The sequence below is a fragment of the Streptomyces sp. NPDC001204 genome (assembly GCF_053598035.1).
On the sequence record NZ_JBSFJL010000053.1, the window covers coordinates 1 to 43298 of the forward strand.

Sequence of the window (43298 nt, forward strand, 5' to 3'; positions counted from 1 at the left end):
CCGTTCGTACGGTCCGGTGCCGGACCGTACCGAACCGCTCGGCCCGCCGTCCCCCACATGCCTCAGCGGGCCGTGACCGACTCGCTCCACCGGCCGTTCCCGGGCAGAACGCCCACGTCGGCCCTTGGATGCCCCCTTGCCCAGGTTCAGTGTCACCGTCCCCGCGCACCGGATCCCGGCGTATACGCGCGCGCTCCTGGAGGCGTGCCACCGCCGTTGCCGCGCCCTCGGCCTCCGGCCGGCGCTGCGCACCGGGCTGCGGTACGCCCTGGTCCGGCTGGCCCCGCACCGCGCGATCCGGGTGCTGCGGCTGGTGACGGCCCTGTGCCGCCGGGCGGTCGAGCGGGCCGTCAAGCCGCTGCGCGTGCTGCGGGCCGCCGTGCTGCGCGCCCGGTCGCGCACGCCGTGGCCGAGCCGGTCGCCCTCTCCCCGTGCCGTCCGGTGTCGTCGCAGGTCGCGACCCCGGACCGAAGCCCGCTCGCAACCCTGCCGCAACCCGCCGGCCCACAGACCGTCACCCGGAGCCTTTGAACACCGTTTGCTCTTTTGGGAGTCCGTATGCACACATCGGACCGAATCAACAGAAGAAAGAGCAGAATGCCCCGATTCAGCATCGTCGTCCCGTCGCATGGCGTCGCGGGTCGGCTGTCCCTGGCGCTGGACTCGGTCCTCGCCCAGTCCTTCGGAGACTTCGAGCTGATCGCGGTGTGCGACGGCCCGGCCGCCCCGGCCGCCGGCGTCGCCGCCGACTACGCGGGGCGGGATTCCCGGGTGGTCCTGGTGCACTCGCCCCCGTCCGCGGGCCTCGGCGCGGCGCGCAACGCCGGGACGCGGGCGGCGAGCGGCGCGTATCTGCTGTTCCTCGACGGCGACGACACCCTGGTGCCGGGCGCGCTGTCCGCGCTGGCCGCCCGCCTGGAGGAGACGGGCGACGTCGACGTGCTCTACTGCGAGCACGAGCGGACTCCCTGGTGGGACGGCGAGCCGGCCACCACGTCCGGGCCGCCGCCGGTCACCGTCCGCGCGCCCGCCTTCTCCCCCGCCGAGGCCCCGCACCTGACCGGCGTTCCGCTGCCCGCGTGGAGCGCGGTCTACCGCCGCTCCTTCGTGACCGGGCACGGCCTGGCCTTCCCCGACGGGCACCGCACCGACGTCGGCTGGGGCGGCCTGGTCGCCGTCGCGGCCGGGCGCGTCGCGGTGCTGCGGCGGGTCGTCGTACGGCATCTGCTGCGCCGGCAGGGCAGCCGGCTGGATCTCCCGGGCGAGCACCAGTTCGACCTCCTCGACCAGACCGAGCGGGTGCTCGTCCGGGCCGTCTCCGAGGGACTGCCCGAGGAACGGTTCGCGCCGCTGTTCGAGCAGCTCTTCGACGCGGTGCTGACGGTGGCCGCGCATCCGGAACAGGTGCCCGCTCACCGGCGCCGCGCGTTCTTCCGCCGCGCCCACCGCCTGTACCGCCGCCACCGCCCGGCCGACCACCGGGCCCCACGCGGCCGGTCCGGCGTGCCGCACCGGCTGCTGGCGGCCGGTGCGTACACGGCGTTCCGCGCGCGCTGCGCCACCGGCCGGGCGGCCCTGGCGGCCGGCCGTCGCCTGCCGCGCGCCGGCAGGCTGCGCACCCGCCTCGCCTACCGCGGGCACCTGCGCCGCCCGCTCGACGAGAACCTCGTCGTGTACTGCGCCTACTGGGGCCGGGGTTACGCGTGCAGCCCGGCCGCCCTGCACGCCAAGGCCCGCGAACTCGCGCCGCACCTGCGCGGTGTGTTCCTGGTGGAGCCCGGCCAGGCACACACCGTTCCGGAGGGCGTCGACCACGCGGTGATCGGCAGCCGCCGGTACTGGAAGGTGCTCGCCCGCGCCAAGTACCTGGTGAACAACGCCAACTTCGCCGACGCCGTCGTCAAACGCCCCGGCAGCGTGCACCTCCAGACCCAGCACGGCACCCCGCTGAAGACGATGGGCTGCGACCAGTCGACGTACCCGGTGGTCGCGGCGCAGTCCGGCAGCTTCACCAAACTGCTGCGCCGCGTGGACCGCTGGGACTACAACCTCTCCTCCAACCGCCACTCCACCGAGATGTGGGAACGGGCCTTCCCCGGCTCCTACGAGCCCCTGGAGTACGGCTATCCGCGCAACGACGTCTACTGCGCGGCCCGCGCCGAGGACGTGGCCCGCGTCCGCCGCGAGCTGGGCGTCCCGGAGGGGAAGACGGCCGTCCTGTACGCGCCCACCCACCGCGACCACCACACCGGCTTCGAGCCCGGCCTGGACCTGGAGGCCTTCTGCGCGGCGGCCGGCGAGGACGTCGTCGTCCTGCTGCGCGCCCACTACTTCTACGACCGGGGCGGACCGCGGAGCGGCGGCCGGATCATCGACGTCACCGCGCACCGCTCCTCGGAGGAGGTGTGCCTGGCCGCCGACGCGCTGATCACCGACTACTCGTCGATCATGTTCGACTACGCCAATCTGGACCGTCCGGTCGTCGTGTACGCCGACGACTGGGAGGTCTACCGGGAGACCCGCGGCGTCTGCTTCGACCTCATGGACACGCCGCCCGGCCCGGTCGTCCGCACACCGGGTGAACTGGCGGCGGTCTTCCGCGACGGCTCGTACGCGGGCCCGGAGTCGGCGGCGCTGCGGGCCCGGTTCCGGGAGCGGTTCTGCCAGTTCGACGACGGGCGGGCCGCCGAGCGAGTCGTCCGCCGGGTGTTCCTCGGCCAGCCGCCCGAAGCGCTACCGCCCGTGATCCCGCTCGCCGAGCGCGTCCCGGCCCCCGCCGCCACCCTCTAAGGAGCTGACGCAGCAGTGCCCCGCTTCAGCATCATCGTCCCCTGTTTCAAGGTGCAGGGGTTCCTGCGCGAATGCCTGGACTCGGTTCTGACGCAGTCCTTCGGCGACATCGAGTTGATCGCCGTCGACGACTGCTCCCCGGACGGCAGCGGCGCCATCCTCGACGAGTACGCCGCCCGCGACCCGCGTGTACGGGTGCTGCACCTGCCGGAGAACGTCGGGCTCGGCCGCGCCCGCAACGCCGGAATGCCGCTCGCCACCGGCGACTTCCTGTTCTTCCTCGACAGCGACGACACCCTCACCCCGGGTGCGCTGCGGGCCGTCGCCGACCGGCTGGAGGAGACCGGCGACCCGGACGTGCTGGTCTTCGACTACGCCCGCACCTACTGGTGGGGCGGGACCCGGCGCAACGTGCTCGCCGCGGTGCTGGCCGAGGCCGGTCCCGGCACCTTCACGGCCGCCGAACAGCCGCGGGTCCTGGACCTGTTGATGGTGGTGTGGAACAAGGTCTACCGGCGCGGTTTCGTCGAGGAGCACGGCTTCGTCTTCCCGCCCGGCTACTACGAGGACACGCCCTGGACGTTCCCGGTCCTGCTCACCGCCCGGCGGATCGCCGTGCTCGACCGGATCTGCCTGTACTACCGCCAGCGCCGGCAGGGCAACATCCTGTCCACCACCAGCCGCAAGCACTTCGACATCCACGACCAGTACGAGCGGGTCTTCGCCTACCTCGACTCCCGTCCGGAGCTGGCGAGTTGGCGACCCTTTCTGCACCGGAAGATGGGCGAGCACTGCCTGGACATCCTCGCCAAGCCGGACCGGCTGCCGCCGTCGGACAAGGCCGAGTTCTTCCGCCGTACGGCGCGGATGTTCCGCGCCCACCGGCCCCCGGACGCGGACACGACCGGTGTGGTCCGGTTGCTGGAGGGCGGTTGGGCCGCCTACCGGATGGCGCGGCAGACCGGGCGGGTCCGCCGGGAGCTCGGGCGCCGGACGCTGCGGGTCCGCAGGGCGGCGGCCGGACGGGTGAAGGGCGGCTGGGCCGCGCTGCACACCCGCCGGACGCTGGACCAGGACCTCGTCCTGTACTCGGCGTTCTCGCACCGGGGCGTGCTCGGCGACCCGGCGGCCGTCCACCGCAAGGCGCGGGAGATCGCGCCGCATCTGCGTGGGGTGTGGGTGGTCCGGGACCGGGAGCAGGCCGCGCTGCTGCCGCCGGACGTGGAGTACGTCCTGCCCGGCACCCTGCGCCACCGGCAGCTCACCGCCCGCGCCGCGTTCTTCGTCAACAACGCCAACTGGCCCGCGGCCCTGGCAAAACGGCCCGGCAGCACGCACATCCACACCCATCAGGGCACCCCCCTGAAGTTCATGGCGGCGGATCTGCTGGGCAAGCCCGGCGCCCGGCACGGCGTCGACGTGCCGGGCCTGCTGTCGCGCGCCGACCGCTGGGACTACAGCCTGGTCGCCAACCGCCACTCCGAGCTGATGTGGGAGCGCGCCTACCCCTGCCGGTTCACCTCCGCGCGCACCGGCAGCCCGCGCAACGACGTGCTCGTCACCGCGCGGGCGGGCGACGGCGCCGCCCTCCGCGAGCGGCTCGGCATCCCGCCGGAGCACACGATGGTGCTGTACGCGCCCACCCGCCGGGACTACCGGCGTGGCGGCCACGTCGAGCGCTTCGACCCGGCCCGGTTCGCCGCGGACCTCGGCGAGGGCCACACCCTCGTCGTACGCCTGCACCCCTCGCTGGCCACCGGACCGGCGCGCGGCATGGGACTGGCCGAACTGCACCGGCGCGGAGTCCTCGTCGACGCGACCGACGAGCCGCACGTGGAGGAGCTCATGCTCGCCTCCGACGTGCTGGTCACCGACTACTCGGCCCTCATGTTCGACTACGCCAACCTGGACCGCCCGATCGTGGTGCACGCCGACGACTGGGGCGCGTACACCGCGAGCCGGGGCGCCTACTTCGACATCACCGCCGAGCCGCCGGGCCATGTCTCCCGGTCCTACGAGGAGTTGGCACGACTGTTCACCTCCGGCGCCTGGCGGGACGTCGAGTCGGCGCGGCTGCGGACCGTTTTCCGGGAGCGCTTCTGCGAGTTCGACGACGGCTGGGCGGCCGAGCGGGTGGTACGGACCCTGATCCTCGGCGACGAGGAGTGGACACCGGATCCGACGGCGGCGCCCGCGTCCTCCGGAGCGGTCGCCCACCTGCCCGCCCAGGCCTCCGGCCGCGATCTGCTGGCGCCCTCGTGAGGCGGCCCCGCTGGACGTCGCGCGCACGGCGGCCGAGCACGTGGGCGCTGGCCGTGGCCGCCCTCTTCGCGCTGCTCCAGCTCGGCACCGTCACCGGCCGGGACACCCCCGACACCAAGAACTACCTGTCGTACGCGCTGAGTCTGCGCGGTGCGGACAAACGGGAGGCGGCGGCCGTCACGATCGACTACGTGTGCGCCGGGAAGGCGGCCCGGGCGAGCCGCACGCAGAGCGTGGACGTGCTGCGCTTCCGCGAGCCGAGCACGGCGGCCCGGGTGGCGGGCACGTGCCGGGCCAAGCTGTGGCGCGAGGTGGAGGCACGGCTGCGGGCCGGGCAGACCGGCGGGCACACCCTGCCGTTCATGCCGGAGCGCTTCATGCGGATCTTCGAGGTGCGGCCGGGCTACCCGGTGTTCCTGATCCCCTTCATCACGGTGTTCGGCGTGACCTGGGGGGTGTGGGCGGCGGGCGTCGTCGTGACGGCGGCGGGCGGCGTCCTCGTCTTCCTGGTGCTGCGCGGCCGCCGGGTGCCCGTGCCCCTGGCGCTGACCGGCCAGGTCCTCTACTACGTGCTGCCGTGCGGCACGACGGCCATGCGGCCGATGGCCGAGGGCCTGATGCTGACGCTGACCCTGGCGGCGCTGTGGGGCTGCTCGCTGGCACTGGACGGGCGCGTGCGGGCCGGCACAGTCCTGGTCGCGGGTGCGCTGTTCGCGCTGTTCACGGCCAAGCACTCCCAGGCGCTGTTCCTCGGGCTGAGCCTGGCCGCCGCCGGCGCGGCCGTCGCCGTACGGCGGTGGACGCGGCGGCGCCCGGCGGGGCGGGGTGTCCTGGCGGTCACGGCGGTGGCCTGCGGCGCCGCCGTCGGCACGGTGCTCCTGGCGCGGGCGCTGCGCTACCCGACCGAGAGCGACAGCCTTCAGGACCTGCTCACGGGCCACTACGCCCTGCCCGACCGCGAGCGTCCATGGCCGGAGCTGCTGCGGCTGGAGGGCGGGTTCTGGCTGGAGTGGCTGCGCCGGCAGCTGTGGCAGCCGGTCTTCGCCGCCCTGCTCGCCGCCGGCGCGTGGGGCGCGCTGCGGCGGCGGGGGGCATTCGGCCTCTTCGTGGTGGCGACGGCGTTCACCGGATTCCTCACGCAGGCGGCGCATCCCGACATCACCGTGTGGGGCGAACGGCTGATCGTGCTGGCCTGGCTGCTGCCGGTGGTGGGCGTGCCGCTGCTGCTGGAGCGTGTGATGCCCCGGCCGGCGGCGGACATCCCGGGTCCGCGTAGCGGCAGCCGGCCGGACGAGTGGAGCCCGGTACCTCGATGAAGGGCGACGACGTGATGCGGCTGACCGGGGAGAGCGCGGGCACGCGCGGGCACGCGGCCCGGGTGCCACGACTGTTTTGGTCCACTTGGCAGGCTCTTACCAATGACTGGACGCGTATCAGCACATATGCGGCTTTCACTCGGATTACGATCCGCCGTGATGAGCGCCTTCCAGAGCGTGACGCGTCTTCTCACGCGTCCGTCGACGAGACACCGCCTCCTCGCCCTGACGGCCGCCTGGCTCCTCACGCGCGCCCTGATGCTGTGGCTGCTCGCCCACAACGGACTGCCCAGGCTGGGCCGGGGCTCGGTGGCGCGCGAGGTGTGGAAGCTGTACCAGCACTGGTACGTGCTGCTGTCCCACGGCGCGTTCCCGGCGCACGACACACTGTGGCAGTACCCGCCGGGCGCCGGACCGGTGCTGCTGTCGCCCGCGCTGCTGCCGGGCCTGACGTACTTCCAGGCCTTCGTGGTGCTCACGGTCGCCGTCGACGCACTGGTCACGCTGGCACTGACGCACGCGGGCACCCGCCCCGGCCGCAGCCTGCGCGGGGCCGGCTACTGGACGCTGGGCCTGCCCCTGCTGCTGCACATCCCGCTGGCCCGCTACGACGTCCAGGCCACCGCCCTGGCCGTGCTCTCCCTGCTGACGATGTCGCGCTCCACGCGCGCGTGCGGCGCGCTCGCCGCGCTGGGCGCCCTGGTGAAGGTGTGGCCGGCGCTGGCGCTGGTCGGCCTGCCCCGGGGCCGTGCAACCCGGTCGGCGTGGACATGGGCGGCCGTCACCGGCGCCGTGGCGCTGTCCGTCCTCGCCTGCTTGTTCAGGAACCCGCTCGCCTTCGCGCGCCAGCAGGGCGGCCGGGGCGTGCAGATCGAGTCGTTCGGCGGCACCGCGCTCGCGCTGGCCACACACGCCGGCTGGCCGGGCCGGGTGCGCTACCGGTACGGGGCCCTGGAGTTCACCGGACCGTACGTCTCCACCGTCGCGCACCTCTCGCTGTTCCTGTCGGCGAGCGCGTTCGGGCTGCTGCTGCTCTGGCGGATCCGGGCCCGGCACTGGACGGTGGCGACACCGTACGACGCCGCGCTGAGCGCCGTCCTGCTGTTCACCGTCACCAGCCGGGTGATCAGCCCGCAGTACATGGTCTGGCTGCTCGGCCTCGCGGCGGTGTGCCTGACGTCACCGCTGACCACACAGCGTCCGGTCGCCGCGCTGATCGCGCCGGCGAGCCTGGTCAGCGTGATCGCATATCCCACCCTCTACCACCAGGTGGTGGCCTGCTCGTGGACAGGTTGTGCACTCATGCTCACGCGCAACGGTCTGCTGGCCGCCGCCGCGCTATTCTCATTTGCCCGGTTGTGGCGATCGACGAAATCGGTGACCCCCGACGGGGAACCCGGGTCGGACATTCACCGTCTTCCGCACGGGACGCTAAGCCCCTCTTAACGGGAGATTACCGACCACCCCTACTATTCCGGCCCGTGGATTCCATGCATCTGCACCCCGACCAGGCCACCGACGTCAGCGTCGTCGTGATCGGTTACAACGACATCGCCCACATGGCCGACGCCGTGCGCTCGGCTCTCGCGCAGGGTCCCTCCGTCAGCGAGGTCGTCGCCGTCGACGACTGCTCGACCGACGGCACCTTCGAGCTGCTCGACCGCCTGGCCGCGGCCGAACCGAGAGTGCGGGTGATCCGGCGCGAGGAGAACAGCGGCGGCTGCGGCAGCCCGCGCAACACCGGTATGGACGCGGTCACCACGCCGTACGTGATGTTCCTCGACAGCGACGACGTGCTGCCGCCGGGCGCGGTGGACGCGCTGCTCGCCGCCGCCCGGGAGGAGCGGGCCGAGGTCGTGAGCGGCCTGTGCGTGCGCCGTGAGCTGCCCTCCGGGCGGGAAGTGCCGTGGCAGCGGAAGCTCTACAGCACGGGCGCCGTCCTCACGCACCCCGCGAAGCTCCCGCGGCTCGTGCACGACACCCTGTGCGTCAACAAGCTGTACCGCACCGACTTCCTGCGCGAGCACGCGATCCGCTTCCCGGAAGGCCACTTCCCGTACGAGGACTTCGTGTTCACCGCGCGCGTGCTGGCCGCCGACCCGCGCGTGGCCCTCATCCCGGACCAGGTGTACGTGTGGAACGTGCGCCGGTCCGCCGGGCAGCTGTCGATCTCCCTGGACCGCGCGGACATCGAGAACTGGCGGGCGCGCACCGAGGCGAGCCGGTCGGCGTACGACATCCTGCTCAGCGCCGGGCAGAAGGAGCTCGCGCGGGCGGCGCGCGCCAAGTTCCTCGACCACGAGCTGCGCATGTACGCGCGTGAGCTGGGCCTGCGCGACGCCGGGTACCGGTACGCCTGGTGGGAGCACACGCGGGAGTACCTCGGCGAGTACGACGCGGCCGACTGGGCCGTCAACCCGACGACCGCCGGGCACCTCCTCGGACGGGTGATCCTCGCGTCGCCCGGGCCGCGCGACCTGCCGCGCCTGAAGGAGCTCGCCGCGCGCCCGGCCCGTCTGTGCCCGCCCTACGCCCGTGACAAGGACGGCAGTCCCGTCTGGGCGGACGACCTTCCGCAGATCGGCCTGGAGCCCTACCTGGTCCGGCCGGTCCACGTCCTGCCCCTGGCCGTGGACGCGGAAGTGCGTCCCCTCGCGGGGACGAGCCTGCTGCGGCTGCGCCTGCACGACCTGTACGGCAGGGTGATGTCCGCCGGGCCCGAAGCCCTGGAGGTGGAGTGGCTGCACCGTGAGGCGGGGCGCACGGTCCGGGGCGCCACCGTCCCGCTCACGCCGGCCGCGGACGGCACCTGGTCGGCCGAGACGGGCGTGAACCTCGCGGGGCTGGGGGCCGGCACCTGGGACCTGCGGCTGCGGGTGTGCTTCGCCGACGGCACGAGCCGTAAGGTGACGGCGCACGCGCGCGCGGGCGCCGGTCTGCTGCGCCGCCGCGTGGTACCGAGCGTGCGCTACGGCGTTCTGCTGGTCCAGCCGTACGCCACGCACTCCGGCGCGCTGGCCGTGCGGCTGGCGGCGGGACTGCGCGGGGTGACGTCCGTACTGCAGGGCAGACTGCGCCGTCTGCTCAACCGGGCCGCGCCCCAGTGAGCGCGCCACGCCCCGCATCCATACGACGACCTGGGCCAACTGACGAGGAGACGCCCGCATGACCTGGCTGATCACCGGCGGCGCCGGCTACATCGGAGCGCACGTCGTCCACGCGATGACCGAGGCGGGCGAGCGTGCGGTGGTGTACGACGACCTGTCCACCGGCATCGCCGAGCGTGTCCCGCGGGACGTCCCGCTGGTGGAGGGCTCCACGCTGGACGGCGAGCGGCTGGCGCGTGCCCTCACCGAGCACGAGGTGACCGGTGTCGTCCACCTGGCGGCGAAGAAGCAGGTGGGCGAGTCGGTGGAGCGGCCCCTGCACTACTACCGGGAGAACGTCGAGGGCCTGCGGGTCCTGCTGGAGGCGGTGACGGCGGCCGGGGTCGGTTCGTTCGTGTTCTCCTCCTCGGCGGCCGTGTACGGCATGCCGTACGCCGCGCGGGACGACGCCCTGGTCACGGAGGAGACGCCGTGCGCGCCGATGTCTCCGTACGGCGAGACGAAGCTGGCCGGCGAGTGGCTGGTGCGCGCCACCGGCCGGGCGACGGGGCTGTCCACGGCGTCCCTGCGGTACTTCAACGTGGCGGGCGCGGCGAGTCCGCGCCTCGCGGACGTCGGCGTCTTCAACCTGGTCCCGATGGTCTTCGAACGACTGACCGAGAACATGCCCCCGCGCATCTTCGGGGACGACTACCCCACGCCGGACGGCACCTGCATCCGTGACTACATCCACGTGGTCGACCTCGCGGAGGCCCACGTGGCCGCGGCTCGCGCCCTGCGCTCCTCCCCCGGCCTCGACCTCACACTGAACATCGGCCGCGGGGAGGGGGTCTCGGTGCGCGAGATGATCGACACGATCAACGCCGTCACCGGCCACAACAGCCCCCCGACGGTCACCCCGCGCCGCCCCGGCGACCCCGCCCGCGTCGTCGCCTCGGCCGACCGCATCGCCACGGAACTCGGCTGGAAGGCCCGACGCGACCTCCACGACATGATCACCTCGGCCTGGCAGGGCTGGCTCCTCCATCACCCGGAAGCAGCCCGCACCTGACCCCACCACCCGCCGTCGCCGGGGCCGCTCCCGCGACCCCGGTGGCGCCGTCACACGCGGGCGCGGGCCGCCACACGCCCACCACCGGTGTGCGGGCTGTCCGGCCCGACCGCCGCAGGCCCCGTCCCGCCCGGCCCGGAGAGGCTGGTTGATTCGGGCTGGGCGGGGTGTCCCGTCCGGCCGCTGCGGCTCCCGTTCCCGCCCGGCCCGTGAGGGTGCTGCAACGACCCATCCGGACCCGCAGGAGGGCCCCCTCGGTCAGAGCGCCTTGATCGCCCCGGCCGTGCCCCGGGCGAGGGCGTCCAGGTAGCCCTTGGGGAGTTTCGGTGTGCGGATGACGACCGCGCGCCAGTACAGCGGGCCCGAGATCAGGTCGAGGGCCAGGTCCCGGTCCAGACCGGGGCGGATCTCGTCGCGGCGCTCGGCCGCGGCCAGGATGCTGCTGGCCACGCTCTCCTGACCGTCGCGCAGGGCCTTCTGCATGGCCTCGGCGATGTCCGGGTTGCGGGCCGCCTCCGCCTGGAGGTCGGGGATGACCTGCGAGGCGATGGGGTGGCGCAGGGCCCGGGAGGTCACCTCGTACAACAGCCGCAGGTCGCTCTCCAGGGAGCCGGTGTCCGGCGCGGGCAGGCCCTGCACGGCGAGCGCCGAGACGACGTCCAGCACCAGGTGCAGCTTGGAGCGCCACCGGCGGTAGACGGCCGTCTTGCCGACACCCGCGCGCCGCGCGATCCCCTCGATGGACATCCGCGCGTAGCCGACGGACGCCAGCTCCTCGAAGACCGCAGCCCGGATCGCCTCCGTCACGTCCTCGCGGAGCACGGCCGCCCCGGCGGGGACCCGGCGGCGGGGGCGCGTCTGGGGCTGGTCGGCGTTCGTCGTCATGCGGCCAAGCATAGGGCGTTACGACGAAACGGTTGCGTTGCGGCGTCACTTCGCCGTACGCTCACGTTGCGACGATACGGTGCCGTTCCGACGTAAGAAAACGTGAAGAGAACCGTAAGGAAACCGACGGCGGCACGGAGCCGGACGCCGGCACCACCTCCCCCCGAGCGAAAGCAGCGGATGTGAGCCAGGTCCTCCACACACCGCCCCACATTACGGCCCCGGCCGAGGACGACCTCGCGACGGTCGCCATTCGCCACGGCCTGTCGGTCAGCGGCGCCCGACCCTCCCTGTCCGAGTACGTCCGGCAGCTGTGGGCGCGGCGCCACTTCATCAGCGCCTTCGCCACCGCCAAGCTCACCGCCCAGTACAGCGAGGCGAAGCTCGGCCAGGTCTGGCAGGTCGCCACCCCGCTGCTGAACGCGGCGGTCTACTACTTCATCTTCGGCATCCTGATGGGCACCAGCCGCGGCGTTGCGGACTACATCCCGTTCCTGGTGACGGGCGTGTTCATCTGGACGTTCACCCAGAACTCGATCATGGCGGGCACCCGGGCGATCTCCGGCAACCTCGGTCTGGTGCGGGCCCTGCACTTCCCGCGGGCCGCGCTGCCGGTCTCCTTCGCGCTTCAGCAGCTCCAGCAGCTGCTGTTCTCGATGGTCGCCCTCCTGGCGATCCTGCTCTGCTTCGGCATGACGCCCACCATGTCGTGGGCGCTGGCCGTCCCGGTGCTGCTGCTCCAGTTCGTGTTCAACGCCGGCGTCTCCATGATCATGGCTCGGATGGGCGCCAAGACGCCGGACATCGCCCAGCTGATGCCGTTCCTCCTGCGCACCTGGATGTACGTCTCCGGCGTGATGTGGAGCATCGACAAGACGCTGAACCACAGCCACATGCCACACGTGCTGAAGGTGCTGCTGCAGTCCAATCCCGCCGCCGTCTACATCGACCTGATGCGCTTCGCGCTGATCGACAGCTTCAAGGCGCACCAGCTCCCCCACCATGTGTGGGCGTTCGCGCTGGGCTGGGCCCTGCTCGCCGGGGTCGGCGGCTTCATCTACTTCTGGAAGGCTGAGGAGACGTACGGCCGTGGCTGAGCTGAAAACCGACAGGATCCCCACCGTCGTGGTCGACGGGGTCGACATCGTCTACCGGGTCAACGGCACCGGTTCCGGCCGCGGTTCGGCGACCGCCGCCCTCAACCGGATCCTGCGCCGCGAGAAGGCCGAGAGGGCGGCCGGCGTACGCCGGGTGCACGCGGTCAAGAAGGTCTCGTTCGTCGCCTACAAGGGCGAGGCGATCGGCCTGATCGGCACCAACGGCTCCGGCAAGTCCACGCTGCTCAAGGCGGTCGCCGGACTCCTGCCCGTGGAGAACGGCAAGATCTACACCGACGGCCAGCCCTCACTCCTCGGCGTGAACGCGGCGCTGATGAACGACCTGACCGGCGAGCGCAACGTCCTCCTCGGCGGACTGGCCATGGGCATGTCCCGCGAGGAGGTCAAGGAGCGCTACCAGGACATCGTCGACTTCTCCGGCATCAACGAGAAGGGCGACTTCATCACGCTCCCGATGCGCACCTACTCCTCCGGCATGGCCGCCCGGCTGCGCTTCTCCATCGCCGCCGCCAAGGACCACGACGTCCTGCTGATCGACGAGGCGCTGGCCACGGGCGACCGCTCCTTCCAGCGGCGCTCGGAGAAGCGGATCCGCGAACTGCGCGCACAGGCCGGCACGGTTTTCCTGGTCAGCCACAGCAACGCCTCCATCCGCGACACCTGCGAGCGCGTCCTGTGGCTGGAACGCGGCGAACTGCGCATGGACGGCCCCACCGAGGAGGTCCTCGAGGCCTACGAGGCCTTCACGGGCGGTCCTGACAAGAAGAAGGCCAAGGGATAGCCCCACACCGCCCGGCGCACCGGGGGGCCGGTCAGGGAGTGACCGCGTAAAGGACCTGGCCGCCCGGGCCGTGGGTCACCACGCGCAGTTCGGGGTCGTGGCGCGGTCTGCTTCCGTCCACGACCCAGCGCACGTCATAGGTGCGCAGGATGTCCCTCCGCACGCCCTCCGGCGTGCGGAGCGTGTAGTAGCGCCGCACCGCCCACTCGCGCCGGGACTCGTCCGGCAGGAAGAAGTCCGGGTAGCCGGGGGCGACCGTGTAGGGGCCGTAGGCCGGGATCAGCCGGGAGGGCAGGTCCCGGGCCATGACCACGTCCCCGTACTTCACGTACGGCGTGATCCAGTAGTACCCGTTCCAGGTCGGGGTGTAGTCGGCCGCGAGCACGTCCGGCAGCGCCGCGCGCCCGACGGCGTACCCGAGCACGCCGGCCTGGGTCCACGCGCCCAGGGCCAGCGCGCCGCCCAGCGCCCACGCCCAGCGCGTCCGCACGGCCCGCCGGCCGCCCTGCACCACCTCCAGCGCGGCGGCGATCTGGGCCGGGACGAGGGCGGCGGGCAGCGTCCGGCCCCAGGCGTAGTGACCCGTGGCGAACCCCATCGCACACACCAGCGCGCCCAGCAGGAAGAAGGTCACCAGCGGGTCCCACCGGTCGCGCCGCCACCGCACGACCAGCGCGGCCACTCCGAGCAGTGCCAGCCAGTAGCGGCCGAGGAAGTTCGTGTAGAGCGCCCGGTGCACCTCCTCCAGATCGCTTCCGGCCGAGAACAGGGCGAAGAAGTCGTAGTACGGCCACAGCCACAGCACCAGCAGTCCCAGGGCCGCCCCGGCGCCGAGCCGCGGCCACAGGGCACGCGGAGGCCGGGCCGCGAGCACCGCGGCGAGACCGCCGAGCGTGGCGACGAACCCGGTGAACTGATGACACAGCAGGATCAGCGCCCACAGCGTCCCGAGCCCCAGCCACACCTCCCACCCGGCCGCCGCGCGCAGCGCCCGGGTGAGCCAGGCCCAGTAGTGGAAGGCGAGGCCGAGGGCCAGCACGCTGGGATACGACACCGTCAGCGCGAGGGAGTTGAGGGAGAGGAAGCCGCTCCAGTTGATGAGTTCCGTACCCCACAGCAGCACCAGGCTCAGGGCGGCCAGGGCGGGCGCGGCCCGGTGCGCGCTCAGCGTTCTGACGTACCGCCAGACGCCCGTCGCCAGCAACGTCAGCCCGGTGAGCGCGGCGAGCCGCAGCACGACGAACACCGACAGGTCGCCGGCCCGGGCGACGGAGCCGAGGAGCAGTATCCACGGCGAGTAGTACGGGCTCGGGGTGTCGGCGTCGACGAGCGGGTTGCCGGGGTGGAGCAGGCTGTGGCGCAGCCGCTGGATGGTAGCCGCGTGCATGCCCAGGTCACCGGCCCAGGGCAGCCGGACGATCACCAGAAGCAGCAGGGCGGCGAGGAGCACGGCGGCCGCGCGGGGCGCGTAGGCCCCTCCCGGGGAGGTCGGCGGCCGGCCGACGGCCGTGCCCGCTGAGGGTGCCTCAGCCGGCGCGGTGCGCATCGCGCCGGAAGTGCCAAGTGCGACTACCGAGGGTGTTCACGCGGCAACTTTATAGGAATGATCCCGTTTAGCAGGAAACGGTAAATTCGGCGTCCGGCGTTTCCTGGACGACGGCAAGAAGACGGCGTGAACGGCATGAGGGCGCCCCGGACCGGAACGGTCCGGGGCGCCCTCGGGTACGGGTCGGCCTCCCGCGCGTTACGAGTGCGTGCGCAGCAGCGTGCGCATCGTCCGCATCGCCACCGACAGGTTGGCCAGGTCGAACGCGTCCGAGCCGCGGATCTCCTCGAGGGTGGCACGCGCCCGGGACAGGATCGCCCCGTTCTTCTGCTCCCACACCTTGAAGCGCTGCTCCGGCGTGGCGGTGCCGTTGCCCGCGGCCAGCACGTCCGCGGTCAGCGCCGAGTGCGCCGCGTACAGGTCCTCGCGGATCGCCGCACGGGCCATGGACTGCCACCGGTCGGCGCGCGGCAGCTCGATGATGCGGTCCATCAGCTGGGTGATGTGGAGGCGGTCGGCGAGGTCGTAGTACACCTCGGCGACGTCCATCGGGTCCTTGCCCATACGGTCGGCCACCGAGACGATGTCGAGCGCCGGGAAGGCGGAGGAGAACCCGGCCACGCGCGTGGCCAGCTCGTCCGGGACGCCGACGCCGGACAGCTCGTCGTAGACCTCCTGGTACCACTCCAGGTCCGCGCCCTTGAGCAGCTTGGGCAGCTCCGCCCACACCTGACCGACCCGCTCGGAGAAGAACGCGATGGTCTCGGAGAGCTCCAGCGGCTGCGGCCGGTTGTTCAGCAGCCAGCGCGTGCCGCGCTCGACCAGGCGGCGCGAGTGCAGGCGGATCCGGGTCTGGACGTCGGCCTCGACCTTGTTGTCCAGCGCCTCGACCGCGTCCCACACCGGAGCCGAGCGGAAGATCGTGCGGGCCACCGTCTGCGCCCTGACGATCTCCTCCAGCGACGCCCCGGTCTCCTCCCGCAGGCGGTGCAGATAGGTCGTACCGCCCGTGTTGACCGTGTCGTTGACCAGGACAGTCGTCGTGATCTCGCGGCGCAGCGGGTGGTTGTCGATCCGCTCGGCGAACTGCTCGCGCAGCGCGGTCGGGAAGTACGCGTGCAGCAGGGTGTGCAGGTACGGGTCGTCCGGCAGCGAGGTGTGCAGCAGCTCCTCGGCGACCGTGATCTTCGTGTACGCCAGCAGGACGGCCGTCTCCGGACCCGTCAGGCCGTGCCCGGCGGCCAGCCGCTCACGGATCTGCCGGTCGGTGGGCAGGAACTCCAGCGCCCGGTCCAGGTGACCCTCGCGCACCAGGTGCTTCATGAAGCGCTGCTGGGCGTGGAGCATGTCCTTGGACTGGGCGAGCGCGTTGGCGATCGCCGTGTTCTGCGCGTAGTTGGTGCGCAGCACCAGGGCGCCGACCTCGTCGGTCATCTCGGCGAGCAGCTTGTTGCGCTGCTTGACCGTCATGTCGCCTTCCGCGACCAGCCCGTTGAGCAGGACCTTGATGTTCACCTCGTGGTCGGAGGTGTCCACGCCGGCACTGTTGTCGATGGCGTCGGTGTTGATCCGGGCACCCTGCATCGCGCACTCGATCCGGCCGAGCTGGGTGAAGCCCAGGTTGCCGCCTTCGCCGACGACCTGGACCCGCAGGTCGCGGCCGTCGACGCGGATGGCGTCGTTGGCCTTGTCGCCGACGTCGGTGTGGGACTCGGTGGACGCCTTGACGTACGTGCCGATGCCGCCGTTCCACAGCAGGTCCACCGGGGCCTTGAGGATCGCCCGCATCAGGTCGGCCGGGGTCAGCTTGGTGACGCCGGCCTCGATGCCGAGGGCCTCGCGGATGTGCGCGTTGACCGGGATCGACTTGGCCGTACGGGGGAACACCCCGCCGCCGGCCGAGATCAGCTCGGCGTTGTAGTCCGCCCACGAGGAGCGCGGCAGCTCGAACAGGCGGCGGCGCTCGGCGTAGGAGACGGCCGCGTCCGGCTCGGGGTCGATGAAGATGTGCCGGTGGTCGAAGGCGGCGACGAGGCGGATGTGCTCACTGAGCAGCATGCCGTTGCCGAACACGTCACCGGACATGTCGCCGATGCCGACGACCGTGAAGTCCTGGGTCTGGGTGTCCACGCCCAGCTCCCGGAAGTGCCGCTTGACGGACTCCCAGGCGCCGCGGGCGGTGATGCCCATGCCCTTGTGGTCGTAGCCCGCCGAGCCGCCGGAGGCGAAGGCGTCGCCGAGCCAGAAGTCGTACGACTGGGCGACCTCGTTGGCGATGTCCGAGAACCGCGCCGTGCCCTTGTCTGCGGCGACCACCAGGTAGGTGTCTTCGCCGTCGTGCCGCACGACGTCCTGCGGGGGCACGACCTCGCCGGCGACCATGTTGTCGGTGATGTCGAGCAACGCCGAGATGAAGGTCTTGTAGCTGGCGATGCCCTCCGCCATCCACGCGTCCCGGTCCACGCTCGGGTCGGGCAGCTGCTTGGCGACGAACCCGCCCTTGGCGCCGACCGGCACGATGACGGTGTTCTTCACCATCTGCGCCTTGACCAGGCCGAGGATCTCGGTGCGGAAGTCCTCACGCCGGTCGGACCAGCGCAGACCGCCTCGGGCGACCTTGCCGAAGCGCAGGTGCACGCCCTCCACACGCGGCGAGTACACCCAGATCTCGTACGCCGGGCGCGGCGCCGGCAGGTCCGGGATGGCCTGCGGGTCGAACTTCATGGAGACGTAGTCGTGCGGCCGGCCGCCCTCCCGCGCCTCCTGGAAGAAGTTGGTGCGCAGGGTCGCCTTGATCACGGTGAGGAAGGACCGCAGGATCCGGTCCTCGTCGAGGGAGGCCACCTGGTCCAGGGCCGCGTCGACCTCTTCCAGCAGCGCGTCCACGAGCTCGTGTCCGGCGCGCTGGCGCTCCGGCGACATCCGCGCCTCGAACAGGGAGACCAGCAGCCGGGTGGTGTGGACGTTGTTGCGGAGGGTGTCCTCCATGTAGTCCTGGCTGAAGGTCGAGCCGGCCTGGCGGAGGTACTTGGCGTAGGCGCGCAGCACCATCGCCTGGCGCCAGGTCAGCCCGGCGCCCAGCACCAGGGCGTTGAACCCGTCGTTCTCCGCCTTGCCCGTCCAGGTGGCGGCGAAGGCGTCCTGGAAGCGCTCACGGGCGTCGTCGCCGAGGTGGTCGCCGGTACCGCCGGACTCCTTCGGCATCCGCAGGCCGAAGTCGTAGACCCAGGCCGTCGTACGGTCCGCGCAGCGCAGTTCGTACGGCCGCTCGTCGGTGACCTCGACGCCGAGCCGGCTGAGCACCGGCAGCACGGCGGACAGGGAGACCGAGCCGCCCTTCTGGTAGATCTTGAACCGGCGCTCGTCGGGGGCGGCGCCCACCGGCTCGTACAGGCTCAGCGCGAAGGTCTTGTCCTCGTTCAGCTGCTCGAGGTTGCACAGGTCGGCGACCGCCGCGCGCGGGGTGTGGTCGGCCTTGTAGCCCTCGGGGAAGGCGCCCGAGTAACGGCGCAGCAGCTCCGCGGCGCGCTCCTCGCCGAGTTCGGCGGTCAGCGCCTCGGAGAAGGCGTCCGTCCAGGAGCGGGCGGCCTCGACCAGGCGGGCCTCGATGCGCTCCTTGTCGCCGTCGGAGAGCTCCGGCAGCTCGGTGCCCTGCGGCACACGGACGACGAAGTGCAGCCGGGAGAGCACCGACTCGGTGTTCCAGGCGGTGAAGTCGACGCTGGTGCCGCCCAGCTCCTCCTTCAGGATGTCGATGATCCGCAGGCGCACGCCGGTGGTGTAGCGGTCGCGCGGGAGGTACACGAGGGCCGAGTAGTAGCGGCCGTACTCGTCCTGGCGCAGGTACAGGCGCAGCCGGCGGCGCTCCTGGAGGTACAGCACGGAGGTGGCGATCGCCTGAAGCTCACCGACCGGGGTCTGGAAGAGCTCGTCGCGCGGGTAGGTCTCCAGGATCTGGAGCAGATCGCGCCCGTCGTGGCTGTTGGGCGAGAAGCCGGCGCGCTCGAGGACCTCGTCGACCTTGCGGCGGATGACGGGGACCCGGCGCACGGACTCGGTGTAGGCGGCGGACGAGAACAGGCCGAGGAAGCGGCGCTCGCCGACGACCTCGCCCTTGTCGTTGAACTTCTTGACGCCCACGTAGTCCAGGTAGGAGGGCCGGTGGACGGTGGCCCGGCTGTTGGCCTTGGTCAGCACCAGCAGCTTGTGCTCGCGTGCCTTGGCGCGGGCGTCGGCGGGCAGCCGCTCGAAGGACGGGCTGACCGGGTGGCTGTCGTCGCCGGCGTGCGGCGGGTCCGCGCGCAGTATGCCCAGCCCGGTGCCGGGCACGGCGGCCAGGGAGTCGTCGTCGCGCAGTCGGTACTCGCGGTAGCCGAGGAAGGTGAAGTGGTCTTCGGACAGCCAGCGCAGCAGCTCGCGGGCCTCCTCGACCTCCTGCGCGCGCAGGTCGCCGGGCGCCGGCTCACCGGGCAGGTCCTCGGCGAGGCTGGTCGCCGCCTGGCGCATCTTCTCCCAGTCCTCGACGGCCTCGCGGACGTCGGACAGCACACGCAGCAGATCGGCGGTGATCTGCTTCAGGTCGGCGCGGTCGGTCTCGCGGTCGGTCTCGACGTGGATCCAGGACTCGGTGTGCGCGTCGTGCGGCAGCTCCTCGCCGGGCGCCGCGGCGGGCAGCACCTCGATGAGCTTGCCGGTGACGTCACGGCGCACCACGAACTGCGGGTGGATCACCACGTGGATGCCGCGGCCCTGGCGGGTCAGCTCGTTCGTCACGGAGTCCACGAGGAAGGGCATGTCGTCGGTGACGACCTCGACGACGGAGTGGCTGCACGTCCAGCCGTTCTCCTCGACGGTCGGGGTGTGGACCCGGACGTTGGCCGTGCCCTGGGGGCGGTTCTCGGCCAGGCGGTAGTGGGAGTAGGCGGTGCCGAAAACGTCGACCGGGTCACGGCCTGCGAGGTCCTCGGGGGCGGTGTGCAGGTAGAAACGCTGGAGGAACGCGAGCACGGACTCCCGGTCCGGCGTGCCCTCGCCCGTCGACCCGGTCGGGATATGTCCCCCGAGCGGACTGTTCTCAGCTACCCGGGCGGCCCTCTCGAGCAGCTCGGCCTTGGCTTCGTCCAGCTTGGTCTGCATTGTCCTCTGGCTCCTGTCGCGCGCCGTTGCGTGACGTAGAAGGAAGTACGGTCTCTTCCCCTCCGGCGTGACGCCGCGGCCCGGGATGTCCGGTGTGCCTCGACGCTATGCCGGAAAGTGAGATGAGCGGGGGGATATCAGCCTTCTTCGACGCGTCCGACGGGTGTGACGCTGCTCTCGGCAGCGCCTGTGCCCGTGGATGACGCGGCGTCCTGGGGGCCGTCGAGGCCCCTTCCCGCCCGCGAGGACCAGCGACCGCCGCCCGGACACGGATGTGGTCCGTGCTCACCGGGCGCACAGCGGAGGCGACGGCGCCCCCGCGAACTATCGCGCTGATCACGCCACAAGGCTATCGCTCCTCACGGGGGGCCCGTCATGAGCCGTATGTGTACAAAACCGGGGGTGGAAGTTTGACGTTCTGCACAGGGGTGGGGACGGCGAAGGCGGCGTATGGCTCCGCCGGGCCCCGCCGTACCGCGTTTCCCGCTCCGCGCTTCCCACTCCACGTTCGTCACCCCCGTTTCTCTCTCCCCCGCGTCTCCCGCGCGTCTCCCCCGCTCTTTTCCCACGCTTCTCGCCGCGTGCCGCTCACTCGGCCAGCCGCTGCGCCTCCTCGACCGCCTCCCGCAGGGTGTCCACCACCGGCACGCCGGCCTCCTCCAGGCTGGCCCGGCTGTGCGAACCGCCGGTGTAGAGCACCGCCCGCGCCCCGACGTGCAGCGCGGCCACCGCGTCGTCCGCCGCGTCACCGATCACCACCGTGCGCGCGGGGTTCACCATCTCGGACAGCGCGCCCAGGTGCCGCACCATGTGCTCGGCCTTGCTGCCGCCGGAGCGGCCCGTCCGCCCGTCCACCCGGAGGAAGTGCGTCTCGATCCCGAAGCCCCGGACCAGCGGGACGAGGTCCTCGTGCCCGTACATGCTGAGGATCGACTGGCTGTGCCCGGCCGACGTCCATCCGGTGAGCAGCTCCACGGCCCCCTCGGTCAGGGTGCATCTGGTGCGGTGCTCGGAGTAGTACCGGTGGAAGACGCCGTCCATCGTGTCCCACTCGGCCTCGGTGGGCAGCCGGCCCAGCAGCCGCTCGTAGAACTTCGGGACCGGCACGCAGTACAGCGCGCGGTACTGCTCCAGCGTGATCGGCTCCAGGCCCAGCTCGGCGAACGCCGCGTTCGTCGCGCCGATGACCGCGTCGTTGTCGTGGAACAGCGTGCCGTTCCAGTCCCAGACGATGTGCGCCCCTGACTGTTTCCCCATACCGGAAAACGTACCCGCCGCCACTGACAATCAGGAGATCGGCAGGTCGCGACCTGTGGTGCGGTCGCGATCCGGGGGCTTCAGCCGCCGAACCCGACGAGGTTCGGGATCTCCTGTGTGGCGTACCAGAGCAGCTCGTGGTCCTCGGCCCCGTCCACCACGAACTGGGCGTCGTCGTCCCCCGCGTCCGCGGCTCCCAGGGCCTCGGCCGCAGCGGTCACGTCCGCCTCCGCGTCATCGGAGTCGACGTGCACGGCGGCCGCCTTGGCCAGCCGCACCGGACCGGCCACCCGCACCTCGCCGAGCGCGGCCGGGTCGAGCCCGCGGTCGGGGTCGGCCGTCGCCGCTCCGTCGGGCACGTCCACAGCGACCACCACACGGCGCCGCGGTGCGCCCGGGTCCAGCGCCAGCAGCCGCAGCGAGGCGACGGCGGCCCGGTTCAGCGCGGCGTACTCCAGCTCCTCGATGTCGTCGGAGAGGTACCACTCGCGCAGGGCGGGCGTCACGGCGTACGCGGTGAGCGCCCCCGTCCCCAGCTCCCCCGCCTTGTGCGCCTCGGCGAGGCCCGAGAGGGTCAGGGGGACGTAGACACGCATGGCAGGCCGCTTTCGTGGTCGGAGGGCTCGCCGCCCGGACGGCCTTCAGGATACGTGCGAGAGCCCCCTTTCGAGTCCCCGGCCACACCGCCCGAACCGTCCACCGCGAGCCCCTCACCTCACCCGGTCCGCCCCAGTCCCCACACGGCTCCCGGCCCTCGCGATCACTCGTACAGGTGAACTCGTCCACGGCCCGACGCGCGCCGCGCCTTCCTTGCCGTGGCGCCCTCGGCCCCGTACAAGAGCCCCAGCAGGAAGTTACTGCCCGGTACCAAACCGGTGCCCTGGGCGCCGGCGCCGGACAACGACACCGAACGGGGACTCATGAACAAGGTCATGACCAGGACCCAGCGCCGCCCGGGCACCCACCCGCCGGGCCGCCGCGACCCGCGCCGCCCCGGCGGCTACCCGCCCCGCACCCCAGGCGGAACCCTCCCCCGCACAGCCGACGACAACCCCCCACCCCGCAACAGCTCCGCACCTGTCACGGGCCCCCGCGACACCCGCCCTCCAGCCACCCCACTCCGCCCCCGACCCGCGCGGACCGGCACGCGGGACTCGGGAGGGCACATCCCACGGCCGAACGACGGCGCCGAGACGGCGATCCCGGCCGTCGCGGCGGGCCGGTGCCGCAGGACGGATACGGGCCACCCAGGCAGCAACCCGGCACGCACGGCCAACGCGGCAGCCGGCACAGCGAGCACTACCACCAGGACGGCCCCAGGCCCAACGGCGAGCGCAGGCGCCAGGACGACTCCAGCCCGCTCAACGGGCGCAGCCCGCAGGACGAGCACGGCACACCCGGCCGCCAACGCGGCAGCCGGCACCGCAAGGACAGTCGCCAGAACGGCCCCAGGGCTCCCGGCGGGCGCAGCCCGCAGGTCGGACACGACACACCCGGGCCCCCACCCGGTGCCCACCGCCAACGCGGCAGCCCTCGCGGCGGGCGCGTCCGCCGGGACTGCCCCAGCCCGCACAGCGGTCGCGGCTGGAACCCGTCTGGTGGGTGCCCACAGGTCCGAGCCGGGCGGCTACGCGGGCGCAGCCCGCGCCGCGGGCACGGCAGGCGCGGCGGGGATCGGGCCCGGTGCTCAAAACGCCGTGCGGGCGGTTTCGCTGCCCGTCGCCACCGATCTGTTCGCCGATCGGCTGCTCGCCGTTCTCAGCGGGCAGCGGCCCGTGCACTGGATGCTCCGGCACACCGCGGGCCGGGCCTACGACGAGCTCGCCTGGCTCGCGGAGCGTGGCGCGCTGCGCACCCGCGGCGTCCGCCCCGTCGTGCGCGACATCGGCTACTACGAGCCCCGCCCGGGTGCCGTGGAGGCCTTCGCCCGCATCGGCGCGGGTGACCAGTTGCGCGCGATGGCGTTCCGCCTGGAGCAGGGCCGGGACCGGCGCTGGCGCTGCACGGCGGTGGAACTGGGCGGCCCCCGTATGCCCCGCACGAAGGACGACCTGCCCTGACGGCGGACCGCGGCCCAAGCCGAAGGGCCGGGCACCCGAGGGTGCCCGGCCCTTCCCTGTACGCCGGCGGCTCTCTCAGAGAGCGCCGGTCACTTCTTGCGGCGGCGCCCGGCCTTGGCCTGCTTGCGCCGCTCCGCACGCGTGAGGCCGTCGGCCTCCGAACGCACGGGCTCGCCGTCCGCGGCGAACTCACCCTCGACGATGCCGCCCTCGCCGTCCACAGTCGGCGCCGAGAAGTGCAGGTCACGCCGCTGCGGCGCGTCCAGCCCCTTGGCCCGGATCTCCGGACGCGCGCCGGCCTGCGCCGGAACCGCGTCGTGCTTCTCCAGGTCGGCCACCGGCTTCGTGTCCTCGACCGGCACCTCCTCGACCTGCTGCTCGACCTGGACCTCCAGGTTGAACAGGTAGCCGACGGACTCCTCCTTGATGCCCTCCATCATCGCGGTGAACATGTCGAAGCCCTCGCGCTGGTACTCGACCAGCGGGTCCTTCTGCGCCATCGCGCGCAGACCGATGCCCTCCTGGAGGTAGTCCATCTCGTAGAGGTGCTCGCGCCACTTGCGGTCCAGCACCGACAGCACCACGCGGCGCTCCAGCTCACGCATGATCTCGGAGCCGAGCTGCGTCTCGCGGGCCTCGTACTGCTCGCGGATGTCGTTCTCGATGGACTCGCTGATGAACTCCGCCGTCAGACCCGCACGGTCCCCGGCCGCCTCCTCCAGCTCCTCGATGGTGATCTTCACCGGGTAGAGCTGCTTGAAGGCGCCCCACAGCCGGTCGAGGTCCCAGTCCTCCGGGAAGCCCTCGGCAGTCTCCGCCCCGACGTAGGCGTCGATGGTGTCGTTCATGAAGTGCTGCACCTGCTCCTGCAGGTCCTCGCCCTCCAGGACGCGGCGCCGCTCGCCGTAGATGACCTCGCGCTGCCGGTTGAGCACCTCGTCGTACTTCAGAACGTTCTTGCGCGTCTCGAAGTTCTGCTGCTCGACCTGGGACTGGGCCGACGCGATCGCGCGCGTGACCATCTTGTTCTCGATCGGCACGTCGTCCGGCACGTTCGCCATCGACATCACGCGCTCGACCATCTGCGCCTTGAACAGACGCATCAGGTCGTCGCCCAGGGAGAGGTAGAAGCGGGACTCGCCCGGGTCGCCCTGACGGCCGCTACGACCGCGCAGCTGGTTGTCGATACGACGCGACTCGTGCCGCTCGGTGCCGAGCACGTACAGGCCGCCGAGCCTCTCGACCTCGTCCTTCTCGGCCTTGACCGCCTCCTCGGCGCGCTGCAGCGCTTCCGGCAGGGCCCCCGCCCACTCCTCGATGTGCTCCTCGGGGTCGAGGCCGCGCTGGCGCAGCTCCGCCTCGGCGAGGTCCTCGGGGTTGCCGCCGAGCTTGATGTCCGTACCGCGGCCGGCCATGTTCGTCGCCACGGTCACCGCGCCCTTGCGGCCGGCCTGGGCGACGATCGACGCCTCGCGCTCGTGGTGCTTGGCGTTGAGCACCTCGTGCTGGACGCCGCGCTTGCTGAGCTGCTGCGAGAGGTACTCCGACTTCTCCACCGAAGTGGTGCCGACCAGGATCGGCTGGCCCTTCTCGTGCTTCTCGGCGATGTCGTCGACGACCGCCTCGAACTTGGCGACCTCGGTGCGGTAGATCAGGTCCGCCTGGTCCTTGCGGACCATCGGCTTGTTCGTCGGGATCGGGACCACGCCGAGCTTGTAGATCTGGTGGAACTCGGCGGCCTCGGTCATCGCCGTACCGGTCATGCCGGAGAGCTTGGAGTAGAGGCGGAAGAAGTTCTGCAGGGTGATCGTGGCGAGCGTCTGGTTCTCGTCCTTGATGTCCACCCCTTCCTTCGCCTCGATCGCCTGGTGCATGCCCTCGTTGTAGCGGCGGCCGGCGAGGATACGGCCGGTGTGCTCGTCGACGATCATGACCTCGCCGTCGATGACGACGTAGTCCTTGTCGCGCTTGAAGAGCTCCTTGGCCTTGATGGCGTTGTTCAGGTAGCCCACGAGCGGGGTGTTCACCGACTCGTAGAGGTTGTCGATGCCCAGCCAGTCCTCGACCTTGGAGACACCGGCCTCGTGGATGGCGACCGTGCGCTTCTTCTCGTCGACGTCGTAGTCGCCGGTCTCCTCGACGCCCTTGAGCGGGTTACCCGCCTCGCCCCTCTTCAGGCGGGTGACCAGCTTGGCGAAGTCGCCGTACCACTTGGTGGCCTGGTCGGCCGGGCCGGAGATGATCAGCGGCGTACGGGCCTCGTCGACGAGGATGGAGTCGACCTCGTCGACGATCGCGAAGTTGTGGCCGCGCTGGACGAGTTCGTCCTGGGACCACGCCATGTTGTCGCGGAGGTAGTCGAAGCCGAACTCGTTGTTCGTGCCGTAGGTGATGTCGCAGCCGTACTGCTCGCGGCGCTGGGCCGGCGTCATGTTCGCGAGGATGCAGCCGACGGACAGGCCCAGGAACCTGTGGACGCGGCCCATCATCTCCGAGTCGCGCTCGGCCAGGTAGTCGTTGACCGTGATGATGTGCACGCCGTCGCCCGAGATCGCGTTCAGATAGGCGGGCAGGGTGCCGACCAGGGTCTTGCCCTCGCCGGTCTTCATCTCGGCGACATAACCCAGGTGCAGGGCGGCGCCGCCCATCAGCTGGACGTCGTAGTGCCGCTGGCCGAGGACACGCTTGGCCGCCTCGCGCACCGTGGCGAACGCCTCGGGGAGCAGGTCGTCCAGGCTCTCGCCGTCCGCGTACCGCTGCTTGTACTCATCGGTGAGGGCACGCAGATCGGCGTCGGAGAGGGCGACGAAGTCCTCTTCGATGGAGTTGACCTGGCCCGCGATGCGGTGCAGCTTGCGCAGGATCTTGCCTTCGCCTGCACGCATGATCTTCGAGAGGACGGACACGGGGGTTGGTCTCCTTGCCGGTCGGGCCTGGGACGGTCGGTTTCCATTGACGTACTGAGCAACGGCCATCGTATGCGAGGACACAGCCAAGCCGGGAGGGCCTGCCGCAAGGCCACCCGTCCGCAGCTTCACGGGGACCTCAACGTGAACAACGTCCGGGGGTCGCGGATGGTGCCGTGTTCCGGCGACGTTCTGCGCGAATTGTGATCACTTCCTCACGTATCGAGAAAATGCGATCAACCCCCCACACACCAGGAAAAGGGATGGCGCCTCCCGCGGCCCCCGAGCAGAATCGGGCGATGGAACCCGTCACGCTCACCACCGACCATCTGCTCCTGCGCACGCTCGGCCCCCAGGACTCCGACGCGGTGTACGCGGCCGTGCAGGACCCCGAAATCCAGCGCTGGCTCTCCCAGCTTCCTTCGCCCTACCTGCCCGAGCACGCGCAGAGCTTCACGGGGGACATGGTCCCCCTGGGCTGGGCGAACGGTTCGATGTTCACCTTCGGGCTCTTCCTCCCCGGCTCCGGCGGAGACCTCGTGGGCACGCTCGGCATAACGATGCGTTCGCTGGGCGAGGCCGAGATCGGCTACTGGGCCACGAAGGAGCACCGCGGCAACGGCTATGTGACCGAGGCCTCCCTCACCGTCGCCCGCTGGGCCTTCACCCACCTCGCCGTCGACCGCCTGGAGTGGCGTGCCGAGGTCGGGAACCACGCCTCCCGCGCGGTCGCCGAACGGGTCGGCTTCACCGTGGAGGGCACCCTGCGCTCGGGGCTCAACAACAAGGGGGTGCGACGGGACTGCTGGGTGGGTTCCCTGCTGCCGTCGGACCTGAGCCTGCCCTCGGCGGCGCCCTACCTGCCCGCTCCCGCCTAGGGTCGTCGGCGAAAGCGCAGCTCGGCGCGCGTTGTCGGTGCCGCCCCTTATCGTGCGATGCCATGACCTCGCTCCCGCGTCCCAGCACCGATCTCTCGGCGGACGAAGCCCGCCGCATCGCCCTGCGTGCCCAGGGTTTCCTCGGCGCACCCGACCGGCGGTCCGGTGTGCGCGGTGTCCTCCGGCACCTCGGCGCGGTCCAGCTCGACACCATCTCGGTACTCGCCCGCTCCCACGAGCTGGTGCCCTACGCCCGCCTCGGCGCGGTCGGCCGCACGACCGTCGAGCGGGCCTACTGGGCGGCCGCGTCCACCGGCACGCCGTCGGCGCGCCCGCACGCCTTCGAGTACTGGTCGCACGCCGCCTGCATCCTGCCCATCGAGGAGTGGCCCCACTTCGCCTTCCGCCGCCGCGCCTACCGCAACCGCCCGCACTGGAACCACGAACTGCCCGACGGGGCGTACGACCAGGTCGTCAAGCAGCTGCACGCCGAGGGCCCACTGACGGCGACGGAGCTGGGCGGGGCCAAGAAGACCAGCGAGTGGTGGGACTGGTCGGGCGCCAAGGTCGCCGTCGAGCGCGCCCTGATGTACGGCGAGGTGGTCTGCGTGGAGCGCCGGGGCTGGAAGCGGGTGTACGACCTCGCCGAGCGCGCCGTCCCCGAGGAACTGCTGCACGACGAACTGGACGACACCGAGTGCCTGCGCCGGCTGGTCCGCCTGGCCGGCCAGTCCCTGGGCGTGGGCACCCGCGCGGACATCGCGGACTACCACCGCCTCAAGGGCGAGCAGGTCGACGCGGTGATCGGGGACTCCGGGCTGGTCCCGGTCACGGTCGAGGGCTGGGGCAAGCCGGCCTGGGCGGACCCGGAGGCGCTGGCCACACCCCCGCGCGGCCGCCACCGCACCACTCTGCTGTCGCCCTTCGACTCGCTGGTCTGGGAGCGGGCGCGCACCGAGCGGATCTTCGGCTTCACCCACCGCCTGGAGGCCTACGTCCCCAAGCCCAAGCGGGTCCACGGCTACTTCGCGATGCCCGTGCTCGCCGGCGGCCGCCTCGTCGGCCGCGTGGACCCCGCCCGGGAGGGCCGCACCCTCGTGGCCAAGCAGGTCACCCTGGACGGCGTACGGTCCGTACCCGCCGTCGCCCAGGCGCTCGTCGAGGCGGCGAGCTGGGTCGACTGCACGGACGTACGCGTGGAACGGGTGGAACCGCCCGAGCTGCGCGAGCCCCTCGTGCGGGAACTCTCCCGCGCCGTCGGCTGACCTTCCGGGCGGCCCCGCAGGGCCTTACCGGGCCCTACCGGATCTCGAGGATCTTCTCCCGCATCGCGTAGACCACCGCCTCCATCCTGGAGTGCAGCTGGAGCTTCTCCAGGATGTTGCGGACGTGGTTCTTCACCGTGTTCTCGGAGATGAACAGCTCCTTGGCGATGTCCCTGTTGTTCATCCCCGTGGCGACGAGCTTGAGGACCTCCAGCTCACGGTCGGTCAGCCGGGGGGCGGGGACGAGGCGACGTTCATCGGTCCGCTGGATCATCGACTTGAACTCGGTGAGCAGCTTCGACGCCATCGAGGGGCTGATCTGCGACTGCCCGTCGGCCACGGCGCGAATGGCGGTGGACACCTCGTCCGTGGAGATCTCCTTGAGGAGGTAGCCGGTGGCGCCGGCCTTGATCGCCTCGTAGAGGTCGGCCTCCTCGTCGCTGATCGTCAGCATGATGATCTTGGCGCTGGGTGCGACCTCCTTGATGGACGTGCACGCCTCGATCCCGCCGCGCTTGGGCATGCGTACGTCCATCAGCACGATGTCGGGCAGCAGGTCGGCGGCCTTGTCGACGGCTTCGGCCCCGTCACCCGCCTCGCCGACCACCTGGATGTCCTCCTCGGCGGCGAGCACGATCTCCAAGCCGCGACGGAAGAGTGCGTGATCGTCCACGACAAGGACTCTGATCGGCTCCTTGCGCGCGGTGCCCGCCTCCGGTGCCACGCCGACGACGCCGCCGTCGGCACCCTCGTCCCTCATCGGTCCGAAGCTGTCCGCCATCGTTGTTCCTCCCCCTGAGGCTGTGGCCCGGTCTGTGATGCGGTGGCCAACCCAAGGCAACGGCCCATCGGTTGGGCCGTTGCCGCCATGATTCCATGCCCCGCCGACACTGCGGTGACCAAGCGGCGTGTGAAGGGGGCGCACACCGGTGCCCCTGGGGGCGCACACCGCGCTCCAGGGGCACCGTCGCAGCTGTTGTTGTCGCCGGGGTGGCTCAACCGCCCAGTGTGCCGCCCGCCTCGGGCGCCTGAGTGACCATCGTGTCCGTCCGGAGGTGGATCACCCCGTAGTCATAGGCATGCCGCCGGTATACGACGCTGGGTTCCTTGGTCTCGGAGTCGACGAAGAGATAGAAGTCGTGCCCGACCAGCTCCATCTCGTAGAGGGCCTGGTCGAGGGTCATCGGGGAGGCGACGTGGGTCTTCTCGCGGACGACGAGGGGTCCGTCCCCCTGCACCTCCAGCGAGCCGACCTTCTTGGTGGGCACCTGGCCCGCTTCCGCTTCCGTGACGGTCTGACCGCTGCCGTTCAGGGTCGCCGCACCGGGAACGTGGTCGGGGACCTCGGCGGCCGAGATCCGTCGTGCGCCACGCCGCGAGAAACGCTTGTCGTGCTGCTTGCGCAGCCGGGCACCGAGCTTCTCCGCCGCCAGGTCGAGCGCGGCGTACGGATCGCTGGCCGCTGCCTCCGCCCGGATCACCGGACCGCGGGAGCGGAGCGTGATCTCCACCCGGTCGCAGCGGTCGGCTTGTCGGGGGTTGGGCTCCTTGGACACCTCGACGTCGAGGCTGATCACCTTGCCATCGAGCTTCTGGATCTTCTCCAGGTTCAGCTTCTCGGCCACGTGCTTGCGGAACCGCTCGGGCACCTCGGTCTTGCGGCCCTTGACGACGATGTCCACGCAGAACTCCGTTCCCGGATCGCTCCGCTCCGACGGCGGAGCATCTCCCTTGTGCACCCGGTTCCGGTGAGCTCCGGAACCTCGGACTCGGTGACGTCCACCTCCTCCTCCCCCGCGGGCGAGATCTCCACCCGGCCGGTACGGGTGATAGCGGAAACCCGCAGCACGGCATTCGGATATGACGGGGATGGCCTGCGCCTTTCCCTCACAACCCGAACATATCTCGCCCGGACGGATGACGTCACCCTCTACTGCGGCGTACCTCCGTTCAGGTGAATTGACCCACTCATTACCTGCAACGATGCAAGTTCTCGATCAGTTCCGGTCTATTCCGAAGGAATCCGGAGAGGCCGCGACGACCGCCGCGCAGACCACATCACCGGCGCCGTACACCCACGCCATTTCGGGTGCGCCATACATCGAGTTCCCCTCCTGCTGCTCCTTCTGCCTTGATCTCGACTTCTGTTTCCTCATCCCTTCCCGGCCCCGCGCCGTGTACACGGCCGCCGTGACCGCCCGCGCCGCCTCCGCCAACGAGGCTCCCGTCGTCACGACGTCGTCGACCAGCACCACCGGACCGCTCAGCAGCAGCCGCGCACCGCCCGCGGGCACCTCCAGCGCGCCCGCGAGGTTCTCGAGCCGCTGCCGGGAGGTCAGCCCCGACTGGTCCGCCACGACGCGCCGCTGGCGCAGCACCGCCAGGGCCCGGGCCGGCGTCCCGGACCGCCGCAGCCCACCGGCCGCCGCGAGCGCGATCCGCCGCGCGGGATCGTGTCCCCGGGCCCGCACCGCCTGCCGCGCGGACGGCACGGGGACGAGCAGCACGGCACCACCTGCCACCCCGCCGGCCGCCCCGGCTCCCGCTCCCGTTCTCCCCGCTCCCGTCGCCGCCGCCCGCAGCCCGGCCCGTACCGCATCCGCCAGCGCCGTACCCAGCGGGCGCGCGAGAGCCAGTGCGCCCCGCTCCTTGTGGGCGAGCAGGGCCGCCCGCACCGCGTCCGCGTACGGCGCCGCGGCGTACACCGCAGGCAGTCCGGACGGCTCCGGCACCGGTCGCACCCGGCGCGGTGCGCCCCGGCTCAGGGCGGCACGGCACCGAGGACAGAGCACCGTGCGAGGCCTGCCGCAGCCGCCGCACTCGGTCGGCAGCACCAGGTCGGTGAGGTCCTGCCACCACCCGTGCATGTCTTCCACTGTGCCTACGGCGCACCGTCCCGGCCAGCCCTGTGGACAACCCCCTGTGGACAACTTCCCCAACCGTCACCAGGGCTTCCCTCACACGGGCGACCAAGAGATGTCCCGGCCCGCTCGGGAGGGAGGAAAGAAGGCTCTCTCAGCCCGTTTGGGAGGGAGGGAAGCGCTCAGCCCGCTCTGGACGGAAGGCCGCTCACCCCGGGTAGACCGGCGCCAACCCGTCCTTGACCACCTTCTGCCACTGCGTCCCTGACGGCAGCCGGACGATCCCGTCCTCCGAGGAGTACGCCACCAGCGGCGACCGGTCGTCCTCGGCCGCGGCGAGCGACTGCACCCCCGTGAGCGCCGCCGGCGGCGGGCCCTCCGGCGTGGAACCGTCGACCTGGACGTACCGCATCGTCTGCACGCCCCCTTTCTCCCGCCCGGCCACCACGAGGCGGCTTTCGCCGGCCCACGACATGGCGGTGACGTCCTCCAGCTCCGGAGCCGCCGAACGCAGTTCGAGCACCGACACCACCGGTCGGTCCCCGGCCTTGTCGTCGCGTTCGATCCGCCCGATGAGCAGGGATTTACTGTCGTTCTCCGCCCGCACGACCAGGGCTATCCGCACCCCGTCGGCGGCCACCCGCACCGCGTCGACACGCCCCTTCAGCCCGGGCACGCGCACGTCGAGCGGCTGGCCCCCGCCCTGCTCCAACACCACCAGTCGCGGCCGGGCGGGATCGCGGTCGGCCACCCACAGGTCACCGCGCGCGTCCCAGCTCGGTACCGTCAGCCGGACCTGGCTCTGCAGGACCGGTGCGTCGAGGGCTCCGCCCTCCACGAGGGAGCCCACGAACAGCGACTTGCCGTTGTCGCCGACCCCGGCCGCGGTGCGCTCGTCCCACGACACCGCCGCCGCCTGGAGCTTCTGGACGCCCTCACCCAGCCCCCCGGGCACGGGGTCGGCGACCATGGCGGTGCCGCCGCCGGCGATCCGCACCAGCCGTTGCTTGTCGTCGACGTAGTACAGGTAGTCGGGCCGCTTCACCGACCCGCGCGTGGCAACGGCCTCGGCCTGTTCCTCCTCGAGCGAGCACAGTGTGCCGCCGTCGGCGCGCTGGAGCGTGACGGTGTCCACGGTGGGTGTCAGGTTCTGCAGCGTGAACAGCAGTTGGGTCGCCATCTCCCGGCACTTCTCGCGCCCGACCCCGGAGGCCTTCTCGTTCAGCGGCACCGTCAGCCGGTTCTGGTCGTCGGGCGCCAGCGAGGTGACCCCGCGACGCAGCTCCGTCCCGGCCGGGAAGCTCGAACTGACCGCCGGCTCGAGCCAGTCCGTGGGCCCGCTCAGCACGGAGCGCACCACCTGTGTCATCGCGTCCACGCGCCGGCGCACGAAGACGGGATCGGCGACGGCGGTCGCCGATGTGGCCGAATCCGCCCAGGTGTTGGAGGCGAAGTAGTACTTGTTGACGGACATGTAGTTGCGCTGGAAGTCCGACTGTCCCATGACGACGCCCTGCGGCAGCACGTCGATGCGCCACTGCCCGCTTTTCTTGTCCCGCGTCAGATGAACCGGCTGGCTGTACTCGCCGCGCATCGGCGTGTACGACTGCTGCACGTCAACCCGGGCCACCTTGTCGCCGGTCAGCGTGAACGCGTAGTCGTCGCTGTTGTCGTGGCTGGTGTCGTGCCCCGTGGTGCGGTCGGCCTGGATGTTCGGACTGCCCGCGAGCACGGTCGTGGACTGCTCCGGCCGCCAGTGCCCCGACGCCGTCCCCGCCAGATACTGACGCGCCGTCGCATACTGCGGATCGTCACTGGTCAGGGCCTCCAGAAAGCCCTGCACGATCTCCGAGGGCGGGGCATCCTCCCGGGGCGGCATGGCGAACACCCGCAGTTGGCTGTCCTGGCGCGGGGTGGACTCCACGTCCCGCAGATCCCCACTGTCCGGCATCGAGGCGCACCCCGCCAGCAGTACGGCCCCGCAAGCGGCGTACGCCACCGCGCGCGCCGGCCGCCGCACGCCCCCCACGCGGTCAGCGCCCACGAAATGCCTCCCCTTGCTGTGTCACGTCGTCCCGCGGCCCGGTTTCCTCGGCGGCAGCGGAGTCCGCAGGCCCCTTCCCCGCGGCGTCCACGGCGGACGCCGCCTCCTGCCGCCGCCCGCCCGCGGCCGGTCGGGGCACCACACGCGCGCCGTTGCCTGGCAGCGCCGTCGGATCGGCCGTCGGGGCCACCGCCGCCGACCGGGACGCGATCGGGTCCCGTGAGGACGCCATCCGCTCACCCGTCGCCTGGACCGGCACGGTGGCACGCTTCCCGCCAGGCAGACCGGCGTCGTCGAGCCCGCGGTTGCGGCGCGAGTCCTTCGGCTCCAGCGGGACGGGCGAGCCCCGCAGCGGCTCGTCCGCGGTCCTCGGCAGCGTCAGGCGGAACTGCGAGCCGCCGCCCGGCTCGCCCCACGCCTGAAGCCAGCCGCCGTGCAGCCGGGCGTCCTCCAGGGCGATCGACAGCCCCAGACCGGTACCGCCCGTGGTGCGGGCGCGCGCCGGATCCGCCCGCCAGAAGCGGCTGAACACACGAGTCGCCTCACCCGGCTTGAGCCCGACGCCGTAGTCGCGCACCGCGACGGCGACCGCGCCGCCCGCCGCGGCGAGTTTGACGACGACGTCCTTGCCGTCGCCGTGCTCAACAGCGTTGACGACCAGATTGCGCAGGATGCGCTCCACACGCCGGGTGTCGGCCTCCGCGACGACCGGCTGCTGGTCACCGACGACCCGTATCCGCGTCGCTTTGCGTTCGGCGAGCGGCGCGGCGCCGCTGACGACCCGGTGCACGACCTCCCTGAGGTCGATCGGCTCGGCCTCCAGCGCCGCCGCGCCCGCGTCGAAACGGCTGATCTCCAGCAGGTCCGCGAGCAGCGACTCGAACCGGTCGAGCTGGTCGGCGAGCAGTTCCGCCGAGCGGGCGGTGACCGGGTCGAAGTCCTCGCGCGCCTCATGGATGACGTCGGCGGCCATCCGCACGGTCGTCAACGGCGTACGCAGCTCGTGCGAGACGTCGGAGACGAACCGGCGCTGCATCCGCGACAGCTCCTCCAACTGCTGGATCTTCAGCTGAAGGTTCTGCGCCATCTTGTTGAAGGCCTCACCGAGTCGCGCGATGTCATCCTCACCGGTGACCTTCATCCGCTCCTGGAGCCGCCCGGCCGACAGCCGCTCGGCGATCCCGGCCGCCATCCGCACCGGCGTGACGACCTGCCGCACCACCAGCCAGGCGACGGCTCCGAGGAGTACGACGACGAACAGACCGGCCGTCGCCAGCGTGCCCTTGACCAGGCTGAGCGACTTCTCCTCCTGGGTGAGCGGGAAGAGGTAGTACAGCTGGTACGGATCGCCGTTGGGGTCGTTGACCTGCTTGCCGATGACCAGCGCGGGCTGGGAGCCCTTGTCGCCGCCCTGGTAGGCGATGCGGGCGTAACTCTGTGCGGCCACCACGCCGTTGTTGACGCGGGCGCGCAGCTCCTCCGGAACGCTCGCCGTGGGATCCACGCCGCCGGAGGCGCGCGGACCGCGCCCGCCACCACTGTCGTCGCCGGCGGGCAGCGTGACCACGTCGAAGGCGCCCTGACCGCCGCTGGACAGCGACGACACCAGGTCGCTCATCCACTGGATGACGTTCTGCGAGGAGTGGCCGTCAGCGGCGGAGACGTCGTCGCCGGGGCCGGTCGCCGCCTCGTCGGCCCGCTGCTTGGCCACCGCGAAACCACCGGTGGCCTGGCTCTGCGAGGCCTTCACCTTGGCGTCGAGCAGTCCGTTGCGCACCTGGCCGATGACGACGAAACCCAGCAGCAGTACGACGCCCAGCGACATCAGCAGGGTGGTGGCGACGACCCTGAGCTGGATGTTGCGCCGCCACAACCGCATCACGGGCAGCAGCGGCCGGCGCACCCAGCGCAGAAACAGACGCAGGACCGGGCTGCCCTGGACACCGCCGTGCAGCAGCCCGCCCTCCAGGAGGCGTCCCCAGCGGGAGCCGGCGGTCGTCCGGCCGACAGGCCGCCCCGCGCCGGCCCCGGAACCCCCGGGCGCCGAAGCGGCGCTGTCCCCCGACACGTCAGCTCGGTCCGGCCTTGTAACCGACACCGCGGACGGTCACCACGATCTCCGGCTTCTCCGGGTCCTTCTCGACCTTGGAGCGCAGCCGCTGCACGTGCACGTTCACCAGGCGGGTGTCGGCCGCGTGCCGGTAGCCCCAGACCTGCTCCAGGAGCACCTCGCGGGTGAACACCTGCCACGGCTTGCGGGCCAGCGCGACCAGCAGGTCGAACTCCAGCGGCGTCAGCGCGATCGACTGCCCGTCCCGCTTCACGGAGTGCCCCGCGACATCGATGACGAGGTCGCCGATGGCGAGCTGCTCCGGTGCGGGCTCCTCCGACCTGCGCAGCCGCGCCCGGATACGGGCCACCAGTTCCTTCGGCTTGAACGGCTTCACGATGTAGTCGTCGGCGCCGGACTCCAGGCCCACGACGACGTCCACGGTGTCGCTCTTGGCCGTCAGCATCACGATCGGCACCCCGGACTCCGCCCTGATCAGGCGGCACACCTCGATGCCGTCGCGGCCGGGCAGCATCAGGTCGAGCAGGACCAGATCGGGTTTCGTCTCACGAAAGGCGGCCAGCGCCTTGTCGCCGTCGGCCACGAAAGACGGCTCGAAACCTTCACCACGCAGCACGATCCCGAGCATCTCGGCCAGTGCGGTGTCGTCGTCGACGACAAGGACTCGTCCCTTCATAACCGACATCATCCCATTCTCGTAACGGTGGTGAAGATCCAGGTGAGACAGCTCACTGGCCTGTGACGATAGTCGTATTGAGCCGTCACTGTCTGCCTGCGGCCCGAGAACGGGGGTGCCGGTGCTCAGTCTGCCGTGGTCCCCCTCGACCTGGCGCACAATTCGGCCAGTCCCTTGGCGGTCACCGGCGAGACGGCGCCCTCCTCGGTGACGATCGCCGTCACCAGCTCCGGCGGGGTCACGTCGAACGCCGGGTTGTACGCCTGCGTGCCCAGCGGCGCGACCGGGAGACCGCTGCCGGCTCCCGTGACCGGGACCTGGGGCGCGATGAACTCGGTCACCTCGTAGCCCGGTCGCTGCTCGACCTCGATCGCCGCGCCGTCCGGGGTCGCCGGGTCCACGGTCGTCACCGGCGCCACCACGATGAACGGCACGTGGTGGTAACGCGCGAGCACCGCGAGCGGATAGCTGCCCACCTTGTTCGCCACCGAGCCGTCGGCGGCGATACGGTCCGCGCCGACCAGCACGGCGTCCACCTCACCGGCCGCGAACAGGGAGCCCGCCGCGTTGTCGGTGAGCAGGGTGTACGACATGTCGTTGCGGGCCGCCTCGTACGCCGTCAGACGGGCGCCCTGGAGCAATGGCCGGGTCTCGTCCACCCACAGCCTCCGCAGCCGTCCGGCTCGATGCGCCGCGAGCGCCACCGCGAACGCCGTGCCCTCCCCACCCGAGATCAGCGACCCGGTGTTGCAGTGGGTGAGGACGCGGTGCCCGCCGCCGGGCAGCAGCTCGTCCAGCAGCGCCAGTCCGTGCTCGGCCATCCGCGCGCTGGCCCGGGCGTCCTCCTGGTGCAGCTGCCGCGCCGCGGCCAGCGCCGCCGAGGCGGCCTGCCCGGGGTCGCCGGTCCTGGCGAGCGCCGCCTGATGGGCGGACCGCGCCCGGCGCACACCGACGGCGAGGTTCACGGCCGTGGGCCGGGCAGCCGCCAGCGCGGTCGCGGCCTCGTCCACGTCGAAGCCGCGCGCGGCGGCGAGCGCGACGCCGTACGCCCCGGCGATGCCGAGCACCGGCGCCCCGCGTACGGCAAGCGACCGGATCGCCTCCACCAGCGCGGGCGCGTCCGTGCACACCAACTCGACCTCCTCGGCGGGAAGCCTGGTCTGGTCGAGGAGGACCAGCACCGGGCCCTCGGGCGGCTCTTCCCAGCGGATCGCCGAGGTACCGGCCGCCCGGTCGTCCTCGCGGGTCTGCGCGTACTGATCAGCCATGCCGTCAGTGTGCCCCCTATCCGGCGGACAATTGAAGGTACGCAGCCGCCAGCACCGCCGGTCGCCCGAAGACCACCCCATGGCACGATGGCTGCCAACCTGCCGCCGCGACGGCGGACGGGCACCGTGAAGGAGCGACGATGACTGACACTCCGGGCTGGGCCTCGCCCGGATCCGCCCCGTCCGACGGACAGGAGACCGGCGCGTCCGGACCTGCCGACGCCGCCGGCCGGCCCGACGCCGCACCACCCGCGGACCACTCGGGCGAGCAGCCGCAGGGCCCCGGCGTGAAGTGGTCCAAGGAGCAGCCGCCGCCGGGCCAGTGGTCCGCGCCCACGGGAGCCCCGGCCCCCGGCCAGGCACCACCGCAACCCGCCGGCCCCGCCTGGGGCGGACAGCCCCCGGCCGGCTACGGCCCCGGCGGTCAAAACCCTGGTGGTTACGGCGGCCCGGGTGGTTACGGCGGCCCGGGTGGTTACGGCGCTCCTGGTCATGGCGGCCCCGGTTATGGCGCTCCCGGTTACGGCGGTCCCGCCGGCTACGGCGCCTGGGGCGGCGCCGGCTGGGGCGGCCCGCCCCCCGCTGCCAAGCCCGGCGTGATCCCGCTGCGCCCGCTGGGCGTGGGCGAGATCCTCGACGGCACGGTGTCCACCATGCGCGCCCACTGGCGCACCGTCCTGGGCATCACCCTGGTCGTCGCGGTCTTCTCCCAGATCATCGCCATCCTGGTGCAACGCCTGATCCTCGACAGCACGAGCAACCAGGTCCTCAGCGACCCGAACGCCACCCCCGGCGAAGTCGGCCGCGCCATGGGCGACGCCATGCTCGGCTCCGGCGCCGTCCTCATCGTCTCCTTGGTCGCCACCGTCATGGCCACCGCACTGCTCACGACGGTCACCAGCCGCGCGGTCCTCGGCAAGCCGGTCACGACCGCGGAGGCCTGGCGGGACGCCCGCCCCCAGGTGCTCAAGCTGTTCGGGCTGGTCACCCTGCTGCTCATCATCTGCCTCGGCATCATCGCCGTCGGCGCGCTGCCCGGCATACTCGTCGCCACCACCTCCTCGCCCCTGGGTGGCATAGCACTGGCCTTCCTGGGCGGCCTGGCCGCCTGCGTGCCCGCCCTGTGGCTGGCGGTCCGCTTCTCGCTCGCCTCGCCCGCCCTGATGCTGGAGAAGCAGGGCATCGTCAAGTCGATGAGCCGCTCCGCCAAGCTGATCCGCGGCTCCTGGTGGCGCGTCTTCGGCATCCAGCTGCTGGCGGGACTCATCGCGGGCCTCGTTTCCGCGGTCATCGCCATCCCCTTCTTCGCCCTCGCCCTGGTCTTCGGCGGAGACGGCATGTCCGCCTTCCTCAGCGGCACCCCGAACGTCGGCTGGGCCTACCTGATCATCACCGGGATCGGGGCCGTGCTCGGCTCCACGGTCACCTTCCCGATCACGGCCGGTGTCACCGTGCTGCTCTACATCGACCAGCGCATCCGCCGCGAGGCCCTCGACCTCGACCTGGCCCGTGCCGCGGGCGTCCAGGGCTACGGATCCGACGCACCAGCCTCCGGGAGCTGATGCCGTGAGCCTGGCGGGGGGAGTTCTCACAGCACTGCCGGCGTTCCCACACGCCGTGGACAAAGCACTGCGGATCGCGCTGCACACCCGCGGCACGGCCTTGGCGCAGTCACGCTCCGGGGCCGAGCCACCGGTGACCGTCCCGCGTGACCCGGCACGCGAGGCGGCCCGGCGCGAACTGTCCAAGCCGATGTACCACGAGCACGACCCGGGCCTGGTCCAACGCGCCCTGAACGCCTTCTGGAACTGGGTCGGCAAACTGTTCGACTCCGCCTCGGTCGCCACCCCGGGCGGGAGCGTCGGACTGATCGTCGTCATCGTGGCCGTCCTCGCCGTGCTCGGTGCCCTGTGGTGGCGCCTCGGCACACCGCGCCGCGAACCCACTTCCTCCGCCGCCCTGTTCGACGACCGCCCCCGCAGCGCCGCCGAACACCGCGCCGCCGCCGAGGCGCACGCCGTCCAGGGCCACTGGAACCAGGCCGTCCAGGAACGCATGCGCGCCATCGTCCGCTCCCTGGAGGAACGAGCCCTGCTCGACGTCCGCCCCGGCCGCACCGCCGACGAGGCCGCCGCCGAGGCGGGCCGCGCCCTCCCCGCGCACACCGACCGGCTGCGCGCCGCCGCCCGGGACTTCGACGACGTCACATACGGCGGCCGCCAGGCGACCGAAGCGGCGTACCACGGCATCGCCGAACTCGACCGCGACCTCGAACGCACCAGGCCCCAACTCGCCGGCACCGGCCACGGCACGGCCCCCACCGGCCACCAGGGAGCCGCCGGATGACCACCGAGGCCACGCTCCCCTCCACCTCGGTCCCGCGCACCGGCCGCCAGGTGTGGATCCGCACGCGCGGGATCCTGCTCGCCCTCGTCCTCCTCCTCGCCGCCGCCGTGGCGATCGCCGCGGTTCAGTCGGGCGCCCAGCACGGCCGCCTGGACCCGCGCTCCGCCGACCCCTACGGCAGCCGCGCCGTCGCCGCGCTCCTCGCCGACCACGGCGTGTCCACACGCGTGGTCACCACCCTCGGCCAGGCACGCGCCGCCGCCGGACCCGACACCACCCTGCTGGTCGCCGTCCCCGACCTGCTGACGGACGGACAGCAGTCCCGGCTGCGCCACGCCACCGACGCCACCGGCGGACGCACCGTCCTCGTCGCCCCCGACTTTCCCTCCGTCAGCGGCCTGGCGCCGGGCGTCACCGCGGCGAACACACCCAGTTTCGACACCACCCTCTCCCCCGGCTGCGCCCTGCCCCCAGCCCGCCGCGCCGGCACCGCGGACACCGGCGGCGGCATCCGCTACTCCACCACCGTCAAGAACGCGGACGCCTGCTACCCCAGCGACGGCCTGCCCACCCTGCTGCGCATCCCGCAGACCACCAAGGGCGGCGACACCGTCGTCCTCGGCACCCCCGACATCCTCTACAACAACCGCCTCGCCAAGCAGGGCAACGCCTCGCTCGCCCTGCAACTCCTCGGCTCCCGCCCCCATCTGGTCTGGTACCTCCCCTCGCTCTCCGACGCGTCGGCCCCCGACACCGGCGACCGCGGCTTCTTCGATCTGCTCCCCTCGGGCTGGCTCTGGGGCACCCTGCAACTCTTCGTCGCCGCGGCCCTGGCCGCCCTGTGGCGGGCACGCCGGCTCGGTCCCCTCGTGCCCGAAAAACTCCCCGTGGCGATCCGCGCCTCCGAAACCGTCGAAGGCCGCGCCCGCCTCTACCGCAAGGCGAACGCCCGCGAGCGCGCCGCCACCGCTCTTCGCTCCACCACACGCATCCGCCTGGCCCCCCTCGTCGGCATCCCCGCCACCCAGGCGCACACGCCCGAGGCCCTGCTCCCCGCCCTGTCCACCCGCCTTCACGGCGAGGGACAGTCCCTGCACGACCTGCTCTTCGGCCCGCCGCCCGGCGACGACGCGGCCCTCGTCACCCTCGCCGACCGACTCGACGCCCTCGAAAGAGAGGTACGCCGTCCATGATGGACCCGACCACTGACAACGCCGGGCACACCGGGAACACGGGCCACGCCCGGTCCTCCCTGGAAGCCCTGCGCGCCGAGATCGCCAAGGCCGTGGTCGGCCAGGATCCCGCCGTGACCGGTCTCGTCGTCGCCCTCCTCTGCCGTGGACACGTCCTCCTCGAAGGAGTCCCCGGAGTGGCGAAGACCCTGCTCGTCCGCACGCTCGCCGCCGCGCTCGACATCGACACCAAGCGCGTCCAGTTCACCCCCGACCTGATGCCGAGCGACGTGACCGGCTCGCTGGTCTACGACGCCCGCACCGCCGAGTTCTCCTTCCAGCCCGGCCCGGTCTTCACCAACCTCCTCCTCGCCGACGAGATCAACCGCACCCCTCCCAAGACCCAGTCGTCGCTGCTGGAGGCCATGGAGGAGCGCCAGGTCACCGTCGACGGCACCCCGCGCCCGCTCCCCGATCCCTTCCTGGTCGTCGCGACCCAGAACCCGGTCGAGTACGAGGGCACCTACCCCCTCCCCGAGGCCCAGCTGGACCGCTTCCTCCTCAAGCTGACCATCCCGCTGCCCTCCCGCCAGGACGAGATCGACGTCCTCACCCGCCACGCCGACGGCTTCAACCCGCGCGACCTGCGCGCCGCCGGTGTACGCCCGGTGGCCGGCCGCGCCGACCTGGACGCGGCCCGCGCCGCGATCGCCAAGACGACCGTCTCCCCCGAGATCACGGCCTACGTCGTCGACATCTGCCGGGCGACCCGGGAATCACCGTCCCTGGCCCTCGGCGTCTCTCCGCGCGGAGCGACGGCGCTGCTGTCGACGTCCCGTGCGTGGGCCTGGCTGACCGGTCGCGACTACGTCATCCCCGACGACGTCAAGGCACTGGCCCTGTCCACGCTGCGCCACCGAGTCCAGCTGCGCCCGGAGGCCGAGATGGAAGGCGTGACCGCCGATTCGGTGATCAACGCGATCCTCGCTCACGTGCCGGTCCCCCGCTGATGGCCCTCACCGGACGCGCCGCGCTCCTCGCGGCCCTCGGCTCCCTCCCCGTCGGCATCTGGGACCCGGGCTGGTCGGGCATCCTCGCTGTGAACGCGCCCCTGGCCGTGGCCTGCGCCTGCGACTACGCCCTGGCGGCGCCGGTCCGACGCCTCGGCCTGACGCGCTCCGGGGACACCTCCGTGCGCCTGGGCGAGAGCGCCGACATCACCCTCACGGTCACCAACCCCTCACGCCGCCTGCTGCGCGCCCGGCTCCGTGACGCCTGGCCTCCCAGCAGCTGGCAGCCGGGCACCGAAATGACGGCCTCCCGGCATCGCCTGACCGTGCCGCCCGGCGAACGGCGTCGTGTCACCACGCGCCTGCGCCCCACCCGTCGCGGCGACCGCCAGGCCGACCGCGTGACCATCCGTTCCTACGGCCCTCTCGGGCTCTTCGCCCGCCAGGGCACCCACAAGGTCCCCTGGACGGTACGCGTGCTGCCGCCGTTCACCAGCCGCAAGCACCTGCCCTCGAAACTCGCCCGGCTGCGGGAACTCGACGGCCGCACCAGTGTGCTCATCCGCGGAGAGGGAACGGAGTTCGACAGCCTGCGCGAGTACGTCCCCGGTGACGACACCCGCTCCATCGACTGGCGCGCCACCGCCCGCCAGTCCGCCGTCGCCGTCCGTACTTGGCGCCCCGAACGCGACCGGCACATCCTGCTCGTCCTGGACACCGGCCGCACCTCCGCCGGCCGCGTGGGCGACGCCCCGCGCCTGGACGCCTCCATGGACGCCGCCCTGCTCCTCGCGGCCCTCGCCTCCCGCGCCGGCGACCGCGTGGACCTCCTCGCCTACGACCGCCGGGTTCGCGCCCTCGTCCAGGGCCGCTCCGCTGGCGATGTCCTGCCGTCCCTGGTCGACGCCATGGCGACGCTGGAACCCGAACTCGTCGAGACGGACTCCCGGGGCCTTACGGCCACAGCCCTGCGTACGGCAGCGCGCCGCTCGCTGCTCGTCCTGCTGACCAGCCTGGACGCGGCGCCCGTCGAGGAGGGCCTGCTGCCCGTGCTCCCTCAACTCACCCAGCGCCACACGGTTCTGGTCGCCTCGGTGGCGGATCCGCTGGTGACACAGATGTCCGCGTCCCGAGGCAGCGTGGACGCGGTCTACGAAGCCGCCGCCGCGGCCCAGGCGCAGACCGAACGCCATCGCACCGCCGAGCAACTCCGCCGCCACGGAGTCACCGTCGTCGACGCCGCACCGGCCGATCTGGCGCCGGCGCTGGCAGACGCCTATCTGGCGCTGAAGACAGCAGGGAGACTTTGAAAGAGAGAGCGAGGGACGGGGGCGGAAGCCCCTGGTGCGGTGCGTAAACGCAGAAAACCCCCGTGCCGAATGACACGGGGGTTTTCCTCAAAATTTGTTCGGCGGCGTCCTACTCTCCCACAGGGTCCCCCCTGCAGTACCATCGGCGCTGTGAGGCTTAGCTTCCGGGTTCGGAATGTAAC

At 71.9% G+C, this 43298-nt stretch carries 29 protein-coding genes and 1 rRNA gene; 16 read left to right on the forward strand and 14 right to left on the reverse strand.

Annotated features, from left to right (window positions below; genetic code table 11):
- Positions 1–597 precede the first annotated feature (597 nt).
- The 6 genes from ACWC91_RS39470 (at position 598) to galE (ending at position 10526) form a co-directional block, all read left to right on the forward strand.
- Complete coding sequence (locus tag ACWC91_RS39470) at positions 598–2790, forward strand: bifunctional glycosyltransferase/CDP-glycerol:glycerophosphate glycerophosphotransferase (RefSeq protein WP_450642106.1); 2193 nt, start codon at positions 598–600, stop codon at positions 2788–2790.
- Between the two features lie 15 nt (positions 2791–2805).
- Positions 2806–5052 (forward strand): bifunctional glycosyltransferase/CDP-glycerol:glycerophosphate glycerophosphotransferase, encoded by a 2247-nt coding sequence (locus ACWC91_RS39475; RefSeq protein WP_450642108.1) that lies wholly within the window; start codon positions 2806–2808, stop codon positions 5050–5052.
- A 47-nt stretch (positions 5053–5099) separates the two neighbouring features.
- On the forward strand, positions 5100–6368 hold the full coding sequence (locus ACWC91_RS39480; protein WP_450642120.1) for a hypothetical protein: 1269 nt from the start codon (positions 5100–5102) through the stop codon (positions 6366–6368).
- Positions 6369–6527: 159 nt separating this feature from the next.
- The gene (locus ACWC91_RS39485) at positions 6528–7814 is read left to right on the forward strand and encodes a glycosyltransferase 87 family protein (protein ID WP_450642110.1); all 1287 of its coding nucleotides are present in this window, start codon (positions 6528–6530) and stop codon (positions 7812–7814) included.
- Between the two features lie 44 nt (positions 7815–7858).
- Entirely contained in the window at positions 7859–9475 is a 1617-nt protein-coding gene (locus ACWC91_RS39490; RefSeq protein ID WP_225078709.1) for a glycosyltransferase family 2 protein, read from the forward strand.
- Positions 9476–9533: 58 nt separating this feature from the next.
- A complete protein-coding gene (gene galE, locus ACWC91_RS39495) occupies positions 9534–10526 on the forward strand; it encodes a UDP-glucose 4-epimerase GalE (RefSeq protein WP_225078676.1) in 993 nt (330 codons plus the stop codon).
- A gap of 258 nt (positions 10527–10784) precedes the next feature.
- Here the strand turns inward: galE and ACWC91_RS39500 are convergent, their stop codons facing one another.
- The gene (locus tag ACWC91_RS39500) at positions 10785–11423 is read right to left on the reverse strand and encodes a TetR/AcrR family transcriptional regulator (protein WP_225078677.1); all 639 of its coding nucleotides are present in this window, start codon (positions 11421–11423) and stop codon (positions 10785–10787) included.
- Positions 11424–11593: 170 nt separating this feature from the next.
- Here ACWC91_RS39500 and ACWC91_RS39505 point away from each other — a divergent pair, with 170 nt between their 5' ends.
- Complete coding sequence (locus tag ACWC91_RS39505) at positions 11594–12508, forward strand: ABC transporter permease (RefSeq protein ID WP_450642112.1); 915 nt, start codon at positions 11594–11596, stop codon at positions 12506–12508.
- Entirely contained in the window at positions 12501–13310 is an 810-nt protein-coding gene (locus tag ACWC91_RS39510) for an ABC transporter ATP-binding protein (RefSeq protein WP_225078679.1), read from the forward strand. Before ACWC91_RS39505 ends, ACWC91_RS39510 begins: the two co-directional genes overlap by 8 nt.
- Before the next feature lie 31 nt (positions 13311–13341).
- On the opposite strand, the gene ACWC91_RS39515 is transcribed toward ACWC91_RS39510, so the two are convergent.
- From ACWC91_RS39515 to ACWC91_RS39530, 4 genes are all read right to left on the reverse strand, one after another.
- Complete coding sequence (locus ACWC91_RS39515; RefSeq protein WP_450642113.1) at positions 13342–14856, reverse strand: hypothetical protein; 1515 nt, start codon at positions 14854–14856, stop codon at positions 13342–13344.
- Between the two features lie 198 nt (positions 14857–15054).
- Positions 15055–19992 (reverse strand): NAD-glutamate dehydrogenase, encoded by a 4938-nt coding sequence (locus ACWC91_RS39520; protein WP_225078681.1) that lies wholly within the window; start codon positions 19990–19992, stop codon positions 15055–15057.
- 588 nt (positions 19993–20580) lie between these two features.
- The gene (locus tag ACWC91_RS39525; protein ID WP_225078682.1) at positions 20581–21249 is read right to left on the reverse strand and encodes an HAD family hydrolase; all 669 of its coding nucleotides are present in this window, start codon (positions 21247–21249) and stop codon (positions 20581–20583) included.
- An 80-nt stretch (positions 21250–21329) separates the two neighbouring features.
- Positions 21330–21845, reverse strand: coding sequence for a DUF6912 family protein (locus ACWC91_RS39530; RefSeq protein ID WP_225078683.1), 516 nt, complete (start codon positions 21843–21845; stop codon positions 21330–21332).
- Positions 21846–22847: 1002 nt separating this feature from the next.
- On the opposite strand from ACWC91_RS39530, the gene ACWC91_RS39535 reads away from it, so the two are divergent.
- Complete coding sequence (locus ACWC91_RS39535; protein WP_281156098.1) at positions 22848–23309, forward strand: Rv3235 family protein; 462 nt, start codon at positions 22848–22850, stop codon at positions 23307–23309.
- An 89-nt stretch (positions 23310–23398) separates the two neighbouring features.
- On the opposite strand, the gene secA is transcribed toward ACWC91_RS39535, so the two are convergent.
- Complete coding sequence (gene secA, locus ACWC91_RS39540; protein ID WP_225078684.1) at positions 23399–26215, reverse strand: preprotein translocase subunit SecA; 2817 nt, start codon at positions 26213–26215, stop codon at positions 23399–23401.
- Positions 26216–26514: 299 nt separating this feature from the next.
- Here secA and ACWC91_RS39545 point away from each other — a divergent pair, with 299 nt between their 5' ends.
- Positions 26515–27093, forward strand: coding sequence for a GNAT family N-acetyltransferase (locus tag ACWC91_RS39545; protein ID WP_450642116.1), 579 nt, complete (start codon positions 26515–26517; stop codon positions 27091–27093).
- A 62-nt stretch (positions 27094–27155) separates the two neighbouring features.
- Positions 27156–28358, forward strand: coding sequence for a winged helix-turn-helix domain-containing protein (locus ACWC91_RS39550; protein WP_225078686.1), 1203 nt, complete (start codon positions 27156–27158; stop codon positions 28356–28358).
- A 34-nt stretch (positions 28359–28392) separates the two neighbouring features.
- Here ACWC91_RS39550 and ACWC91_RS39555 read toward each other — a convergent pair whose 3' ends face one another.
- The 7 genes from ACWC91_RS39555 to mtnA all read right to left on the reverse strand — a co-directional run bounded on the left by ACWC91_RS39555 (position 28393) and on the right by mtnA (position 37278).
- On the reverse strand, positions 28393–29139 hold the full coding sequence (locus tag ACWC91_RS39555) for a response regulator (protein WP_225078687.1): 747 nt from the start codon (positions 29137–29139) through the stop codon (positions 28393–28395).
- A gap of 214 nt (positions 29140–29353) precedes the next feature.
- A complete protein-coding gene (gene hpf / locus ACWC91_RS39560) occupies positions 29354–30040 on the reverse strand; it encodes a ribosome hibernation-promoting factor, HPF/YfiA family (protein WP_225078688.1) in 687 nt (228 codons plus the stop codon).
- A gap of 315 nt (positions 30041–30355) precedes the next feature.
- Positions 30356–31225 (reverse strand): ComF family protein, encoded by an 870-nt coding sequence (locus ACWC91_RS39565; protein ID WP_225078689.1) that lies wholly within the window; start codon positions 31223–31225, stop codon positions 30356–30358.
- Between the two features lie 202 nt (positions 31226–31427).
- The gene (locus ACWC91_RS39570) at positions 31428–33263 is read right to left on the reverse strand and encodes an LpqB family beta-propeller domain-containing protein (protein WP_450642117.1); all 1836 of its coding nucleotides are present in this window, start codon (positions 33261–33263) and stop codon (positions 31428–31430) included.
- Complete coding sequence (gene mtrB / locus ACWC91_RS39575; protein ID WP_225078691.1) at positions 33253–35331, reverse strand: MtrAB system histidine kinase MtrB; 2079 nt, start codon at positions 35329–35331, stop codon at positions 33253–33255. The genes ACWC91_RS39570 and mtrB overlap by 11 nt, the downstream gene beginning before the upstream one ends.
- Position 35332: 1 nt before the next feature.
- Positions 35333–36022 carry a two-component system response regulator MtrA gene (gene mtrA, locus ACWC91_RS39580; protein ID WP_281156101.1) on the reverse strand — a complete coding sequence of 230 codons (690 nt, stop codon included), beginning with the start codon at positions 36020–36022 and terminating at the stop codon, positions 35333–35335.
- Positions 36023–36135: 113 nt separating this feature from the next.
- Positions 36136–37278, reverse strand: coding sequence for an S-methyl-5-thioribose-1-phosphate isomerase (gene mtnA / locus ACWC91_RS39585; RefSeq protein WP_225078693.1), 1143 nt, complete (start codon positions 37276–37278; stop codon positions 36136–36138).
- Positions 37279–37418: 140 nt separating this feature from the next.
- On the opposite strand from mtnA, the gene ACWC91_RS39590 reads away from it, so the two are divergent.
- From ACWC91_RS39590 to ACWC91_RS39610, 5 genes are read left to right on the forward strand one after another with little or no spacing between them, the layout of a single operon-like run.
- A complete protein-coding gene (locus tag ACWC91_RS39590) occupies positions 37419–38840 on the forward strand; it encodes a hypothetical protein (RefSeq protein ID WP_225078694.1) in 1422 nt (473 codons plus the stop codon).
- Between the two features lie 4 nt (positions 38841–38844).
- A complete protein-coding gene (locus ACWC91_RS39595) occupies positions 38845–39624 on the forward strand; it encodes a DUF4129 domain-containing protein (RefSeq protein WP_374114037.1) in 780 nt (259 codons plus the stop codon).
- Positions 39621–40817, forward strand: coding sequence for a DUF4350 domain-containing protein (locus ACWC91_RS39600; protein WP_376503528.1), 1197 nt, complete (start codon positions 39621–39623; stop codon positions 40815–40817). Before ACWC91_RS39595 ends, ACWC91_RS39600 begins: the two co-directional genes overlap by 4 nt.
- Positions 40817–41806 carry an AAA family ATPase gene (locus tag ACWC91_RS39605; RefSeq protein ID WP_225078697.1) on the forward strand — a complete coding sequence of 330 codons (990 nt, stop codon included), beginning with the start codon at positions 40817–40819 and terminating at the stop codon, positions 41804–41806. Before ACWC91_RS39600 ends, ACWC91_RS39605 begins: the two co-directional genes overlap by 1 nt.
- Positions 41806–43116 (forward strand): DUF58 domain-containing protein, encoded by a 1311-nt coding sequence (locus tag ACWC91_RS39610; RefSeq protein ID WP_225078698.1) that lies wholly within the window; start codon positions 41806–41808, stop codon positions 43114–43116. The genes ACWC91_RS39605 and ACWC91_RS39610 overlap by 1 nt, the downstream gene beginning before the upstream one ends.
- Positions 43117–43212: 96 nt before the next feature.
- Here ACWC91_RS39610 and rrf read toward each other — a convergent pair.
- Positions 43213–43298: ribosomal RNA gene (gene rrf, locus ACWC91_RS39615) — 5S ribosomal RNA — on the reverse strand; the annotation flags it as partial.

Bases quoted from the DNA above. Each gene is read 5' to 3' on its own strand.
- ACWC91_RS39565 (WP_225078689.1), bottom strand. From the start codon at position 31,225: ATGCACGGGTGGTGGCAGGACCTCACCGACCTGGTGCTGCCGACCGAG.
- galE (WP_225078676.1), top strand. From the start codon at position 9,534: ATGACCTGGCTGATCACCGGCGGCGCCGGCTACATCGGAGCGCACGTC.
- ACWC91_RS39525 (WP_225078682.1), bottom strand. From the start codon at position 21,249: ATGGGGAAACAGTCAGGGGCGCACATCGTCTGGGACTGGAACGGCACG.
- ACWC91_RS39550 (WP_225078686.1), top strand. From the start codon at position 27,156: ATGACCTCGCTCCCGCGTCCCAGCACCGATCTCTCGGCGGACGAAGCC.
- ACWC91_RS39485 (WP_450642110.1), top strand. From the start codon at position 6,528: ATGAGCGCCTTCCAGAGCGTGACGCGTCTTCTCACGCGTCCGTCGACG.
- ACWC91_RS39500 (WP_225078677.1), bottom strand. From the start codon at position 11,423: ATGCTTGGCCGCATGACGACGAACGCCGACCAGCCCCAGACGCGCCCC.
- mtnA (WP_225078693.1), bottom strand. From the start codon at position 37,278: ATGGCTGATCAGTACGCGCAGACCCGCGAGGACGACCGGGCGGCCGGT.
- ACWC91_RS39600 (WP_376503528.1), top strand. From the start codon at position 39,621: ATGACCACCGAGGCCACGCTCCCCTCCACCTCGGTCCCGCGCACCGGC.
- ACWC91_RS39520 (WP_225078681.1), bottom strand. From the start codon at position 19,992: ATGCAGACCAAGCTGGACGAAGCCAAGGCCGAGCTGCTCGAGAGGGCC.
- ACWC91_RS39530 (WP_225078683.1), bottom strand. From the start codon at position 21,845: ATGCGTGTCTACGTCCCCCTGACCCTCTCGGGCCTCGCCGAGGCGCAC.
- ACWC91_RS39470 (WP_450642106.1), top strand. From the start codon at position 598: ATGCCCCGATTCAGCATCGTCGTCCCGTCGCATGGCGTCGCGGGTCGG.
- ACWC91_RS39545 (WP_450642116.1), top strand. From the start codon at position 26,515: ATGGAACCCGTCACGCTCACCACCGACCATCTGCTCCTGCGCACGCTC.
- ACWC91_RS39515 (WP_450642113.1), bottom strand. From the start codon at position 14,856: ATGCGCACCGCGCCGGCTGAGGCACCCTCAGCGGGCACGGCCGTCGGC.
- mtrA (WP_281156101.1), bottom strand. From the start codon at position 36,022: ATGATGTCGGTTATGAAGGGACGAGTCCTTGTCGTCGACGACGACACC.
- ACWC91_RS39610 (WP_225078698.1), top strand. From the start codon at position 41,806: ATGGCCCTCACCGGACGCGCCGCGCTCCTCGCGGCCCTCGGCTCCCTC.
- ACWC91_RS39490 (WP_225078709.1), top strand. From the start codon at position 7,859: ATGCATCTGCACCCCGACCAGGCCACCGACGTCAGCGTCGTCGTGATC.
- ACWC91_RS39590 (WP_225078694.1), top strand. From the start codon at position 37,419: ATGACTGACACTCCGGGCTGGGCCTCGCCCGGATCCGCCCCGTCCGAC.
- ACWC91_RS39605 (WP_225078697.1), top strand. From the start codon at position 40,817: ATGGACCCGACCACTGACAACGCCGGGCACACCGGGAACACGGGCCAC.
- ACWC91_RS39555 (WP_225078687.1), bottom strand. From the start codon at position 29,139: ATGGCGGACAGCTTCGGACCGATGAGGGACGAGGGTGCCGACGGCGGC.